The 56,122-nt window shown below is 39.0% G+C and carries 71 protein-coding genes and 2 other annotated features; of the genes, 70 read left to right on the forward strand and 1 reads right to left on the reverse strand.

Annotated elements, in window-relative coordinates; translation table 11 throughout:
- The first annotated feature begins 220 nt into the window (after nucleotides 1-220).
- The 70 genes from ctsR (at nucleotide 221) to DM800_RS20735 (ending at nucleotide 55,393) form a co-directional block, all read left to right on the forward strand.
- The gene (gene ctsR, locus DM800_RS20390; protein WP_001244556.1) at nucleotides 221-682 is read left to right on the forward strand and encodes a transcriptional regulator CtsR; all 462 of its coding nucleotides are present in this window, start codon (nucleotides 221-223) and stop codon (nucleotides 680-682) included.
- 173 nt (nucleotides 683-855) lie between these two features.
- On the forward strand, nucleotides 856-1,404 hold the full coding sequence (locus DM800_RS20395) for a protein-arginine kinase activator protein McsA (RefSeq protein WP_147787491.1): 549 nt from the start codon (nucleotides 856-858) through the stop codon (nucleotides 1,402-1,404).
- Nucleotides 1,405-1,408: 4 nt separating this feature from the next.
- Nucleotides 1,409-2,473: a protein-arginine kinase McsB gene (locus tag DM800_RS20400; RefSeq protein WP_087983928.1), complete on the forward strand. Its 1,065-nt coding sequence runs from the start codon at nucleotides 1,409-1,411 to the stop codon at nucleotides 2,471-2,473.
- A 22-nt stretch (nucleotides 2,474-2,495) separates the two neighbouring features.
- A complete protein-coding gene (gene clpC / locus DM800_RS20405) occupies nucleotides 2,496-4,931 on the forward strand; it encodes an ATP-dependent protease ATP-binding subunit ClpC (protein ID WP_000971181.1) in 2,436 nt (811 codons plus the stop codon).
- A 96-nt stretch (nucleotides 4,932-5,027) separates the two neighbouring features.
- Nucleotides 5,028-6,404 carry a DNA repair protein RadA gene (radA, locus tag DM800_RS20410; RefSeq protein WP_001085205.1) on the forward strand — a complete coding sequence of 459 codons (1,377 nt, stop codon included), beginning with the start codon at nucleotides 5,028-5,030 and terminating at the stop codon, nucleotides 6,402-6,404.
- A 3-nt stretch (nucleotides 6,405-6,407) separates the two neighbouring features.
- Nucleotides 6,408-7,481 (forward strand): DNA integrity scanning diadenylate cyclase DisA, encoded by a 1,074-nt coding sequence (gene disA / locus DM800_RS20415; protein WP_000392165.1) that lies wholly within the window; start codon nucleotides 6,408-6,410, stop codon nucleotides 7,479-7,481.
- A 161-nt stretch (nucleotides 7,482-7,642) separates the two neighbouring features.
- Nucleotides 7,643-8,746: a PIN/TRAM domain-containing protein gene (locus DM800_RS20420; protein ID WP_000919686.1), complete on the forward strand. Its 1,104-nt coding sequence runs from the start codon at nucleotides 7,643-7,645 to the stop codon at nucleotides 8,744-8,746.
- Nucleotides 8,747-8,762: 16 nt separating this feature from the next.
- On the forward strand, nucleotides 8,763-9,443 hold the full coding sequence (gene ispD, locus DM800_RS20425) for a 2-C-methyl-D-erythritol 4-phosphate cytidylyltransferase (RefSeq protein ID WP_048562648.1): 681 nt from the start codon (nucleotides 8,763-8,765) through the stop codon (nucleotides 9,441-9,443).
- Nucleotides 9,444-9,558: 115 nt separating this feature from the next.
- Entirely contained in the window at nucleotides 9,559-10,035 is a 477-nt protein-coding gene (ispF, locus tag DM800_RS20430) for a 2-C-methyl-D-erythritol 2,4-cyclodiphosphate synthase (RefSeq protein WP_000488386.1), read from the forward strand.
- Nucleotides 10,036-10,124: 89 nt separating this feature from the next.
- The gene (gene gltX / locus DM800_RS20435; RefSeq protein WP_087983926.1) at nucleotides 10,125-11,582 is read left to right on the forward strand and encodes a glutamate--tRNA ligase; all 1,458 of its coding nucleotides are present in this window, start codon (nucleotides 10,125-10,127) and stop codon (nucleotides 11,580-11,582) included.
- 47 nt (nucleotides 11,583-11,629) lie between these two features.
- Nucleotides 11,630-11,876, forward strand: a binding site (T-box leader).
- Between the two features lie 146 nt (nucleotides 11,877-12,022).
- Nucleotides 12,023-12,688, forward strand: a complete 666-nt coding sequence (gene cysE / locus DM800_RS20440; protein WP_000476500.1) for a serine O-acetyltransferase — start codon at nucleotides 12,023-12,025, stop codon at nucleotides 12,686-12,688.
- On the forward strand, nucleotides 12,669-14,066 hold the full coding sequence (gene cysS, locus DM800_RS20445) for a cysteine--tRNA ligase (protein WP_000152265.1): 1,398 nt from the start codon (nucleotides 12,669-12,671) through the stop codon (nucleotides 14,064-14,066). The genes cysE and cysS overlap by 20 nt, the downstream gene beginning before the upstream one ends.
- A gap of 2 nt (nucleotides 14,067-14,068) precedes the next feature.
- Nucleotides 14,069-14,476 (forward strand): Mini-ribonuclease 3, encoded by a 408-nt coding sequence (locus tag DM800_RS20450; protein WP_000564263.1) that lies wholly within the window; start codon nucleotides 14,069-14,071, stop codon nucleotides 14,474-14,476.
- Nucleotides 14,473-15,216, forward strand: coding sequence for a 23S rRNA (guanosine(2251)-2'-O)-methyltransferase RlmB (gene rlmB, locus DM800_RS20455; RefSeq protein WP_000093757.1), 744 nt, complete (start codon nucleotides 14,473-14,475; stop codon nucleotides 15,214-15,216). The genes DM800_RS20450 and rlmB overlap by 4 nt, the downstream gene beginning before the upstream one ends.
- A 3-nt stretch (nucleotides 15,217-15,219) precedes the next feature.
- A complete protein-coding gene (locus tag DM800_RS20460; RefSeq protein ID WP_000997888.1) occupies nucleotides 15,220-15,732 on the forward strand; it encodes an NYN domain-containing protein in 513 nt (170 codons plus the stop codon).
- 67 nt (nucleotides 15,733-15,799) lie between these two features.
- Nucleotides 15,800-16,459, forward strand: coding sequence for an RNA polymerase factor sigma-70 (locus tag DM800_RS20465; RefSeq protein ID WP_000387198.1), 660 nt, complete (start codon nucleotides 15,800-15,802; stop codon nucleotides 16,457-16,459).
- Nucleotides 16,460-16,587: 128 nt separating this feature from the next.
- A complete protein-coding gene (rpmG, locus tag DM800_RS20470; RefSeq protein WP_002070160.1) occupies nucleotides 16,588-16,734 on the forward strand; it encodes a 50S ribosomal protein L33 in 147 nt (48 codons plus the stop codon).
- A gap of 32 nt (nucleotides 16,735-16,766) precedes the next feature.
- The gene (secE, locus tag DM800_RS20475) at nucleotides 16,767-16,946 is read left to right on the forward strand and encodes a preprotein translocase subunit SecE (protein ID WP_001241321.1); all 180 of its coding nucleotides are present in this window, start codon (nucleotides 16,767-16,769) and stop codon (nucleotides 16,944-16,946) included.
- 131 nt (nucleotides 16,947-17,077) lie between these two features.
- Nucleotides 17,078-17,611 (forward strand): transcription termination/antitermination protein NusG, encoded by a 534-nt coding sequence (gene nusG, locus DM800_RS20480; protein ID WP_000415794.1) that lies wholly within the window; start codon nucleotides 17,078-17,080, stop codon nucleotides 17,609-17,611.
- A 167-nt stretch (nucleotides 17,612-17,778) separates the two neighbouring features.
- Nucleotides 17,779-18,204, forward strand: a complete 426-nt coding sequence (gene rplK / locus DM800_RS20485; RefSeq protein WP_001085872.1) for a 50S ribosomal protein L11 — start codon at nucleotides 17,779-17,781, stop codon at nucleotides 18,202-18,204.
- 177 nt (nucleotides 18,205-18,381) lie between these two features.
- Nucleotides 18,382-19,074 carry a 50S ribosomal protein L1 gene (rplA, locus tag DM800_RS20490; protein WP_002096939.1) on the forward strand — a complete coding sequence of 231 codons (693 nt, stop codon included), beginning with the start codon at nucleotides 18,382-18,384 and terminating at the stop codon, nucleotides 19,072-19,074.
- 49 nt (nucleotides 19,075-19,123) lie between these two features.
- Nucleotides 19,124-19,267: a sequence feature (ribosomal protein L10 leader region), on the forward strand.
- Nucleotides 19,268-19,306: 39 nt separating this feature from the next.
- Entirely contained in the window at nucleotides 19,307-19,807 is a 501-nt protein-coding gene (gene rplJ, locus DM800_RS20495; RefSeq protein WP_000048721.1) for a 50S ribosomal protein L10, read from the forward strand.
- Between the two features lie 67 nt (nucleotides 19,808-19,874).
- Complete coding sequence (gene rplL / locus DM800_RS20500; protein ID WP_000159737.1) at nucleotides 19,875-20,234, forward strand: 50S ribosomal protein L7/L12; 360 nt, start codon at nucleotides 19,875-19,877, stop codon at nucleotides 20,232-20,234.
- A 76-nt stretch (nucleotides 20,235-20,310) separates the two neighbouring features.
- Nucleotides 20,311-20,910, forward strand: coding sequence for a class I SAM-dependent methyltransferase (locus DM800_RS20505; protein ID WP_048543031.1), 600 nt, complete (start codon nucleotides 20,311-20,313; stop codon nucleotides 20,908-20,910).
- A 290-nt stretch (nucleotides 20,911-21,200) separates the two neighbouring features.
- Complete coding sequence (gene rpoB, locus DM800_RS20510) at nucleotides 21,201-24,734, forward strand: DNA-directed RNA polymerase subunit beta (RefSeq protein ID WP_000147550.1); 3,534 nt, start codon at nucleotides 21,201-21,203, stop codon at nucleotides 24,732-24,734.
- Between the two features lie 37 nt (nucleotides 24,735-24,771).
- Nucleotides 24,772-28,383, forward strand: a complete 3,612-nt coding sequence (gene rpoC, locus DM800_RS20515) for a DNA-directed RNA polymerase subunit beta' (RefSeq protein ID WP_000567950.1) — start codon at nucleotides 24,772-24,774, stop codon at nucleotides 28,381-28,383.
- Nucleotides 28,384-28,496: 113 nt separating this feature from the next.
- Nucleotides 28,497-28,745 carry a 50S ribosomal protein L7ae-like protein gene (locus DM800_RS20520; RefSeq protein WP_000121828.1) on the forward strand — a complete coding sequence of 83 codons (249 nt, stop codon included), beginning with the start codon at nucleotides 28,497-28,499 and terminating at the stop codon, nucleotides 28,743-28,745.
- A gap of 114 nt (nucleotides 28,746-28,859) precedes the next feature.
- Complete coding sequence (gene rpsL, locus DM800_RS20525) at nucleotides 28,860-29,282, forward strand: 30S ribosomal protein S12 (RefSeq protein ID WP_001142341.1); 423 nt, start codon at nucleotides 28,860-28,862, stop codon at nucleotides 29,280-29,282.
- Between the two features lie 29 nt (nucleotides 29,283-29,311).
- Nucleotides 29,312-29,782 carry a 30S ribosomal protein S7 gene (gene rpsG, locus DM800_RS20530; protein WP_001137489.1) on the forward strand — a complete coding sequence of 157 codons (471 nt, stop codon included), beginning with the start codon at nucleotides 29,312-29,314 and terminating at the stop codon, nucleotides 29,780-29,782.
- A gap of 208 nt (nucleotides 29,783-29,990) precedes the next feature.
- Nucleotides 29,991-32,069 carry an elongation factor G gene (fusA, locus tag DM800_RS20535; RefSeq protein ID WP_000196381.1) on the forward strand — a complete coding sequence of 693 codons (2,079 nt, stop codon included), beginning with the start codon at nucleotides 29,991-29,993 and terminating at the stop codon, nucleotides 32,067-32,069.
- A gap of 117 nt (nucleotides 32,070-32,186) precedes the next feature.
- Nucleotides 32,187-33,374, forward strand: coding sequence for an elongation factor Tu (gene tuf, locus DM800_RS20540; protein ID WP_001029617.1), 1,188 nt, complete (start codon nucleotides 32,187-32,189; stop codon nucleotides 33,372-33,374).
- 398 nt (nucleotides 33,375-33,772) lie between these two features.
- Nucleotides 33,773-34,081: a 30S ribosomal protein S10 gene (rpsJ, locus tag DM800_RS20545; RefSeq protein WP_001040595.1), complete on the forward strand. Its 309-nt coding sequence runs from the start codon at nucleotides 33,773-33,775 to the stop codon at nucleotides 34,079-34,081.
- Nucleotides 34,082-34,115: 34 nt separating this feature from the next.
- On the forward strand, nucleotides 34,116-34,748 hold the full coding sequence (gene rplC / locus DM800_RS20550) for a 50S ribosomal protein L3 (protein WP_000160209.1): 633 nt from the start codon (nucleotides 34,116-34,118) through the stop codon (nucleotides 34,746-34,748).
- 25 nt (nucleotides 34,749-34,773) lie between these two features.
- Entirely contained in the window at nucleotides 34,774-35,397 is a 624-nt protein-coding gene (gene rplD / locus DM800_RS20555) for a 50S ribosomal protein L4 (RefSeq protein ID WP_001127258.1), read from the forward strand.
- Complete coding sequence (gene rplW / locus DM800_RS20560) at nucleotides 35,397-35,687, forward strand: 50S ribosomal protein L23 (protein WP_001205558.1); 291 nt, start codon at nucleotides 35,397-35,399, stop codon at nucleotides 35,685-35,687. The genes rplD and rplW overlap by 1 nt, the downstream gene beginning before the upstream one ends.
- 28 nt (nucleotides 35,688-35,715) lie before the next feature.
- Nucleotides 35,716-36,546 carry a 50S ribosomal protein L2 gene (gene rplB / locus DM800_RS20565; protein WP_000511583.1) on the forward strand — a complete coding sequence of 277 codons (831 nt, stop codon included), beginning with the start codon at nucleotides 35,716-35,718 and terminating at the stop codon, nucleotides 36,544-36,546.
- A 60-nt stretch (nucleotides 36,547-36,606) separates the two neighbouring features.
- Nucleotides 36,607-36,885, forward strand: coding sequence for a 30S ribosomal protein S19 (gene rpsS / locus DM800_RS20570; protein WP_000124454.1), 279 nt, complete (start codon nucleotides 36,607-36,609; stop codon nucleotides 36,883-36,885).
- A 17-nt stretch (nucleotides 36,886-36,902) separates the two neighbouring features.
- Entirely contained in the window at nucleotides 36,903-37,244 is a 342-nt protein-coding gene (gene rplV, locus DM800_RS20575) for a 50S ribosomal protein L22 (protein WP_001148024.1), read from the forward strand.
- A gap of 3 nt (nucleotides 37,245-37,247) precedes the next feature.
- Nucleotides 37,248-37,907 carry a 30S ribosomal protein S3 gene (gene rpsC, locus DM800_RS20580; RefSeq protein ID WP_000529958.1) on the forward strand — a complete coding sequence of 220 codons (660 nt, stop codon included), beginning with the start codon at nucleotides 37,248-37,250 and terminating at the stop codon, nucleotides 37,905-37,907.
- A gap of 1 nt (nucleotide 37,908) precedes the next feature.
- Nucleotides 37,909-38,343, forward strand: a complete 435-nt coding sequence (gene rplP, locus DM800_RS20585) for a 50S ribosomal protein L16 (RefSeq protein ID WP_000928969.1) — start codon at nucleotides 37,909-37,911, stop codon at nucleotides 38,341-38,343.
- Nucleotides 38,333-38,533 (forward strand): 50S ribosomal protein L29, encoded by a 201-nt coding sequence (rpmC, locus tag DM800_RS20590; RefSeq protein WP_000855718.1) that lies wholly within the window; start codon nucleotides 38,333-38,335, stop codon nucleotides 38,531-38,533. Before rplP ends, rpmC begins: the two co-directional genes overlap by 11 nt.
- 20 nt (nucleotides 38,534-38,553) lie before the next feature.
- Nucleotides 38,554-38,817: a 30S ribosomal protein S17 gene (gene rpsQ, locus DM800_RS20595; protein WP_000004106.1), complete on the forward strand. Its 264-nt coding sequence runs from the start codon at nucleotides 38,554-38,556 to the stop codon at nucleotides 38,815-38,817.
- A 43-nt stretch (nucleotides 38,818-38,860) separates the two neighbouring features.
- Entirely contained in the window at nucleotides 38,861-39,229 is a 369-nt protein-coding gene (gene rplN, locus DM800_RS20600; RefSeq protein WP_000615912.1) for a 50S ribosomal protein L14, read from the forward strand.
- A 38-nt stretch (nucleotides 39,230-39,267) separates the two neighbouring features.
- Nucleotides 39,268-39,579: a 50S ribosomal protein L24 gene (gene rplX, locus DM800_RS20605; RefSeq protein WP_000558201.1), complete on the forward strand. Its 312-nt coding sequence runs from the start codon at nucleotides 39,268-39,270 to the stop codon at nucleotides 39,577-39,579.
- A 26-nt stretch (nucleotides 39,580-39,605) separates the two neighbouring features.
- Nucleotides 39,606-40,145, forward strand: a complete 540-nt coding sequence (gene rplE / locus DM800_RS20610) for a 50S ribosomal protein L5 (RefSeq protein WP_001080829.1) — start codon at nucleotides 39,606-39,608, stop codon at nucleotides 40,143-40,145.
- Nucleotides 40,146-40,178: 33 nt separating this feature from the next.
- Nucleotides 40,179-40,364, forward strand: a complete 186-nt coding sequence (gene rpsN, locus DM800_RS20615; RefSeq protein ID WP_001085700.1) for a 30S ribosomal protein S14 — start codon at nucleotides 40,179-40,181, stop codon at nucleotides 40,362-40,364.
- Between the two features lie 29 nt (nucleotides 40,365-40,393).
- Nucleotides 40,394-40,792, forward strand: coding sequence for a 30S ribosomal protein S8 (gene rpsH, locus DM800_RS20620; RefSeq protein ID WP_000245511.1), 399 nt, complete (start codon nucleotides 40,394-40,396; stop codon nucleotides 40,790-40,792).
- Nucleotides 40,793-40,824: 32 nt separating this feature from the next.
- Nucleotides 40,825-41,364 (forward strand): 50S ribosomal protein L6, encoded by a 540-nt coding sequence (gene rplF / locus DM800_RS20625; protein ID WP_000086550.1) that lies wholly within the window; start codon nucleotides 40,825-40,827, stop codon nucleotides 41,362-41,364.
- 31 nt (nucleotides 41,365-41,395) lie between these two features.
- A complete protein-coding gene (gene rplR, locus DM800_RS20630) occupies nucleotides 41,396-41,758 on the forward strand; it encodes a 50S ribosomal protein L18 (protein WP_000628818.1) in 363 nt (120 codons plus the stop codon).
- Nucleotides 41,759-41,779: 21 nt separating this feature from the next.
- Nucleotides 41,780-42,280 (forward strand): 30S ribosomal protein S5, encoded by a 501-nt coding sequence (gene rpsE, locus DM800_RS20635; RefSeq protein WP_000554646.1) that lies wholly within the window; start codon nucleotides 41,780-41,782, stop codon nucleotides 42,278-42,280.
- 13 nt (nucleotides 42,281-42,293) lie between these two features.
- On the forward strand, nucleotides 42,294-42,476 hold the full coding sequence (rpmD, locus tag DM800_RS20640; RefSeq protein WP_001085232.1) for a 50S ribosomal protein L30: 183 nt from the start codon (nucleotides 42,294-42,296) through the stop codon (nucleotides 42,474-42,476).
- A 33-nt stretch (nucleotides 42,477-42,509) separates the two neighbouring features.
- On the forward strand, nucleotides 42,510-42,950 hold the full coding sequence (gene rplO / locus DM800_RS20645) for a 50S ribosomal protein L15 (protein WP_000766083.1): 441 nt from the start codon (nucleotides 42,510-42,512) through the stop codon (nucleotides 42,948-42,950).
- Nucleotides 42,950-44,251: a preprotein translocase subunit SecY gene (gene secY, locus DM800_RS20650; protein WP_000490119.1), complete on the forward strand. Its 1,302-nt coding sequence runs from the start codon at nucleotides 42,950-42,952 to the stop codon at nucleotides 44,249-44,251. The genes rplO and secY overlap by 1 nt, the downstream gene beginning before the upstream one ends.
- 56 nt (nucleotides 44,252-44,307) lie before the next feature.
- A complete protein-coding gene (locus DM800_RS20655) occupies nucleotides 44,308-44,958 on the forward strand; it encodes an adenylate kinase (protein WP_001048998.1) in 651 nt (216 codons plus the stop codon).
- On the forward strand, nucleotides 44,958-45,704 hold the full coding sequence (gene map / locus DM800_RS20660) for a type I methionyl aminopeptidase (protein WP_000582534.1): 747 nt from the start codon (nucleotides 44,958-44,960) through the stop codon (nucleotides 45,702-45,704). The genes DM800_RS20655 and map overlap by 1 nt, the downstream gene beginning before the upstream one ends.
- Nucleotides 45,705-45,772: 68 nt before the next feature.
- Nucleotides 45,773-45,991, forward strand: coding sequence for a translation initiation factor IF-1 (gene infA / locus DM800_RS20665; RefSeq protein WP_001029884.1), 219 nt, complete (start codon nucleotides 45,773-45,775; stop codon nucleotides 45,989-45,991).
- A 35-nt stretch (nucleotides 45,992-46,026) separates the two neighbouring features.
- Nucleotides 46,027-46,140 carry a 50S ribosomal protein L36 gene (rpmJ, locus tag DM800_RS20670; protein ID WP_000868344.1) on the forward strand — a complete coding sequence of 38 codons (114 nt, stop codon included), beginning with the start codon at nucleotides 46,027-46,029 and terminating at the stop codon, nucleotides 46,138-46,140.
- A 21-nt stretch (nucleotides 46,141-46,161) separates the two neighbouring features.
- A complete protein-coding gene (gene rpsM / locus DM800_RS20675; protein ID WP_000090790.1) occupies nucleotides 46,162-46,527 on the forward strand; it encodes a 30S ribosomal protein S13 in 366 nt (121 codons plus the stop codon).
- Between the two features lie 24 nt (nucleotides 46,528-46,551).
- Nucleotides 46,552-46,941, forward strand: coding sequence for a 30S ribosomal protein S11 (rpsK, locus tag DM800_RS20680; protein ID WP_000101797.1), 390 nt, complete (start codon nucleotides 46,552-46,554; stop codon nucleotides 46,939-46,941).
- A 180-nt stretch (nucleotides 46,942-47,121) separates the two neighbouring features.
- Nucleotides 47,122-48,066 carry a DNA-directed RNA polymerase subunit alpha gene (locus DM800_RS20685; RefSeq protein WP_000569644.1) on the forward strand — a complete coding sequence of 315 codons (945 nt, stop codon included), beginning with the start codon at nucleotides 47,122-47,124 and terminating at the stop codon, nucleotides 48,064-48,066.
- Between the two features lie 35 nt (nucleotides 48,067-48,101).
- On the forward strand, nucleotides 48,102-48,464 hold the full coding sequence (gene rplQ / locus DM800_RS20690) for a 50S ribosomal protein L17 (RefSeq protein WP_000331490.1): 363 nt from the start codon (nucleotides 48,102-48,104) through the stop codon (nucleotides 48,462-48,464).
- Nucleotides 48,465-48,567: 103 nt separating this feature from the next.
- Nucleotides 48,568-49,410 (forward strand): energy-coupling factor ABC transporter ATP-binding protein, encoded by an 843-nt coding sequence (locus tag DM800_RS20695; RefSeq protein WP_137035281.1) that lies wholly within the window; start codon nucleotides 48,568-48,570, stop codon nucleotides 49,408-49,410.
- Nucleotides 49,386-50,267, forward strand: coding sequence for an energy-coupling factor ABC transporter ATP-binding protein (locus tag DM800_RS20700; protein ID WP_000406519.1), 882 nt, complete (start codon nucleotides 49,386-49,388; stop codon nucleotides 50,265-50,267). The genes DM800_RS20695 and DM800_RS20700 overlap by 25 nt, the downstream gene beginning before the upstream one ends.
- Nucleotides 50,255-51,049: an energy-coupling factor transporter transmembrane component T family protein gene (locus DM800_RS20705; RefSeq protein WP_087983922.1), complete on the forward strand. Its 795-nt coding sequence runs from the start codon at nucleotides 50,255-50,257 to the stop codon at nucleotides 51,047-51,049. The genes DM800_RS20700 and DM800_RS20705 overlap by 13 nt, the downstream gene beginning before the upstream one ends.
- Before the next feature lie 14 nt (nucleotides 51,050-51,063).
- Entirely contained in the window at nucleotides 51,064-51,807 is a 744-nt protein-coding gene (gene truA / locus DM800_RS20710) for a tRNA pseudouridine(38-40) synthase TruA (RefSeq protein ID WP_147787492.1), read from the forward strand.
- A gap of 152 nt (nucleotides 51,808-51,959) precedes the next feature.
- Nucleotides 51,960-52,397, forward strand: a complete 438-nt coding sequence (rplM, locus tag DM800_RS20715) for a 50S ribosomal protein L13 (protein WP_001260795.1) — start codon at nucleotides 51,960-51,962, stop codon at nucleotides 52,395-52,397.
- Nucleotides 52,398-52,418: 21 nt separating this feature from the next.
- A complete protein-coding gene (gene rpsI / locus DM800_RS20720; protein ID WP_000079986.1) occupies nucleotides 52,419-52,811 on the forward strand; it encodes a 30S ribosomal protein S9 in 393 nt (130 codons plus the stop codon).
- 162 nt (nucleotides 52,812-52,973) lie between these two features.
- Nucleotides 52,974-53,402, forward strand: a complete 429-nt coding sequence (locus tag DM800_RS20725) for a YbaK family protein (RefSeq protein WP_001101006.1) — start codon at nucleotides 52,974-52,976, stop codon at nucleotides 53,400-53,402.
- Nucleotides 53,403-53,468: 66 nt separating this feature from the next.
- Nucleotides 53,469-54,182 carry an N-acetylmuramoyl-L-alanine amidase CwlD gene (gene cwlD, locus DM800_RS20730; RefSeq protein ID WP_000822446.1) on the forward strand — a complete coding sequence of 238 codons (714 nt, stop codon included), beginning with the start codon at nucleotides 53,469-53,471 and terminating at the stop codon, nucleotides 54,180-54,182.
- Nucleotides 54,183-54,325: 143 nt separating this feature from the next.
- Nucleotides 54,326-55,393, forward strand: coding sequence for an Mrp/NBP35 family ATP-binding protein (locus DM800_RS20735; RefSeq protein WP_000256609.1), 1,068 nt, complete (start codon nucleotides 54,326-54,328; stop codon nucleotides 55,391-55,393).
- A gap of 56 nt (nucleotides 55,394-55,449) precedes the next feature.
- Here DM800_RS20735 and gerD read toward each other — a convergent pair whose 3' ends face one another.
- Nucleotides 55,450-56,067, reverse strand: a complete 618-nt coding sequence (gene gerD, locus DM800_RS20740; RefSeq protein WP_087983920.1) for a spore germination protein GerD — start codon at nucleotides 56,065-56,067, stop codon at nucleotides 55,450-55,452.
- Nucleotides 56,068-56,122: the final 55 nt, after the last annotated feature.

Here is a 56,122-nt window from a genome sequence, read left to right on the forward strand (position 1 = left end):
GACGTCGCCAAGCAACTAAACACGAGTCAAATGACTCGTGTTTTTTCGTGTTTTCTTTTATAATCCATAGTAATTAAAAAATGTGTTTAAATAATTATTATTTTGATTAAATACAGGGGAATGTGGCTAGGATAGTGAATAAGCAAAAGAGTTGCAAATTTTATTAATACGTATATAATTAAAGTCAAAGATAGTCAAAGTCAATAAAGGTGGCGGATAAATGAGAAATATATCTGATATCATTGAGCAATATCTAAAGCAAGTTATTGACTTAAGTAATAATAATGTGATTGAAATCAAAAGAAATGAGATTGCGGATCGATTCGAGTGCGTACCATCTCAAATCAATTATGTAATCAATACCCGTTTTACGATAGAAAGAGGATTTGTAGTAGAAAGTAAACGTGGTGGAGGAGGTTACATTCGCATTATAAAAGTCAAACTGCATGACGATATAGACATGATTGATCAAATGCTTCATATGATTGATCATAGCGTTGCGCAAGGGAATGCAGAGAGTATGATTATACGTTTAATAGAAGAGGGAATCATAACAAATCGTGAAGCTAAACTTATGTTAAGTGTACTAGATCGTTCTGTATTATCAATGGATGTTCCTTCTCGAGATGAACTTAGGGCTCGAATATTATGCGCAATGTTAAGAACACTGAAATATAAATAAATATAGCTTTTGTAAAAGAATAATAACTAAGAGATAAGGCAGTTAAATATTGTAGAGGTTTTGAAAAAAGAACACGCACTTTTATTTAAACAAGTAAAGGAAAGTGAACAATCTAGTAATGTATGAAAAGTACTATCAGATAGATCGTTCCTATTGTAAAGGTGGGGATAGTGATGACTTGTCAAAACTGTAATATAAGACCAGCAACTTTACATTATACAAAAGTAATCAACGAAAAGAAGACGGAAGTTCATCTTTGTGAGCAATGTGCAGAACAAAGTGGCTATACGTCTTTCTTTCAATCACCGCAGTCTAACTTTTCATTCCATGATTTATTTGCTGGGTTATTACACGGTGAATCAACAATGTTTGAAGAAGGACAAAACGGGCTTTCGAATACAAGTATATTAAGGTGTCCAGATTGTAAGATGACATATGAGCAATTTACAAAGGTGGGACGGTTTGGATGTGCTTCTTGTTACGATACATTTAAGGAACATTTAAAGCCATTATTAAAACGTCTGCACGGCGGACATACAGGTCATTGTGGAAAAATTCCGGAACGTATAGAAGGAAATCTTCACTTAAAGAAAGAATTAGATGAACTAAAACTCATTCTGAAACAATACGTACAGAAAGAGGAGTTTGAGAAAGCTGCTGAAGTAAGGGATAATATTCGAGGTCTTGAAAATCAGCTTAGTGAGCATAGAGAGGGGGAATAGTTCTATGTCACTGGACAAAATTATGAATGAAGCGATTAGTCCATGGATGAAGGGGGATGGCCCTGATTCTGATATTGTTTTAAGTAGTCGAATTCGTTTGGCTCGTAATTTTAAAAAATATCAATTCTCTACTATGCAAAACGAAGAAGAAGCTAGACAGATTCATGAATTATTTAAAAAGGAATTTATAAATAAAACGGTAGAACCTTTTGGAGAGTTTGAACTATTAAAAATGAATGAATTAACGCCTCTTCAAAGGAGAGTATTAGTTGAAAAGCATTTAATTAGTCCTAACCTTGCAGGAACAGAATATGGAGCATGTCTATTATCAGAAAGCGAACATATTAGTGTTATGCTTAATGAAGAAGACCACATTAGGATACAGTGCTTATTTTCAGGGTTACAGTTATCAGAGGCTATTCAAAGTGCCAATCAAATAGATAATTGGATAGAGGAAGAGGTTGAATATGCTTTTGATGAATCACTTGGATATATAACGAGCTGCCCTACTAACGTTGGTACAGGATTGAGGGCTTCCGTAATGATTCACTTACCGGGACTCGTTTTAACGAAAAGAATTAGCCGCATTATACAAGTAATTCAAAAATTAGGGTTAGTAGTAAGAGGAATATACGGTGAAGGTAGCGAAGCGTTAGGTAATATATTTCAAGTGTCAAATCAAATGACGCTAGGAAAATCTGAAGAAGATATTATTGCAGATTTAAAAAGTGTCATTCAACAAATCATACAGCAAGAAAAAATGGCTAGAGAATTAATTGTACAAAATTCAAGTATTGAGCTTGAAGATAAGGTTTATCGCTCTTATGGCATACTAGCAAACAGTCGGTTAATTCAATCTGCAGAAGCGGCCACTTGCTTATCAGATGTACGACTTGGTATTGATTTAGGATATATAAAAGGTGTATCGAGAAATATTTTGACTGAGCTAATGGTTCTTACACAACCAGGCATTTTACAACAATATGCAGGCGGACCTTTAGGACCAGAAGAAAGAGATTATCGAAGAGCAACCTTAATCCGTGAGCGATTACGTATTGAAAAAAACTAAGCGCAAGTAGGAGGCGATTTCTATGATGTTTGGAAGATTTACAGAAAGAGCACAGAAAGTATTAGCTTTATCTCAAGAGGAAGCAATTCGTATTGGGCATAATAATATTGGAACAGAACACATTTTACTTGGGCTTGTACGCGAAGGGGAAGGAATTGCAGCAAAAGCGTTAATTGCTCTTGGATTAAGTCCAGAGAAGGTTCAAAAAGAGGTAGAAGCGTTAATTGGACGCGGAACAGAAGCTTCTCAAACTGTACATTATACACCGCGTGCTAAAAAGGTTATTGAGTTGTCTATGGATGAAGCTCGTAAATTAGGTCATTCTTACGTTGGAACAGAACATATCTTACTTGGTTTAATCCGTGAAGGTGAAGGTGTAGCAGCACGTGTTTTAAATAACTTAGGTGTTAGCCTAAATAAGGCAAGACAACAAGTATTGCAACTCCTTGGAAGTAATGAAGCAAGTTCAGGACACCAAGGTGGTTCTTCAACGAATGCAAATACACCGACACTGGATAGCTTAGCACGTGATTTAACAGTTGTTGCACGTGAAAATCGTCTAGATCCTGTTATCGGTCGTGGTAAAGAAATTCAACGTGTAATTGAAGTTTTAAGCCGTAGAACAAAAAACAATCCTGTATTAATTGGAGAACCTGGTGTAGGTAAAACGGCAATTGCAGAAGGATTAGCACAACAAATTGTAAATAATGAAGTTCCTGAAACATTAAGAGATAAGCGTGTTATGACACTAGATATGGGTACAGTTGTAGCTGGAACGAAATATCGTGGTGAATTTGAAGATCGTTTAAAGAAAGTTATGGATGAAATCCGTCAAGCTGGAAACATTATTCTATTTATTGATGAACTTCATACATTAATTGGTGCAGGTGGAGCAGAAGGTGCAATTGATGCATCTAACATTTTAAAACCATCTTTAGCACGCGGAGAGTTACAATGTATTGGGGCGACAACCTTAGATGAATATCGTAAATATATTGAAAAAGACGCGGCTTTAGAAAGACGTTTCCAACCAATTCACGTTGATGAGCCAAGTTTAGACGAATCAACTCAAATATTGAAAGGTTTACGTGATCGTTACGAAGCGCATCACCGTGTATCTATTACAGATGATGCAATTGATGCAGCTGTAAAGCTTTCAGACCGCTATATTACAGATCGTTTCTTACCAGATAAAGCAATTGATTTAATTGATGAAGCTGCTTCAAAGGTTCGCTTACGCTCTTATACAACACCACCAAATCTAAAAGAGCTTGAAGTAAAACTTGAGGAAATTAGAAAAGAAAAAGATGCAGCTGTGCAAAGTCAAGAATTTGAAAAAGCTGCTTCCTTACGTGATATGGAACAACGCTTACGTGAAAAGTTAGAAGATACGAAGCGTCAATGGAAAGAGCAACAAGGAAAAGAAAACTCAGAAGTGACAGTAGAAGATATTGCAAATGTCGTTTCTACGTGGACTCGTATACCGGTTTCTAAACTTGCACAAACAGAGACTGATAAATTATTAAACTTAGAATCCATTCTTCACAACCGTGTTATTGGTCAAGATGAAGCGGTAGTAGCTGTAGCGAAAGCTGTTCGTCGTGCTAGAGCAGGATTGAAAGATCCGAAACGTCCGATTGGTTCATTTATTTTCTTAGGACCAACAGGTGTAGGTAAAACAGAACTAGCAAGAGCATTAGCAGAATCTATGTTCGGTGATGAGGATGCAATGATTCGCATCGATATGTCTGAGTACATGGAGAAGCATTCGACTTCTCGTTTAGTTGGATCTCCTCCAGGATATGTTGGATATGAAGAAGGTGGACAATTAACAGAAAAGGTTCGCCGTAAGCCATATTCAGTTGTCCTATTAGATGAAGTAGAGAAAGCTCATCCTGATGTGTTTAACATTTTACTACAAGTATTAGAAGATGGTCGCTTAACGGATTCCAAAGGGCGTACAGTTGATTTCCGTAATACAATTGTTATTATGACATCTAACGTTGGTGCAGATGCGTTAAAACGTAATAAACATCTTGGATTTAACGTACAAGATGAGAGCCGCGATTATTCAGATATGAAAGGTAAAGTAATGGATGAACTGAAAAAGGCATTTCGTCCAGAATTCTTAAACCGTATTGATGAAATTATCGTGTTCCATATGCTTGAGAAAAAACATATTCAAGAGATTGTAACACTTATGGTGAATCAGTTAGTGAAGCGCTTAAAAGAGCAAGAGATTGAATTGCATTTAACAGAAGGAGCGATTTCAGCCATTGCTGATAAAGGATTTGACCGAGAATACGGTGCTCGTCCGCTTCGTAGAGCAATTCAGAAACATGTAGAAGATAGACTATCGGAAGAACTTTTAAAAGGTGCTATTGAGAAAGGACAAAAAGTTATCTTTGATGTTGAAGGGGAATCATTTGTCATTCATAGTGCTGAAAAGGTAAAATAAGTATAGACAAACTAAGAGGGCTACGAGATAGCCCTCTTTCTTGTACGAGAAGGATAAACTGTTTATAGATGAAAGTGAAGTGAAATATAAAACGATATGGCTAAAAAGAAAACAAAATTCACATGTCAAGAGTGTGGTTATCAGTCACCAAAATATATGGGGAAATGCCCTGGTTGTGGTCAATGGAATACGCTTGTTGAAGAGATGGAACCGGTTGTATCATCAAGACGCCTTAATTATGCCAATGCAATTCAATCGGAAGTAACAAAACCAAGACGCCTAACAGAAGTAGAAACAAAATCTGAGGCACGTATTGAAACGAAATTCCAAGAGTTTAACCGTGTACTTGGTGGTGGGATTGTAGATGGATCCTTAGTACTTATTGGTGGAGACCCTGGGATTGGGAAATCAACATTGTTATTACAAATTTCATCGCAATTAGCAGATTCTTCATATGATGTACTATACATATCAGGTGAGGAGTCAGCAAAGCAGATTAAACTTCGTGCAGATCGTTTGCATGTAAAGGGTAGTAATCTATTTGTTGTAGCAGAAACTGATCTACAGCGAATTGCAGCGCACATTGAAGAAATGAATCCAGCTTTTGTTGTTATTGACTCTATTCAAACGATACATTTACCTGAAGTGACGTCAGCCCCAGGAAGTGTAGCGCAAGTACGTGAATGTACAGCGGAATTAATGAAACTTGCAAAAACGAAAGGAATCCCTATTTTTATCGTCGGACATGTAACAAAAGAGGGGGCAATTGCAGGACCTCGTATGTTAGAACATATGGTCGATGCAGTTCTTTACTTTGAAGGAGATCGTCATCATACATATCGTATTTTGCGAGCTGTGAAGAATCGTTTTGGCTCCACGAATGAAATGGGTATTTTTGAAATGAAAGAGCTCGGTCTTGCGGAAGTCTTAAACCCTTCTGAAATTTTTCTTGAGGAAAGACCCGTTGGAGTCGCGGGATCAACAGTAGTTGCCTCAATGGAAGGAACAAGACCGGTTTTAGTAGAAATACAAGCATTAATCTCCCCTACTAGTTTTGGAAACCCTCGAAGAATGGCGACGGGAATTGATCATAACCGTGTATCGCTTATTATGGCAGTGCTAGAAAAAAGAACAGGTTTATTATTGCAAAACCAAGACGCATATTTAAAAGTAGCAGGTGGTTTGAAATTAGATGAACCAGCAATTGATTTAGCTGTGGCTTTAAGTATTGCTTCAAGTTTTAGAGATAAATCTACGACACCAACTGATGCAGTAATAGGAGAAGTAGGATTAACTGGAGAAATAAGAAGAGTATCAAGAATTGAACAACGTGTACAAGAAGCAGCTAAATTAGGATTTCAACGTGCTATTATTCCTAGAAAAAATTTGGGAGGATGGACAATTCCGGATGGGATTGAGGTAGTAGGTGTATCTAATTTAGGGGAAGCGCTTCGTTTGACATTAGGAGGCTAGGCTATGGAAGAAAACAAGCAACGTGTCAAAAGTATGATTAATATTTTACAGCTCGTGGCCCCAGGAACACCACTGCGCGAAGGGATAGATAATGTGCTTCGCGCACAAACAGGGGGACTAATTGTTCTTGGATATAATGAACAAATTAAAAGTATCGTTGATGGGGGATTTCACATTAATTGTGCATTCTCTCCTGCTAGTTTATACGAATTAGCAAAAATGGATGGGGCACTTATTTTAAATGAAACTGGAAGTAAAATTTTAATTGCAAATGCACAGTTAGTTCCAGAGGCATCTATTGATTCTATTGAAACAGGTATGCGCCACCGGACGGCAGAGCGTGTAGCAAAGCAGACAGGTAGTCTCGTTGTGGCTATTTCACAAAGACGTAACGTAATTACACTATATCAAGGGAATTTACGTTATACACTAAAGGATATAGGTGTTATTTTAACAAAGGCAAACCAAGCTATTCAAACGTTAGAAAAATATAAGGCTGTATGGAATGATGGTATTACGAATTTGGGCATTCTAGAATTTGAAGAAGTCGTTACAATGTCCGAGGTGGTTCATGTGTTACATAGTGTTGAAATGGTACTGCGGATTAAAAATGAAATATTGAGCTATATTCATGAGTTAGGAACGGAAGGTAGGTTAATTCGTTTACAACTTACAGAACTACTAGCTGATTTAGAGGCAGAGGCAGCGTTATTAATTAAAGATTATTATCAAGAAAAAACACAAGACCATCATCAGATTTTGAAAAAGTTACAAGATCTTGCGAATACACAACTTCTAGAGGATAGCGATTTAGTTAAATTGCTTGGCTATCCAGGACAAATGAGTTTAGAAGAAAGTGTGACGCCGAGAGGATACCGAATCACAAGCAAAATTTCGCGCGTTCCGCCACTTATCATTGAAAATTTAATTAATCGATTTAAGACTTTGCAAGGTGTTTGTCGAGCAACTATTAATGAATTGGATGATGTGGAAGGAATTGGAGAAGTAAGGGCGAAGAAAATACGAGAAGGCTTAAAAAGAATCCAAGAGCATCTCTATATGAGTAGACACAATTAAGAATATTACATTGATTCCATAATATAACGACACTAGAACATTTTTGGTATAAGATATGGTATATTGGTAAATAAAACTATTTATAAAAAAAACACGTCCGCTTTTGCATTCGGCGTTTTGATTAGCGAAACAATGGTTAATAATGAGTAGGAGGTGGTTGGATGTTAAAACGGATTGTACAGCTCTTCTTTCTAGTAATTGGCGGAGCGTTAGGGATTTACTTAATCCCAAAAGTTATTAATGTATTAGACATCGGTGCCGTTCCTTTATTGGAAGGATCGTATGTTCGTGCAATTATTGGTGCAATTATTTTATTTTTAACAACATTTTGGCTTGTAGATTATATTGTTCAACTTATTAAGCATATTGAAGAGGCTCTTGTAAAGGCGCCTGTAGCGGATGTTTTATTTGGTACATTAGGGTTAATCTCTGGTCTTATTGTTGCATATTTAATTTTAATACCAATTCGTGAATTTACAATTCCAGTTATTAGCACAGTGTTGCAAGTGTTCTTTACTCTTTTACTTGGATATTTAGGATTCCAAGTAGGGTTTAAAAAGAGGAATGAATTGCTAGGATTATTTACATTACCACAACGTGGGAAGAAGAAAAATAATAATAGTGAGAATGAAGAAACTGAGGTAGAAGAATCTACAACTCATTGGAAAATTCTCGATACGAGTGTAATTATCGATGGGCGTATTGCTGATATTTGCCAAACAAAGTTTTTAGAAGGAACAATTGTGATTCCACAATTCGTGTTAGAAGAACTTCAGCACATTGCCGATTCTTCTGATGCTTTAAAGCGTAATCGTGGTCGCAGAGGATTAGATATTTTAAATCGTATTCAAAAAGAGATGCCGATTCCGGTAGAAATTTATGAAGGCGATTTCGATGATATTCAAGAAGTGGATAGCAAACTTGTAAAGTTGGCGAAAATCACTGGTGGAACGGTAGTAACGAATGATTTCAATTTAAACAAAGTTTCTGAATTACAAGGGGTAACGGTGTTAAATATTAACGATTTAGCTAATGCAATTAAACCTGTTGTACTCCCAGGTGAAGAACTGAGTGTTTATGTTGTCAAAGATGGAAAAGAACAAAATCAAGGTGTTGCATATTTAGATGATGGCACGATGATTGTAGTAGAAGATGGTAGAGAATATGTAGGTTCACAACTCAATGTGCTTGTTACTAGTGTGTTACAAACATCGGCTGGGCGTATGATTTTCGCCAAACGTAAATTATTAGAAAAAGCATTATAAGTAGAGGATTATTAATATGTATACATTAATTATTCCAGCAGCTGGTCAAGGTAAGCGGATGGGTGCTGGTAAAAATAAGTTGTTCTTACTTATTAATGAAGTACCGATTATTGTGCATACGTTACGTGCTTTTGAAAAAGATAAAGCGTGCAAAAGTATTATTATGGCAATTAACGAAGAAGAACGTCCGTATTTTGAAGAATTAATGCAGAAGTATCCAATTGAAAAGCCAGTACAATTTATTCAGGGCGGAGCCGAAAGACAAGATAGTGTATATAACGCCATTCAGCATACTAGTGATGTTGAGTATGTTCTTGTACATGACGGCGCGCGTCCATTTGTAACGAACAAAGTGATTCAAGATGTATTAACTGCAGCGGAAAAATATGGAGCGTCCATTTGTGCGGTACCAGTGAAAGATACAGTTAAGAAAGTAGAGCAGGGTATCGTTGTCGAAACGGTAGAAAGATCTCAGCTTAAAGCTGTACAAACACCACAAGGGTTCGCTGTTTCTCTTTTGTTAGAAGCTCATAGAAGTGCAAAACAGGGTTGTTTCCTTGGTACAGATGATGCAAGCCTCGTAGAACGTATCGGGAAGCAAGTAGGTGTAGTAGAGGGGAGTTACTATAATATTAAAGTGACGACTCCAGAGGATTTATTAATTGCTGAAAGTTTCCTTCATGTTCAAAAGAAATGAAAGTGATGATTATAGCGAAAAAAAGCTCGGCAACAGCCGGGCTTTTCTTTATAAGGATAGCGATATAATATAGAATCATAAAGCTCTGTAGTTTAGCTTGAGGAGGATGTAAAAAATGTTTCGAATTGGACAAGGTTTTGATGTGCATGAGTTTGCGGAAGGTAGACCGTTAATTATTGGTGGAATTACAATTCCTCATGAGAAAGGATTAATTGGTCATTCAGATGCAGACGTATTGTTACATACGATTGCAGATGCATGTTTAGGTGCAATTGCAGCTGGGGATATTGGAAAGCATTTCCCTGATACAGATCCTGCTTTTAAAGATGCTGATTCAGCTGTATTGCTGCAAAAGGTTTGGGAATTTGTACGTGAACAAGGTTACGAGTTAGGGAATCTAGATTGTACAATTATTGCTCAAAAGCCAAAGATGGCACCACATATTGAAAGTATGCGTAAACGTATTAGTGAACTATTAGAAACGTCTATTGACAATATCAATGTAAAAGCAACAACAACAGAAAAATTAGGATTTACAGGTAGAGAAGAAGGAATTGCTTCTCAAGCAGTTGTTTTATTACAGAAAAAATAATGGTTTTTAATTCGTAAGATGGATAATCACATTTTTTTGGTGTACAATTATAGAATGTGTTGACATTAAGAATGGAAGGTGTACCAATTATGGAAAAGCAAGTGAGAGTGCGCTATGCGCCAAGTCCAACAGGACACTTACATATCGGAAATGCGCGTACGGCATTATTTAATTATTTATTTGCTCGTCATCAAGATGGTAAGTTTATTATTCGTATTGAAGATACTGATGTGAAACGTAATGTTGCTGGTGGAGAAGAAAGCCAATTAAAATACTTGAAATGGCTCGGTATGGACTGGGATGAAGGTGTTGATGTTGGTGGTGAATTTGGACCATATCGTCAAACAGAGCGTTTAGATATTTATAAAAAATTATATGAAGATTTATTAGAACGTGGTTTAGCTTACAAATGTTATATGACAGAAGAAGAGCTAGAAGCAGAGCGTGAAGGACAAATCTCTCGTGGTGAAACACCGCGTTATGCTGGAAACCACCGTGATTTAACTGAGGAGCAAATGAAGGGATTTGAGGCTGAAGGCCGCATTCCGAGTATTCGTTTCCGTGTACCGGTTGATCGCGACTACACGTTTAAAGATATCGTAAAAGATGAAGTTGCATTCCATTCAAATGATTTCGGTGATTTCGTTATCGTGAAAAAAGATGGAATTCCAACTTATAACTTTGCGGTAGCAGTAGATGATCACTTAATGGAGATTACACATGTACTTCGTGGTGATGATCATATTTCAAATACGCCAAAACAAATGATGATTTACGAAGCTTTCGGTTGGGATATTCCGCAATTTGGTCATATGACTTTAATTGTAAACGAAAGCCGTAAAAAGTTAAGTAAGCGTGATGAATCTATTATTCAATTTATTGAGCAATATAAAGAGCTTGGATATCTTCCAGAAGCGATCTTTAACTTTATTGCACTACTAGGTTGGTCGCCAGTAGGAGAAGAAGAAATCTTCTCTCAAGAAGAATTTATCAAAATGTTCGATGCAGCTCGTTTATCAAAATCACCTGCATTATTTGATTCTCAAAAACTAAAATGGATGAACAACCAATATATGAAAAAGCAAGATTTAGATACGGTGGTAGAATTAAGCTTACCGCATCTAGTGAAAGCTGGACGTATAGGTGAAACTTTAAGCGAACAAGAACAAGCTTGGATTCGTGATGTAATTGCGTTATATCATGAACAAATGAGTTTTGGAGCTGAAATTGTAGAGCTTTCTGAAATGTTCTTCAAAGATCATGTTGATTATGAAGAAGAAGGACAAGAAGTATTAAAAGGTGAACAAGTACCAGAAGTACTTCGTGCATTTGCGAGTCAAGTAGAAGCACTAGAAGCGATGGAACCAGCAGCGATTAAGGCGGCTATTAAAGCAGTGCAAAAGGAAACAGGTCATAAAGGTAAAAACTTATTTATGCCAATCCGTGTTGCAACTACTGGTCAAACACATGGCCCAGAGCTTCCTAATGCTATTGCACTTCTTGGAAAAGAAAAAGTTTTAAATCGTCTTCAAAAAGTAATTGGTTAACATTTTCTAGATTTAGAAATATAATAAGTATACTTAAAACCTAATAAGGAAAAGCGACGAGAAGGAGAAGTAGAAAATCAGGCTTTTTACAGAGAGAACCACCTTTAGGCTGGAAGTGGTTTATAAGCGGATTTTTGAAATGCCCCTTCGAGTCTTCTGCTGAACAGCGAATTGTTTTGTGAAACGTCTTAGGGCGTAAAGTAAGCAGAAGCGGTGTACACCGTTATCATAGATGAGTTTGAGGCTTTCTTTAGCCTAAACAGAGTGGAACCGCGCTTATAAGGCGTCTCTGTCAATATGACAGAGGCGTCTTTTTTATACCGTAAAAATGGGTATGAGTATAAGTTTTATCCCCGTGTATAAAGATTTAGGGGGATAAGTAGGGAGTTAAGGGAGTTAGTTCACTCGAAAAAGCAGCCCATAAAGGGGAGGGAGCGTCGATGTTTAAGAGGCTTCGGGAAGATATTGAAGTCGTTTTTGAACAGGATCCAGCGGCAAGAAGTTATTTCGAAGTCATTTTGACTTACTCTGGATTACATGCAGTTTGGGCCCATCGAATTGCACATGCTTTTTATAAAAAGAATTTCTTCTTTATTGCACGTTGGATCTCACAAGTTAGTCGTTTTTTTACTGGTATTGAGATTCATCCAGGAGCAACAATTGGTCGTCGTTTTTTCATAGACCATGGAATGGGGGTTGTAATTGGAGAAACGTGCGAGATTGGTGATAATGTAACGATCTATCAAGGTGTTACATTAGGTGGTACGGGTAAAGAAAAGGGGAAGAGGCACCCTACAATTCAGGATAATGTATTAATTGCAACAGGTGCTAAAGTACTAGGTTCTATTACAGTTGGAGAGAATTCTAAAATTGGAGCAGGGTCTGTCGTATTAAAAGAAGTGCCTGCACATTCTACAGTTGTAGGTATACCTGGCCGAGTCGTTATTCAAAATGGAGTAAAGATCGGTCAAGAATTAAATCATTCTGACCTTCCAGACCCAATTTTTGATAAGTTAAAGGTCATGGAAGTAGAACTTGATAAATTGAAAAAACAACTTGAAGTAAAGGTAGAAAGGAAGGATAAAAATGACTATTCACATTTATAATACGTTAACGCGTCAAAAGGAAGAGTTTACTCCATTAGAAGAAAATAAGGTAAAGATGTATGTGTGTGGACCTACAGTTTATAACTATATTCACATTGGGAATGCAAGACCACCTATGGTATTTGATACGGTACGCCGTTATTTAGAATATAAAGGGTATGATGTGCAGTATGTATCTAACTTTACTGACGTAGATGATAAATTAATTAAAGCAGCAAATGAATTAGGTGAAGATGTGCCGACAATTGCTGACCGTTTCGTTGAAGCGTATTTTGAAGATGTAACGGCACTAGGTTGCAAACATGCAACAGTTCATCCGCGTGTAACGGAAAATATGGATATCATTATTGAATTTATTCAAGAACTTGTGAATAAAGGATATGCATATGAATCAGAAGGTGATGTGTACTTTAGAACGAAGGAATTTGAAGGATACGGTAAATTATCGCATCAACCAATCGCCGACTTACGTCACGGTGCACGCATTGAAGTAGGAGAAAAGAAACAAGATCCTCTTGATTTTGCTCTATGGAAAGCTGCGAAAGAAGGAGAAATCTTCTGGGAAAGCCCTTGGGGGAAAGGTCGTCCAGGCTGGCATATTGAATGCTCAGCAATGGCGCGTAAATACTTAGGAGATACAATCGATATTCATGCTGGTGGTCAAGACTTGGCATTTCCTCATCATGAGAATGAAATTGCGCAGTCTGAGGCATTAACAGGAAAAACATTTGCACGTTATTGGATGCACAATGGATATATTAATATTAATAATGAGAAGATGTCTAAGTCACTGGGGAACTTCATTTTAGTTCACGATATCATTAAGCAATATGATCCACAGCTAATTAGATTCTTTATGCTATCGGTACATTACCGTCACCCAATTAATTTCAGTGAAGATTTACTACAAAGTACAAATAACGGACTGGAAAGAATTAAAACGGCCTACGGTAATTTAAAACACCGTATGGAAAGTAGTACTGATTTAACAGATCATAATGAGAAATGGTTAGCGGAACTGGAAAAATTCCAGACTGCATTTGAAGAAGCAATGAATGATGACTTCAACACTGCTAATGCAATCACTGAGTTATATAATGTAGCAAATCATGCAAATCAATATTTACTGGAAGAACATACGTCTACAGTTGTAATTGAAGCATACGTAAAACAACTTGAAACATTATTTGATATTTTAGGGTTAGAATTAGCGCAAGAAGAGTTGCTTGATGAAGAAATTGAGGTACTTATTCAAAAGCGCATTGAAGCTCGTAAAAATCGTGATTTTGCGTTATCGGATCAAATTCGCGATGATTTAAAAGACCGTAATATTATTTTAGAAGATACCGCTCAAGGTACAAGATGGAAAAGAGGATAAGAATGATTGATGCAAAGCAATTAAACAGCTTAGCGTTAGCATATATGGGTGATGCGGTATATGAACAATATATCCGCTATCACCTACTTCAAAAAGGGAAAGTTCGTCCTAATCAATTGCATCGATTAGGGACAAGCTTTGTTTCGGCAAAAGCGCAGGCGAAAGTTGTTTATCATTTATTAGAGACAGCATTTTTAACAGAGGAAGAAGAGGCGGTACTAAGAAGAGGGCGTAATGCAAATTCAGGTACTGTCCCGAAAAATACTGATGTACAAACATATCGATATAGTACAGCCTTTGAAGCGCTAATTGGCTATCATCACTTATTAAATAATCGTGAAAGATTAGACGAAATTGTATATAAGGCAATTGCTGTTTTAGAAGAAAAGGAAGGGGGCACATCATCATGAGTAGTGAATATATTATCGGACGTAACCCTGTAATTGAAGCGTTACGCTCAGGAAGAGATATTAATAAAATTTGGATCGCGGAAGGTGCTGCCAAAGGACAAATACAAATTGTACTAGCACTAGCGAAAGAAAATAAGATTATTTTACAACATGCACCAAAGAAGAAGTTAGATCAATTAGTTGAGGGGAACCATCAAGGTGTAATTGCTCAAGTGGCTGCATATCAATATGCTGAGCTAGAAGATCTATTTAAAGTGGCAGAGAAGCGTAACGAAGATCCGTTCTTCTTAATTTTAGATGAAATCGAAGACCCGCATAACCTAGGTTCTATTATGCGTACTGCGGATGCAACAGGAGCTCATGGAATTATTATTCCGAAAAGAAGAGCTGTGGGACTTACTGCATCAGTTGCGAAAGCATCGACTGGAGCAATTGAATATATTCCTGTTGCACGTGTAACGAATTTATCTCGTACAATCGATGAATTAAAAGAACGTGGACTTTGGATTGCTGGTACAGATGCAAAAGGGAAAACGGATTACCGTAATTTAGATGGTAAAATGCCAATTGGATTAGTAATTGGAAGTGAAGGAAAAGGTATGAGTCGTATTATTGGTGAAAAATGTGATTTCTTAATTACTTTACCGATGGTCGGTAAAGTTACATCCTTAAATGCTTCAGTAGCCGCAAGTTTGTTAATGTATGAGGTATATCGTAAGCGTCACGAAATTGGTAAATAAAAAATGAACGATATTTTAATCGTTGACGGTTACAACATTATCGGAGCTTGGGGAGACTTGAAGAAACTACGGGATGTAGATTTGCAATCATCAAGAGATGCACTGATTGATAAGATGGCGGATTACCAAGGATACACAGGTACAAAGGTAATGATAGTTTTTGATGCTTATACAGTCCAAGGTATTGAAAAAAAGATGAAACAATCGCGTGTGGAAGTCATATTCACGAGGAAGAATCAAACTGCAGATGAAAAGATAGAGCAGCTTGCGATTGAGCTTAGAAATATAAATACGCAAATATATGTTGCGACTTCTGATTATACGGAACAATGGGTTATATTTGCGCAAGGTGCTCTTCGGAAATCTGCACGTGAATTGGAGTTGGAAGTACAAGCGATGGAGCAACAAGTAAGAAGGCGTACACAAGACACAAAAGAAAAGCAACCCGCCATGCGAAAGATATTTAGTAAAGATATTACAGAAAAGTTAGAAAAATTAAGAAGAGGAGAGCGTTGAAGCATTGACGCTCTTTATCTTTTTACTGTATAATATTGCTAAATAAATAGCGGTCGGAGGGATCAAGGTGGAAGCAGGCTTCGTAAGTGTAGGCGACGTTACATTTCGTGATTTAGAGGATGAGGCAATCGTTGAGTTAGTTCGAAAAGGTAATACTGACGCTCTAGAATATTTGATTCACAAATATAAGAACTTTGTTCGCGCGAAATCGAGATCTTATTTCTTAGTGGGTGCCGATCGAGAAGATATTGTTCAAGAAGGTATGATTGGATTGTTTAAAGCGATTCGTGATTATAAAGAGGACAAGCTGTCTTCATTCAAAGCATTTGCTGAACTGTGTATCACTCGGCAAATTATTACCGCTATTAAAACAGCAACAAGGCAAAAACATATTCCGTTAAATTCATATGTGTCTTTAGATAAGCCGATTTATGATGAGGAATCTGATCGGACATTATTAGATGTTATTTCGGAAGCGAAGGTAACGGATCCTGAAGAAATGATTATAAGTCAGGAAGAATATACAGACATAGAATCTAAAATATCTGAATTATTAAGCGATTTAGAAAGAAAAGTGCTTTCTTTATATCTAGATGGTCGTTCTTATCAAGAGATTTCGGAACAGTTAAATAGACATGTGAAATCTATTGATAACGCTTTACAGAGGGTGAAGCGGAAATTGGAACGATATATGGAAATGAGAGAGAGTACTACTTTAAATTCATAACAAATGCTACAGGTGTAAAAAATCACCTGTTTTCTTTTTGTAGAGAGTGCAAAAGGCATGTCATTGACATTGTCTTTTGTTGTATGATACATTTTTAGGGACATAATGTTACAAGGTTGGTGTAACTAATGAGGAAAAAAGTTGTACTCTCATGTGAAGAGTGTAAAAATCGAAACTACTCTACGATGAAAGATACGAGCTCAGTAGAGCGACTTGAAATAAAGAAATTTTGTAAAACATGCAATCAGCATACAGTTCACAAGGAAACAAAATAAATAATTGAAATAATACACTGGAGGTCCCGTAGATGCGTTTAACGAACTTTTTCGGCGATGTAGGTCGCGAAATGAAAAAAGTAAGTTGGCCTAAAAAAGATGAATTACTCCGTTCAACAGCGACTGTTATCGCTACAGTTGTCTTCTTTGCGATTTTCTTCGCAGTGGTTGATATGGGCATTTCTTCTTTAATTCGGTTAATTCTTGGTTAATTCTTGAATAAGAAGCACTTATCCATGATATAATGTTATTTATAAGAACTGTGTAAAGGCCCGGTGAACGGGTTTTTTCATTTGCGCAAAAAAATGTACGTCAGGGAGGGAAGGACGCTCGTCCTAAATGAATGGAAAAAAGTTGGTATGTTGTCCATACTTATTCTGGATATGAAAATAAAGTAAAAGCAAACCTAGAGAAACGTGTAGAATCAATGGGTATGCAAGATAAAATTTTCCGTGTTGTTGTCCCGGAAGAAGTAGAAGTAGAAATGAAAAACGGTAAAGAAAAATTAATGAAAAGAAAAGTGTTCCCAGGTTATGTATTAGTAGAATTAATCATGACTGATGACTCTTGGTATGTTGTACGTAACACGCCAGGTGTAACTGGGTTCGTTGGTTCTTCTGGTTCTGGATCTAAACCATCACCTCTATTAGAAGAGGAAGTGGTTACCATTATGAAGCATATGGGAATGGACAACGAAGTGGTTGATTTCGACTTTGAACTTCATGAGACAGTGCGTGTAAATGAGGGGCCATTCGCAGATTATACAGGTGCTATTGAAGAAATTGATGTGGAGAAGAAAAAGGTTAGCGTGCTTGTGGACATGTTTGGTCGCGAGACTCCAGTTGAGCTTGACTTCCATCAAATTGAAAAATTATAAAATGAAACTTGAAATGAATTGTAAAAAGTGATAATATCTTTTAAGTCAGTACGTCTTCGTTATCGGAGACGTTTTTTGAAAGATTTTATCCTTACAGATAAAATATGACGTGGGAGGGCAAATCACTGTCCAATTGACCACATCACGGACTTAAGGAGGTGTGTCTCGTGGCTAAAAAGGTAATTAAAATGGTAAAGCTTCAAATTCCTGCAGGTAAAGCTAACCCAGCTCCACCAGTTGGTCCAGCATTAGGACAAGCAGGTGTTAACATCATGGGCTTCTGTAAAGAGTTTAACGCTCGTACAGCTGATCAAGCTGGTCTTATCATCCCTGTTGAAATTACGGTATTTGAGGACCGTTCATTCACTTTCATTACTAAAACTCCTCCTGCTGCTGTTCTTCTTAAGAAAGTAGCTGGTATTGAGTCTGGTTCTGGTGAACCAAACCGTAATAAAGTGGCAACTGTTAAGCGTGATAAAGTACGCGAAATCGCTGAAACTAAAATGCCTGACCTTAACGCTGCTAGTGTAGAAGCTGCAATGCGTATGGTTGAAGGTACTGCACGCAGTATGGGCATCGTTATCGAAGACTAATTCGATTTGTTTTTTTAAAAAGGTTGCGGGTCTGGAATTCCAATTCGCAACCTTTATTATCGTAAATGATTATCGTTTTTAAATAAATGGATGGCGCGCATCCTCAGGTTATACCTGAAAATAAGCGTAAACGTGGGAGGTTATTCCGCTAAAACCACATTCGAGGAGGAAATAAAAATGGCTAAAAGAGGTAAAAAGTACGTAGAAGCTGCAAAGCTTGTTGATCGTGCAACTGCTTACTCTGCAACAGAAGCAGTAGAATTAGTAAAGAAAACAAACACAGCTAAATTTGATGCGACTGTAGAAGTTGCATTCCGTTTAGGTGTTGACCCTAAGAAAGCTGACCAACAAATCCGTGGTGCAGTTGTTCTTCCACACGGTACTGGTAAAGTACAACGTGTATTAGTATTCGCTAAAGGTGAAAAGGCTAAAGAAGCTGAAGCTGCTGGAGCTGACTTCGTAGGCGATGCTGATTACATCGGTAAAATCCAACAAGGTTGGTTCGATTTCGATGTAGTAGTAGCAACTCCTGACATGATGGGTGAAGTTGGTAAACTTGGTCGTGTATTAGGACCTAAAGGTTTAATGCCAAACCCTAAAACTGGAACAGTTACTTTCGATGTAACTAAAGCTGTTAACGAAATCAAAGCTGGTAAAGTTGAATACCGCGTTGATAAAGCTGGTAACATCCACGTTCCAATCGGTAAAGTATCTTTCGAAGATGCTAAATTAGTAGAAAACTTCGGAACAATTGCTGACACTTTACAAAAAGTTAAGCCAGCTGCTGCAAAAGGTACTTACATGAAGAACGTAACAGTTGCTTCTACAATGGGACCTGGCGTACGTGTAGACGTTTCTACATTAGCGTAAAATTTGGAAGTTGACTTCATAAAGAAGTTTTTATATAATCATTTATGTTGTGAATTTAATTAGTGTACCGTAGACAGTAGGTGTCAATAGACTTAATTTCCTACCTAGGTGTTAATATACGAAACGGAATTTTTTTCTGTGACTATATGCCTCCATGTCTACAAGTTGGGCATGGAGGTTTTTAGTGCACTTTCGGTACATCTTCTATATAATCTACAGGAGGTGTAATAACATGAGCAAAGTAATCGAAACTAAACAACAAGTTGTAACTGAAATCGCGGACAAACTTCGCGAAAGTAAATCTACAATCGTTGTTGACTACCGTGGTTTAACAGTTTCTGAAGTAACAGAATTACGTAAAAACTTACGTGAAGCTGGCGTTGAGTTCAAAGTTTACAAAAACTCTTTAACTCGTCGTGCTGCAGAGTCTGCTGAAATGGCTGAGTTAAACGAATTCTTAACAGGACCAAACGCAATCGCGTTCAGTAACGAGGATGTAGTTGCTCCTGCGAAAGTATTAAACGACTTCGCTACAAAACATGAAGCTTTAGAAATTAAAGCTGGTGTAATCGAAGGTAAACTTGTAACACTTGATGAGGTTAAAGCTATCGCTACTCTTCCATCACGTGAAGGCTTACTTTCTATGCTTCTTAGCGTTCTTCAAGCTCCAATCCGTAACCTTGCACTTGCTACTAAAGCAGTTGCAGAACAAAAGGAAGAGCAAGGCGCTTAATTTTTTAAAAGATAATTACTTGTTATCTATAAAACAATACAAACCTATTTAAGGGAGGATATTTACAATGACTAAAGAACAAATCATTGAAGCAGTTAAATCTATGACTGTATTAGAACTTAACGACTTAGTAAAAGCTATCGAGGAAGAATTCGGCGTAACTGCTGCTGCTCCTGTAGCTGTAGCTGGTGGCGCTGGTGAAGCTGCTGCTGAGAAAACTGAATTTGACGTAGTACTTGCAAGTGCTGGCGCTCAAAAAATCAAAGTTATCAAAGCTGTACGTGAAATCACTGGTCTTGGCTTAAAAGAAGCTAAAGAATTAGTTGACAACACTCCAAAAGCAATCAAAGAAGGCGTTTCTAAAGAGGAAGCTGAAGAAATGAAAGCTAAACTTGAAGAAGTTGGCGCTGCTGTAGAAGTTAAGTAATTAACTTTTGATGCTTTAAAAAAAGCTCGCTCTCATGCGAGCTTTTTTTTTAACTGTAAAGAAAAGAGGTGGCCATATGGCAGACCATTATTTTTCTAACGACCCTTCTAGTAAAAGTGATCGTAAACGATGGGAATTTACACTTCGTGGATCTCAATTTACTTTCTTATCTGACCGTGGGGTGTTCTCGAAAAACGAAGTGGACTTTGGTTCTCGTCTTTTAATTGAAGCGTTTCAAGTGCCAGATATTAAAGGTGATATATTAGACGTAGGTTGTGGATATGGACCAATTGGTTTATCGTTGGCGAAAGAGTTTCAAGACCGTAAAGTTCACATGGTGGATGTGAATGAAAGGGCGCTTGAGCTTGCGAAAGAAAATGCCGCTAACAATAGAATTGGAAATGTACGCATTTTTCAAAGTAGCGTCTATGAAAATGTAGATGGTATGTATGCTGCTATTCTATCTAATCCTCCAATTCGTGCAGGTAAAGATATCGTGCATGAGATTTTAGAAAAGGCTGTAGAGTATTTAGTTCCAGGTGGAGAGTTGTGGATTGTTATTCAAAAGAAGCAAGGTGCACCATCTGCACTGAAGAAACTAGAGGAAGTATTTTCTGAAGTCGAAGTTGTAGAAAAGAAAAAAGGATATTATATCATAAAATCAAAAAAACGTTGACGGTTATTTTTGGCTATGTTAACATTATACAATGCCAATATATGATTTTCTGCGTTGAGAAAGATGTATATTTTTGTTTCTCTTGGAAAAGATAGTAAAATCAGCAGATTATGAAACAGAATGATGGTTTTCTTATAGAAGCCATTTTTCTTTTTTGAGCAGGTAGAAAGACTCAACGTATTTATCTTTAAGAGAAAAAACTACGCTAATAGCAGTAGTTGTATTTATTTGTGATTTTGCACAAATTTTTTTGTGCATTTATAATACTCATGATTTGAGGGGTGAAGCAGTTGACAGGTCAACTAGTTCAATACGGACGCCACCGCCAACGAAGAAGTTATGCCCGTATTAGTGAAGTATTAGAGTTACCAAATCTTATCGAAATTCAAACCTCTTCTTATCAGTGGTTTCTTGATGAGGGTTTGCGAGAAATGTTCCAGGACATTTCTCCGATCGAAGACTTTACGGGAAATCTATCGCTTGAATTTATCGACTACAGCTTAGGTGAACCTAAATACTCTGTAGACGAATGCAAAGAGCGTGATGTGACGTATGCAGCACCACTTCGTGTAAAAGTGCGTCTAATCAACAAGGAAACTGGTGAAGTAAAAGAACAAGATGTGTTCATGGGAGATTTCCCACTCATGACAGAGACTGGAACATTCGTAATTAACGGTGCAGAACGTGTTATCGTTTCCCAGTTAGTTCGCTCTCCAAGCGTATACTATAGTGGCAAAGTGGATAAAAACGGAAAACGTGGTTTTACTGCTACTGTAATTCCAAACCGCGGAGCTTGGTTAGAGTATGAGACAGATGCTAAGGATGTTGTATATGTGCGTATTGACCGTACGCGTAAACTTCCTGTAACTGTTTTGTTACGCGCATTAGGGTTTGGCTCTGATCAAGAAATCACCGAGCTTTTAGGTGATAACGAATACTTAAGCAACACATTAGAAAAAGACAACACAGATAGCACAGAAAAAGCATTGCTTGAAATTTATGAGCGTCTACGTCCTGGTGAACCACCAACAGTAGAAAATGCTAAGAGCTTACTTGTGTCTCGTTTCTTCGATCCAAAGCGCTACGATTTAGCAAATGTAGGTCGCTATAAGATCAACAAGAAGTTACACATTAAAAACAGATTGTTTAATCAACGTTTAGCTGAAACATTAGTGGATCCAGAAACTGGTGAAATTTTAGCGGCGGAAGGAACAATCTTAGATCGTCGTACACTTGATCGCATTTTACCTTACTTAGAGAAAAACATTGGATTCAAAACAGCGAAACCAATGGGTGGAGTGGTAGAAGGCGATGTTGAGCTGCAATCTATTAAGATTTATGCTCCTGAGTCAGAAGGCGAACGCGTAATTAATGTAATTGGTAATGCAAATATTACTCGTGATGTAAAACACATCACACCAGGTGATATCCTTGCTTCTATCAGTTACTTCTTCAACCTACTATACAAAGTGGGGGATACAGATGATATCGACCATTTAGGAAACCGTCGTCTGCGTTCTGTTGGAGAACTATTACAAAATCAATTCCGTATCGGTCTTTCTCGTATGGAACGTGTTGTTCGTGAGAGAATGTCGATTCAAGATACAAATGCAATTACACCACAAGCGTTAATTAACATTCGCCCGGTTATTGCATCTATTAAAGAGTTCTTCGGAAGTTCTCAGTTATCTCAGTTCATGGATCAAACAAACCCATTAGCAGAGTTAACTCACAAACGAAGACTATCTGCATTAGGACCCGGTGGTTTAACGCGTGAGCGCGCAGGCTTTGAAGTACGTGACGTTCACTACTCTCACTATGGTCGTATGTGTCCGATTGAAACACCAGAGGGACCAAACATCGGTTTGATTAACTCATTATCATCGTTCGCGAAAGTAAATGAGTTTGGTTTCATTGAAACACCATACCGTCGTGTTGATCCAGAATCTGGTCTTGTAACAGGGCAGGTTGATTACTTAACAGCAGATGAAGAAGATAATTATGTTGTAGCCCAAGCGAATATGAAATTATCTGAAGAAGGAGAATTCCTTAGCGAAGATATCGTAGCTCGTTTCCGTGGTGAAAACATTGTCACAAATAAAGAACGCATCGACTACATGGATGTATCTCCAAAACAAGTAGTGTCGGCAGCGACAGCTTGTATTCCGTTCTTAGAAAACGATGACTCTAACCGCGCACTTATGGGAGCGAACATGCAACGTCAGGCGGTTCCGTTAATGAATCCGGAATCTCCGATTGTAGGTACAGGTATGGAGTACGTATCAGCAAAAGACTCAGGTGCTGCAGTAATCTGTAAACATCCTGGTGTTGTTGAACGCGTAGAAGCACGTGAAGTTTGGGTACGTCGCTATGTAGAAGTTGACGGTCAAACAGTAAAAGGCGACTTAGATCGTTACAAAATGCAAAAATTCATTCGTTCTAACCAAGGAACTTGCTACAACCAACGTCCAATCGTAAGTGTTGGAAATGAAGTTGTAAAAGGTGAGATTCTTGCGGATGGTCCTTCTATGGAATTAGGTGAACTAGCACTTGGACGTAACGTGCTTGTTGGCTTCATGACTTGGGACGGTTATAACTACGAGGATGCGATCATTATGAGTGAGCGCCTTGTAAAAGATGATGTGTACACTTCTATTCATATTGAAGAATATGAGTCAGAAGCTCGTGATACGAAGCTTGGACCAGAAGAAATTACACGTGACATTCCAAACGTTGGGGAAGATGCATTACGCAACCTTGACGAGCGCGGTATCATTCGCGTTGGTGCGGAAGTAAAAGATGGAGATTTACTTGTTGGTAAAGTAACACCTAAAGGTGTAACAGAATTAACAGCTGAAGAACGTCTATTACATGCTATCTTTGGAGAAAAAGCACGTGAAGTACGTGATACATCACTACGTGTACCACACGGTGGTGGCGGTATTATCTTAGACGTAAAAGTATTCAACCGTGAAGATGGCGATGAATTGCCACCAGGCGTGAATCAACTTGTACGTGCATATATCGTTCAAAAACGTAAAATCTCTGAAGGTGACAAGATGGCCGGACGTCACGGTAACAAAGGTGTTATCTCTCGTATTTTACCAGAAGAAGATATGCCTTACTTACCAGACGGTACGCCAATCGATATCATGTTAAACCCATTAGGGGTACCATCTCGTATGAATATCGGTCAGGTATTAGAGCTTCATCTTGGTATGGCAGCAAGATACCTTGGTATTCACATTGCAACACCAGTATTCGATGGTGCTCGTGAGGAAGATGTTTGGGGCACGATTGAAGAAGCTGGTATGGCAAATGACGCGAAAACAATCCTGTATGACGGACGTACTGGTGAACCATTCGATAACCGCGTATCTGTTGGTGTCATGTATATGATCAAACTTGCGCACATGGTTGACGATAAACTTCATGCTCGTTCTACTGGACCATACTCACTTGTAACGCAGCAGCCTCTTGGAGGTAAAGCTCAGTTCGGTGGACAGCGTTTCGGTGAGATGGAGGTTTGGGCACTTGAAGCTTACGGTGCTGCTTATACTCTTCAAGAAATCTTAACAGTGAAGTCTGATGATGTTGTTGGACGTGTTAAGACGTATGAAGCAATTGTTAAAGGCGAAAATGTTCCAGAACCAGGCGTTCCTGAATCATTCAAAGTATTGATTAAAGAGCTGCAAAGTTTAGGTATGGACGTTAAAATGATGTCTAGCGACGATAAAGAAATTGAAATGCGTGATACAGAAGATGACGATGATCATCAATCAGCAGATAAATTGAATGTCGAAGTTGAGACAACTAAAGAATAATTGGGATAACCTGTAGACTAAAAGGGAGGTAGGCCCCTTGATAGATGTAAATAACTTTGAATATATGAAGATTGGACTTGCTTCACCTGACAAGATTCGTTCTTGGTCATACGGTGAAGTTAAGAAACCAGAAACAATTAACTATCGTACGTTAAAGCCTGAAAAAGATGGCTTGTTCTGTGAGCGTATTTTCGGACCACAAAAGGACTGGGAATGTCATTGCGGAAAATACAAACGTGTACGTTATAAAGGTGTAGTTTGTGATCGATGTGGCGTTGAAGTAACGCGTGCAAAAGTTCGTCGTGAACGTATGGGTCATATCGAATTAGCTGCTCCTGTATCTCATATTTGGTATTTCAAAGGTATCCCGAGCCGCATGGGACTTGTCTTAGACATGTCCCCTCGCGCGCTTGAAGAAGTAATTTATTTCGCTTCTTATGTTGTAACAGAAAGTGGAGATACACCACTTGATAAGAAGCAATTACTTTCTGAAAAAGAATACCGTGCATATCGTGATCGATATGGTAGCACATTCCAAGCTGCTATGGGTGCGGAAGCGATTAAAAAGCTACTACAAGACATCGATTTAGATAAAGAAGTAGACTTCTTAAAAGAAGAATTAAAAACAGCGCAAGGACAACGCCGTACTCGTGCTATTAAACGTCTAGAAGTATTAGAAGCATTCCGTAACTCTGGAAATCACCCATCTTGGATGATCCTAGATGTTCTTCCGGTTATCCCGCCAGAACTACGCCCAATGGTACAGTTGGATGGTGGACGTTTTGCTACTTCTGACTTAAACGACTTATACCGTCGTGTAATTAACCGTAATAATCGTTTAAAACGTCTATTGGACTTAGGTGCACCAAGCATCATCGTTCAAAATGAAAAACGTATGTTACAAGAAGCTGTAGACGCATTAATCGATAATGGTCGCCGCGGCCGTCCAGTTACTGGACCAGGTAACCGTCCATTAAAATCACTATCTCACATGCTTAAAGGTAAACAAGGACGTTTCCGTCAAAACTTATTAGGTAAACGTGTTGACTACTCTGGCCGTTCTGTAATCGTTGTAGGACCGAACTTAAAGATGTACCAATGTGGATTACCGAAAGAAATGGCGCTTGAATTGTTTAAGCCTTTCGTTATGAAAGAGTTAGTTGGAAAAGGTTTAGCACACAACATTAAGAGTGCTAAACGTAAAATTGAGCGTGTACAACCTGAAGTTTGGGACGTTTTAGAATCTGTGATCAAAGAGCATCCAGTACTTCTAAACCGCGCACCAACACTTCACCGTCTTGGTATCCAGGCGTTTGAACCTACATTAGTAGAAGGTCGCGCAATTCGTCTTCACCCACTTGTATGTACTGCATACAACGCGGACTTTGACGGTGACCAAATGGCAGTTCACGTACCGTTATCATCAGAGGCACAAGCAGAAGCTCGTATTCTTATGTTAGCGGCACAAAACATCTTGAATCCAAAAGACGGAAAACCAGTTGTTACTCCATCTCAGGATATGGTATTAGGTAACTACTACTTAACACTTGAGCGTGAAGGCGCAATCGGTGAAGGTATGGTCTTCAAAGATGCAAACGAAGCAATACTTGCATACCAAAATGGATATGTACATCTGCACACACGTGTTGCAGTTGCTGCAAGTTCGGTAAATAATGTAACGTTTACTGAAGAGCAAAAGAGTAAGCTTCTATTAACAACAGTTGGTAAATTAATATTTAACGAAATCTTACCAGAGTCGTTCCCTTATATTAATGAACCAACAAACTCAAACCTTGAAAAAGAAACACCAGCGGAATATTTCGTTGAAAAAGGTGCGAACATTAAAGAAATTATTGCTAGTCGCGAAGAAGTGGCGCCATTTAGCAAGAAGATCCTTGGTAACATCATTGCGGAAGTATTCAAACGTTTCCAAATTACGGAAACATCTCGCATGCTTGACCGTATGAAAAACTTAGGATTTAAGTACTCTACAAAAGCTGGTATTACAGTTGGGGTATCTGACATTCTTGTATTAGGCGAAAAAGATGAAATTCTCCATGAAGCACAAGCAAAAGTAGATAATGTAATTAAACAATTCCGTCGCGGTTTAATCACGGAAGAAGAACGTTACGATCGCGTTATCTCTATTTGGAGTAATGCAAAAGATGTTATCCAAGGAAAACTGATGAAATCCTTGAATAAACGCAACCCAATCTTCATGATGAGTGATTCAGGTGCCCGTGGTAACGCATCGAACTTTACTCAGCTTGCTGGTATGCGTGGTCTGATGGCCAATCCATCTGGTCGTATTATCGAACTTCCAATTAAATCAAGTTTCCGTGAAGGTTTAACAGTACTTGAGTACTTCATCTCTACGCATGGTGCGCGTAAAGGTCTTGCCGATACAGCACTTAAAACTGCCGATTCTGGTTACTTAACACGTCGTCTTGTAGACGTTGCACAAGATGTAATTGTCCGTGAAGATGATTGTGGAACAGATCGTGGTCTATTAATTGGTGCGATTAAAGAGGGTAATGAAGTAATTGAGTCATTATATGATCGTCTTGTTGGACGTTTTGCAAGAAAAACTGTAAAACATCCTGAAACAGGTGAAGTATTAGTTAGTGAAAACCAACTAATTACTGAAGATATCGCGCATATCGTTGAAAATTCGGGTGTTGAAACTGTAAACATTCGTTCAGCGTTCACGTGTAACACTCGCCACGGTGTATGTAAGAAGTGTTACGGTCGAAACTTAGCAACTGGTACAGACGTAGAAGTAGGAGAAGCGGTAGGTATTATCGCAGCTCAATCTATCGGTGAGCCAGGTACACAGTTAACGATGCGTACGTTCCATACAGGTGGGGTTGCCGGAGATGATATCACTCAAGGTTTACCTCGTATCCAAGAGATCTTCGAAGCTCGTAACCCGAAAGGTCAGGCAGTTATCAGTGAAATCGATGGTGTTATCGCAGCGATTAACGATGTTAAAGATCGCCAAGAAGTAGTTGTACAGGGTGAAGTTGAAGCTCGTACGTATGCTATTCCTTACGGTGCACGTCTGAAAGTAACTCTAGGACAGCCAATTAGCCACGGTAAAGAGTTAACAGAGGGTTCTATTGATCCGAAAGAATTACTAAAAGTAACGGACATTACGGCGGTTCAAGAATACTTACTACGTGAAGTTCAAAAAGTATACCGTATGCAAGGGGTAGAAATTGGTGACAAACACGTAGAAGTAATGGTACGTCAAATGTTACGTAAAGTTCGTGTAAGTGATGCGGGTGAAACAGATGTATTACCAGGAACACTACTAGATATCCATCAGTTTACTGATGCGAATGCGAAGGTGTTACTGAAAGGTAAACAACCAGCAACGGCTAGACCTGTTCTACTTGGTATTACAAAAGCTTCACTTGAAACTGATTCATTCTTATCTGCAGCATCGTTCCAAGAAACGACACGTGTCTTAACTGATGCAGCGATTAAGGGTAAACGCGATGAGCTTCTAGGATTGAAAGAAAATGTTATTATCGGTAAACTTGTTCCTGCTGGAACAGGTATGAATCGTTATCGCAAAGTGGATCTTGTAAAAACAACACAAGGTGACATGAATGTAGAAAACGATGAAGTTTATGTGGAACAGTAAAATTTTCCGTCGTAAATTTTGTATAAAAACAGTTAATCCTAGTTGACATTGTATGAGTCAAAATGTTACTATAATCAAGGTTGCTCCTGAACGATGCTTTGGAGGATATTTATATGTCTTATCAAAAAGTGTCAAATGCTGAAAATGTAGTCGTTGGTCATAAACGCACATTGGAGGCAATCAAAAATGGTATAGTTAAAGAAGTTGTTATTGCGGAAGATGCTGATATGCGGTTAACCCATATGATCATTCGTACCGCCTTGCAACATAACATACCCATAACCAAAGTTGAATCAGTTCGTAAGCTTGGAAAAGTTTCGGGGATTCAAGTGGGAGCTTCAGCAATAGGAATAATAAGTTAAAACTGTTTTTGTGAGGAGAGAGCATTTGCTCTTCCTTGCAAAAACTTTGTTTTCAACTAATAATGAACCACCTGGATATGTGGTCATACAAACATGCGAAGGGAGGATAATCAAATGCCTACTATTAACCAATTAGTGAGAAATGGTCGTACTGATAAAGTATGGAAATCTAAATCACCTGCGTTAAACAAAGGGTTCAACTCTTTAAAGAAAAAATCAACTGATATCTCTGCACCTCAAAAACGTGGTGTATGTACTCGTGTTGGTACAATGACTCCAAAGAAACCTAACTCAGCGTTACGTAAATACGCTCGTGTACGTTTAACAAACGGTATCGAGGTTACAGCTTACATCCCAGGTATCGGTCATAACCTACAAGAGCATAGCGTAGTATTAATTCGCGGTGGTCGAGTAAAGGATTTACCAGGGGTACGTTACCACATCGTTCGTGGTGCGCTTGATACAGCTGGTGTTGACAAACGTATGCAAGGACGTTCTAAATATGGTACTAAGCGACCAAAACCTGCTAAAAAATAATAAACTTATAATGAAAGGAGGAACTCAATATGCCTCGTAAAGGACCTGTTGCGAAACGTGACGTGTTACCAGATCCAATGTACAAGTCTAAGCTAGTAACACGCCTTATCAACAAAATGATGGTTGACGGTAAAAAAGGTAAATCTCAAACAATTCTTTATAACGCTTTCGATATCGTTCGTGAACGTTCAGATAAAGACCCTATGGAAGTATTCGAGCAAGCTCTTAAGAACATTATGCCTGTTCTTGAAGTACGTGCTCGTCGTGTTGGTGGTGCTAACTACCAAGTTCCAGTTGAGGTTCGTCCAGAACGCCGTACAACTTTAGGTCTTCGCTGGTTAGTAAACTATGCTCGTCTTCGTGGTGAAAAAACTATGGAAGAGCGTCTAGCTTACGAAATCTTAGATGCAGCTAACAACGCTGGTGCATCTGTTAAGAAACGTGAAGACACTCATAAAATGGCAGAAGCTAACAAAGCATTTGCTCATTACCGTTGGTAGGATTCAACGTAAAATAAATGTAAGCATAAACCGCTTTATTTGTCGCTTATGGAAGTGTGGAGAGGGAGAATGCCTCTCCCTTTCGTTGGGCGCTCGTTTTACATAATGAGGGTACTGGACATACTGACATGTGTAACAATATAAAGTGGCTTTTTTGCTACTTAAAATAAAAAAATCCAATCCATATATGGAAGGAGCAAGACACCAAATGACAAGAGAGTTCTCTTTAGAAAACACTCGTAATATTGGTATCATGGCTCACATCGATGCTGGTAAAACAACAGCAACTGAGCGTATTCTGTATTATACAGGACGTATTCATAAAATCGGTGAAACTCATGAAGGTGCATCTCAGATGGACTGGATGGAGCAAGAGCAAGAGCGTGGTATCACAATTACTTCTGCTGCAACTACAGCTCAATGGAAAGGTCACCGTGTAAACATCATTGACACTCCAGGACACGTAGACTTCACAGTAGAAGTAGAACGTTCTTTACGCGTACTTGATGGTGCGGTAGCAGTACTTGATGCACAATCTGGTGTAGAACCACAAACAGAAACTGTTTGGCGTCAGGCTACTACTTACGGTGTACCTCGTATCGTATTCGTTAACAAAATGGATAAGATTGGTGCGGATTTCTTATACTCTGTAGGAACAATCCACGATCGTTTACAAGCAAACGCACACCCAATTCAGTTACCAATTGGTGCTGAAGATGAGTTCAATGGTATCATTGACCTTGTTGAGGAATGTGCTTACATGTACGGTAACGATTTAGGAACAGACATCGAGCGTGTTGAAATTCCTGAAGAGCATAAAGAATTAGCTGCAGAATACCGTGGAAAACTTATTGAAGCGGTAGCTGAGCTTGATGAAGAAATGATGATGAAGTACCTAGAAGGTGAAGAAATCACTGTAGAAGAGCTTAAAGCTGGTATCCGTAAGGCTACAACTTCTGTAGAATTCTTCCCAGTAATCTGTGGTTCTGCATTCAAAAATAAAGGTGTTCAAATTCTGTTAGACGCAGTTATCGACTACCTACCATCTCCATTAGACGTACCAGCTATTAAAGGTACTCTTCCGGATACAGATGAAGAAATCGAACGTAAGTCTAGCGATGAAGAACCATTCGCAGCTTTAGCATTCAAAATCATGACTGACCCTTATGTTGGTAAGTTAACGTTCTTCCGTGTGTATTCTGGTGTGTTAAACTCTGGATCATACGTGAAAAACTCAACTAAAGGTAAGCGTGAGCGTGTAGGTCGTATCCTACAAATGCACGCTAACAGCCGTGAAGAGATTTCAACAGTTTACGCTGGTGATATCGCTGCTGCTGTAGGTTTAAAAGATACTACTACTGGTGATACTCTTTGTGATGAGAAGAGTCTTGTTATCCTTGAGTCTATGGAATTCCCAGAGCCAGTTATCTCTGTAGCTATCGAACCAAAATCTAAAGCTGACCAAGATAAAATGGGTACAGCATTATCTAAGCTTTCTGAAGAAGATCCAACATTCCGTGCTCACACTGACCAAGAAACTGGCCAAACAATCATCGCTGGTATGGGTGAACTTCACCTTGATATCATCGTTGACCGTATGCGCCGTGAATTCAAAGTGGAAGCAAACGTTGGTGCTCCTCAGGTAGCATACCGTGAGACTTTCCGCGCTGCTGCGAAAGTTGAAGGTAAGTTCGCTCGTCAATCTGGTGGTCGTGGACAATTCGGTCACGTTTGGATTGAGTTTGAACCTAATGAAGAAGGTAAAGGTTTTGAATTCCAAAACAAAATCGTCGGCGGTGTAGTTCCACGTGAATACATCCCAGCTGTTGGAGCGGGTCTTGAAGACTCACTTAAAAATGGTGTACTAGCTGGTTATCCACTAGTTGACATCAAAGCTGCGTTAGTTGACGGATCTTACCATGATGTCGATTCATCTGAGATGGCGTTCAAAATCGCTGCATCTATGGCACTTAAAGCTGCGGTTTCTAAATGTAGCCCAGTAATTCTTGAGCCAATGATGAAAGTTGAAGTTGTAATTCCTGAAGAGTACATGGGTGACATTATGGGCGACGTAACATCTCGTCGTGGACGTGTAGAAGGTATGGAAGCTCGCGGTAACGCACAAGTTGTTCGCGCTATGGTTCCACTTTCTGAAATGTTCGGTTATGCAACGGCATTACGTTCTAACACTCAAGGACGCGGAACATTCTCAATGACATTTGATCATTATGAAGAAGTACCGAAGTCTGTTTCTGAAGAAATTATTAAAAAAAATAAAGGTGAATAATTGATTTTTATCGATTGTTCAAGTATAACTACTTATGTAAGCTTAGAAAGTGGGACGTAAGTTTCACTTTCTAGTCTAAATATAAAATAACCTATATAAACTAAGGAGGAATTTAGAATGGCTAAAGCTAAATTCGAACGTTCTAAACCCCATGTTAACATCGGTACAATCGGCCACGTTGACCATGGTAAAACTACATTAACTGCTGCGATCACTACAGTTCTTGCAAAAGCTGGTGGTGCTGAAGCACGCGGATACGATCAAATCGACGCTGCTCCAGAAGAAAGAGAGCGCGGAATCACAATCTCAACTGCACACGTTGAGTACGAAACTGAAACTCGTCACTATGCACACGTTGACTGCCCAGGTCACGCTGACTATGTTAAAAACATGATCACTGGTGCTGCTCAAATGGACGGCGGTATCTTAGTAGTATCTGCTGCTGATGGCCCAATGCCTCAAACACGTGAGCACATCCTTCTTTCTCGTCAAGTAGGTGTTCCTTACATCGTTGTATTCTTAAACAAATGCGACATGGTAGACGACGAAGAATTATTAGAATTAGTAGAAATGGAAGTTCGCGACCTATTATCTGAATACGGATTCCCAGGCGACGATATTCCTGTAATCAAAGGTTCTGCTCTTAAAGCTCTTCAAGGAGAAGCTGATTGGGAAGCAAAAATCATTGAATTAATGACTGAAGTTGATGCTTACATCCCAACTCCAGAACGTGAAACTGACAAACCATTCTTAATGCCTATCGAGGATGTATTCTCTATCACAGGTCGTGGTACAGTTGCAACTGGTCGTGTAGAGCGCGGAATCGTTAAAGTTGGTGACGTAGTAGAAATCATCGGTCTTGCTGAAGAAAATGCTTCTACAACTGTAACTGGTGTAGAGATGTTCCGTAAACTTCTTGACCAAGCTCAAGCTGGAGACAACATCGGTGCTTTACTTCGTGGGGTTGCTCGTGAAGACATCCAACGTGGACAAGTTCTTGCTAAAACTGGCTCTGTAAAAGCTCACGCTAAATTCAAAGCTGAAGTTTTCGTATTATCTAAAGAAGAAGGTGGACGTCACACTCCATTCTTCGCTAACTACCGTCCTCAGTTCTACTTCCGTACAACTGACGTAACTGGTATCATCCAATTACCAGAAGGTACTGAAATGGTAATGCCTGGTGACAACATCGAAATGACTATCGAACTTATCGCTCCAATCGCTATCGAAGAGGGAACTAAATTCTCTATTCGTGAAGGTGGACGTACAGTAGGTTACGGTGTAGTTGCTACTATCGTTGAGTAATCTTAACTGATATAAAAAAACCAAGGGATTTTCCCTTGGTTTTTTTGTTTGTATTTATATAAGGAATGAAATGATTTTTTTATGTTTTGACGAGTTTCTTCTATAGTAATACAAAATCAATAAACTAAAATCCAGAAACTGTAAAACGGATTCTGTGAGATGAAAACTTGAAATTCTTTAAAGTGCCATGTATAATAGCAAAAGTAGAGAAAAGCAGATGCAAACAAAAAGATGCTTGCATCTAGACGAATAACATTGTATAATAGACAATGTTGGTCTTTGACTGCGATGAAGTGGAAGGTTGCTGACACACCCGGCCGCTTTGCCATGGCATGGTGTGGGGAAATTTCCATGGAGAAGGTCTATTTTAGAAATAGGCGAACGAAGGAGGGAAAATAATGGCAAAAGAAAAAATTCGTATCCGTTTAAAAGCTTATGATCACCGTATTCTTGATCAATCAGCTGAGAAAATTGTAGAAACAGCTAAGCGTTCTGGGGCAACAGTTTCTGGTCCGATCCCATTACCAACTGAGAAGACTATTTACACAATTCTTCGTGCTGTTCATAAGTACAAAGATTCTCGTGAGCAATTCGAAATGCGCACACACAAACGTTTAATCGATATCGTGAGTCCTACTCCACAAACAGTAGATTCATTAATGCGTTTAGACTTACCGTCTGGTGTAGATATCGAAATCAAACTATAATTCATATAACTTAAAAATGTAGGAGGTGTAACTCATGACCAAAGGAATCTTAGGAAGAAAGATCGGTATGACTCAAGTATTTGCTGAGAACGGTGAGTTAATCCCAGTAACAGTTATCGCTGCTAATCCAAACGTTGTTCTTCAAAAGAAAACAACTGAAACTGATGGCTACAATGCAATCCAGTTAGGATTTGAAGATAAACGTGAAAAGTTAACTAACAAACCTGAACAAGGCCACACTGCTAAAGCATCTACAACTCCTAAGCGCTTCATTCGCGAAATCCGCGATGCAGACGTGGACGGATTAGAGGTTGGTCAAGAGGTAAAAGTTGAAGTTTTCGCTGCAGGTGAAATCGTTGACGTAACAGGAATTTCTAAAGGTAAAGGTTTCCAAGGTGTTATCAAACGCCACGGACAATCTCGCGGACCTATGTCTCATGGTTCTCGCTATCACCGTCGTCCAGGTTCAATGGGCCCAGTTGCTCCGAACCGTGTATTCAAAGGCAAAAAACTTGCTGGACGTATGGGTGGAGACCAAGTTACTATCCAAAACTTAGAAATCGTTCAAGTTGACACTGAGCGCAACTTATTACTAGTAAAAGGTAACGTTCCAGGTGCTAAGAAATCTCTTGTAGTTGTTCAAGGCGCTGTGAAGGTTAGCAAATAATTCACAATAGGAAGGAGGAATTCCAATGCCAAAAGTTACTGTATATAACCAAACTGGTTCACAGGTTGGTGAAATCGAATTAGCTGAAGCTATTTTCGGTATCGAACCAAATGAAGCTGTACTTTTCGAAGCTGTAATGATGCAACGTGCATCTTTACGTCAAGGTACACACAAAGTAAAAACTCGTTCTGAAGTTCGTGGTGGTGGTCGTAAACCATGGCGTCAAAAAGGAACTGGACGTGCTCGTCAAGGGTCTATCCGCTCTCCTCAATGGCGTGGTGGTGGTACGGTATTCGGACCTACACCAAGAAGCTATGCGTACAAACTTCCTAAGAAGGTTCGTCGTTTAGCAATCAAATCTGCATTAGCTACTAAAGTAGTTGAGAACAACATTGTAGTTCTTGAAGACCTAGTGTTAAATGCACCAAAAACAAAAGACATGCTAGCAGTACTTAAAGGATTAACTGTTGAGAAGAAAGCTCTTATCGTAACTGCTGATGCAAACGAATCTGTAGAGTTATCTGCTCGCAATATCCCTGGAGTAACAGTAATCACTGCTGATGGCGTAAACGTTTTAGACGTGCTTCATCATGATAAGCTAATCATGACAAAAGCGGCAGTGGAAAAAGTAGAGGAGGTGCTTGCATAATGAGAGATCCTCGTGATATCATTAAGCGCCCAGTTATCACTGAACGTTCTATGGAAATGATGGCTGAAAAAAAATACACGTTCGATGTGGACGTTAAATCTAATAAAACAGAAGTTAAAGATGCTCTTGAAGCGATCTTTGGTGTTAAAGTAGAAAAAGTGAACATCATGAACTACAAGCCGAAAGCAAAACGCGTTGGTCGTCACGCTGGTTTTACTAGCCGTCGTCGTAAAGCAATCGTTAAGCTAACTGCTGACAGCAAAGAAATCGAAATCTTCCAAGGTGTTTAATTCTTACTAAAGAAGGAGGGAAATTGAGATGGGAATTAAAAAGTATAATCCAACTACTAACGGTCGTCGTAATATGACTACGAATGATTTCGCTGAAATCACGACTGACAGACCAGAAAAGTCATTACTTGCTCCTTTAAGCAAGAAGGCTGGTCGTAATAACCAAGGTAAAATTACTGTACGTCATCAAGGTGGCGGACATAAGCGTCAATACCGTATCATCGACTTTAAGCGTAACAAAGATGGAATTCCAGGACGCGTTGCTACGATCGAATACGATCCAAACCGCTCTGCGAATATCGCATTAATTAACTACGTTGACGGTGAAAAACGTTACATTCTTGCTCCTAAATCTTTAGAAGTAGGTATGGAAGTTATGTCTGGCCCAGAAGCTGACATCAAAATCGGTAACGCATTACCATTAATCAACATTCCAGTAGGTACTGTTGTTCATAATATCGAGCTTAAGCCTGGTCGTGGCGGACAATTAGTTCGTTCTGCTGGTACTTCTGCTCAAGTACTTGGTAAAGAAGGTAAATACGTACTTGTACGTTTAACTTCTGGTGAAGTACGTCTTGTATTATCTGCTTGTCGCGCTTCAATCGGTCAAGTAGGTAACGAACAGCATGAACTTATCAAAATCGGTAAAGCAGGTCGCTCTCGCTGGTTAGGTAAACGCCCAACAGTTCGTGGTTCTGTAATGAACCCGGTTGATCACCCACACGGTGGTGGTGAAGGACGTTCTCCAATCGGACGTAAGTCTCCAATGTCTCCATGGGGTAAACCAACTCTTGGATTCAAGACTCGTAAGAAAAACAAAGCGTCTGACAAATTCATCGTTCGTCGTCGTAAAAAATAATGGGATTGTAGTACGGTTCATTTCTAGAACCGTACGCCAATCACGAAGGGAGGCACCAAAATGGCTCGTAGCTTAAAAAAAGGACCATTTGTCGATGATCACTTAATGAGCAAAATGGAAAAATTAGTTGCATCTGAGCAAAAACAAGTTGTTAAAACTTGGTCTCGCCGTTCAACAATCTTCCCTCAGTTCATCGGACACACAATCGCTGTATATGATGGTCGTAAACACGTACCTGTGTACATCACTGAGGATATGGTTGGCCATAAGTTAGGTGAATTCGCACCAACTCGTACGTATAAAGGTCACCTTGCTGACGATAAGAAAACTAGAAGATAATGAGAGGAGGCACTTCAATGCAAGCTAAAGCAGTAGCGAGAACAGTTCGTATTGCTCCTCGTAAAGTTCGTTTAGTAGTAGACTTAATCCGAGGTAAGCAAGTGGGTGAAGCGATTGCTATCCTTAACCACACACCAAAAACTGCTTCTCCAGTTGTAGAGAAAGTTTTAAAATCTGCAATCGCAAATGCAGAGCACAATTATGAGATGGATATTAACAACCTAGTTGTTGAAAAAGTTTTCGTTGACGAAGGTCCAACGTTGAAACGTTTCCGTCCACGTGCAATGGGTCGTGCAAGCCAAATTAACAAACGCACAAGCCACATTACAGTTGTGGTATCAGAAAAGAAGGAGGGATAATCGATGGGTCAAAAGGTTAATCCAATTGGTCTTCGTGTCGGCGTTATCCGTGACTGGGAATCTCGTTGGTTCGCAGAGAAAGATTATGCTACATTACTACATGAAGACATCAAAATCCGTGAGTACATTACTGTACGCTTAAAAGATTCTGCTGTTGCTAAAGTAGAAATCGAACGTGCAGCAAATCGTGTAAATGTTACAATTCACACTGCAAAACCTGGTATGGTAATTGGTAAAGGTGGTACTGAAGTTGAAGCACTTCGTAAAGCTCTTAACCAATTAACAGGCAAGCGTGTACACATCAACATTTTAGAAGTTAAGAGAGCTGATCTTAACGCTAAATTAGTAGGCGAAAACATCGCTCGTCAATTAGAAAACCGTGTATCATTCCGTCGTGCACAAAAGCAAGTTATTCAACGTGCTATGCGTGCAGGTGCTAAAGGTATTAAAACACAGGTTTCTGGTCGTCTTGGCGGAGCTGATATCGCTCGTGCAGAATCTTACAGTGAAGGAACTGTTCCACTTCATACACTTCGCGCTGATATTGACTATGCAGCAGTTGAAGCTGATACAACATACGGTAAATTAGGCGTAAAAGTATGGATCTACCGTGGAGAAGTCCTTCCTACAAAAAAGAAAGCTTCTGAGGAAGGAGGAAAATAATATGTTAATGCCAAAACGCGTAAAATATCGTAGAGAGCATCGTGGTAAAATGCGTGGTCGTGCAAAAGGTGGAACTGAAATTGCTTTCGGTGAATTCGGTTTACAAGCACAAGCTGCTTCATGGATTACAAACCGTCAAATCGAAGCTGCTCGTCGTGCAATGACTCGTTACATGAAACGTGGCGGTAAAGTATGGATTAAAATTTTCCCTTCTAAACCTTACACTGCAAAACCTCTAGAAGTACGTATGGGTTCCGGTAAAGGGGCACCAGAAGGCTGGGTAGCAGTAGTAAAACCTGGGAAAATTATGTTCGAAATCGCGGGTGTATCTGAAGAGGTAGCACGCGAAGCATTACGTCTTGCAGCTCACAAGTTACCTGTGAAATGTAAATTCGTAAAACGTGAAGAAAATGGTGGTGAATCTAATGAAAACTAATGATATTCGTGAATTAACCACTGCCGAAATCGAAACAAAAGTTAAAGCTTTAAAGGAAGAATTGTTCAATCTTCGCTTCCAACTTGCTACAGGACAATTAGAGAATCCAACTCGCATTCGTGAAGTGCGTAAAGCAATTGCTCGTATGAAAACTGTAGTTCGTGAAAGAGAGATCGGAATTAATCGATAAATTGAGGGGAGGTTTGCATAGTGAGCGAACGTAACCAACGCAAAGTTTATACTGGTCGTGTTGTGTCTGACAAAATGGACAAAACGATTACAGTTTTAGTTGAAACTTACAAAACTCATTCCTTGTACGGAAAACGTGTTAAGTATTCTAAGAAGTACAAAGCCCATGATGAGCAAAACCAAGCGAAACTTGGCGATATCGTTAAAATCATGGAAACTCGCCCGCTTTCTGCTACTAAGCGTTTCCGTTTAGTTGAAATCGTTGAAGAAGCGGTTATTATCTAAATAGACGAATCGGAATTTTTAGTCCGAAGGGAGGTTTCATAACATGATCCAACAAGAATCTCGTTTGAAAGTTGCTGACAACTCTGGTGCACGTGAACTTTTAACAATTAAAGTATTAGGCGGCTCTGGTCGTAAATATGCTAACATTGGTGACATTATCGTTGCTACGGTAAAACAAGCAACACCAGGTGGCGTTGTTAAAAAAGGTGACGTTGTTAAAGCAGTAGTGGTACGTACGAAGAGCGGAGCTCGTCGTCCGGACGGTTCTTATATCAAATTTGATGAAAACGCAGCGGTTATCATCAAAGACGATAAGAGCCCACGTGGTACTCGTATCTTCGGACCAGTAGCTCGTGAATTACGTGATAGCAACTTCATGAAGATCGTTTCTTTAGCTCCAGAAGTTCTATAATTTAAGGTATTGCCTTGCTAAGGAGGTGCAGAATTAAGATGCATGTAAAAAAAGGTGATAAAGTACAGGTAATCACTGGAAAAGACAAAGGAAAACAAGGCGTTATCCTTGTGGCTTTCCCAAAGCAAAACCGTGTTATCGTTGAGGGTGTTAACATCGTTAAAAAACACTCTAAGCCATCTCAATTAAATCCACAAGGTGGAATTATTACTAAAGAAGCACCTATTCACGTTTCTAACGTTATGGTTTTAGATCCGAAAACAGGTGAACCTACTCGCGTAGGCTTCAAAGTAGAAGATGGTAAAAAAGTTCGTATTGCAAAAAAATCTGGTGAATTATTAGATAAATAATTTTCTTAAGAAAGGAGGTCACTTCATTGAATCGCCTTAAAGAGAAGTTCCAAAAGGAAATTACTCCTGCTCTAGTGAGCAAGTTTAACTATAAATCTGTGATGGAAGTACCGAAAATCGAAAAGATCGTAATCAACACTGGTGTTGGTGACGCGGTATCTAACTCAAAAGCTTTAGACAATGCAGTAGAAGAATTAACACAAATCGCAGGTCAAAAACCTGTTGTAACTCGTGCTAAAAAATCAATCGCTGGTTTCCGTCTTCGTGAAGGTATGCCAATCGGTGCGAAAGTAACTTTACGCGGCGAGCAAATGTATGAGTTCTTCGACAAATTAGTATCAGTTTCTTTACCACGTGTACGTGATTTCCGTGGTGTTTCTAAGAAATCATTCGATGGTCGTGGGAACTACACATTAGGTGTTAAAGAGCAACTTATCTTCCCTGAGATCGATTATGATAAAGTAAGCAAAGTCCGCGGTATGGACATCGTAATCGTTACTACAGCGAAAACTGATGAAGAAGCTCGTGAACTTTTAACACAATTCGGTATGCCATTCCAAAAATAATGGAAACCAACGCTAAGTAGAGGAGGCGAAAACGTGGCTAAAAAATCTATGATAGCGAAACAAAAGCGTACTCCTAAGTTTAAAGTACAAGAGTATACACGTTGCGAACGCTGCGGTCGTCCGCATTCTGTATACCGCAAATTTAAGCTTTGCCGTATTTGTTTCCGTGAACTTGCATATAAAGGTCAAATTCCTGGTGTTAAAAAAGCTAGTTGGTAAAACCCACAAATGGGAAGGAGGTAAAACACATGGTGATGACAGATCCAATTGCAGACATGCTTACTCGCATCCGTAATGCGAACATGGTACGTCATGAGAAATTAGAGGTTCCTGCTTCTAAAATCAAAAAAGAGATCGCTGAACTTTTAAAACGTGAAGGTTTCATTCGTGATGTAGAATACATCGAGGATAACAAACAAGGTATCCTTCGTATTTTCCTGAAATATGGTGCAAACAATGAACGTGTAATCACTGGATTAAAACGTATCAGTAAACCTGGCTTACGCGTTTACGCTAAAGCTGATGAAGTACCACGTGTACTTAACGGATTAGGTATCGCTCTTGTTTCTACATCTAAGGGAGTAATGACAGACAAAGACGCTCGTCAATTACAAACTGGTGGAGAAGTAGTAGCATACGTTTGGTAATATATATTTAAAACGAACGGAGGTGTGACCACATGTCTCGTATTGGTAAAAAGATTCTTGAAATCCCTGCAGGTGTTACTATTACAATTGCAGAAGACAATACTGTAGCAGTAAAAGGCCCTAAAGGTGAATTAACTCGTAAATTCAATGCTGATATGTCTATCAAAATTGAAGAAAATACACTAACAGTTGAGCGTCCATCTGAACAGAAGGAACACCGTGCATTACACGGTACAACTCGTGCTTTAATCGGAAACATGGTTGAAGGTGTAACTACAGGTTTCGCACGCGGACTTGAATTAGTCGGTGTTGGTTACCGTGCTCAAAAACAAGGAGATAAACTTGTATTAAGCGTAGGTTATTCTCATCCAGTAGAAATGACTCCGGAAGCAGGTCTTGAAGTTGAAGTACCTGTACCAACTAAAATCGTAATCAAAGGTATCGACAAGCAACGTGTTGGCGAATTTGCTGCTAACATCCGTGCTGTACGTGCTCCTGAGCCTTATAAAGGTAAAGGTATTCGTTACGAAGGCGAAGTTGTTCGTCGTAAAGAAGGTAAAACTGCTAAGTAAACCCGTTAGGTGAGAGAAAGGAGTGACAAGAATGATCACTAAAGCTGATAAAAATGCGACTCGTAAGAAAAGACATGCACGTGTACGTGCTAAACTTACTGGTACTGCAGAACGTCCACGTTTAAACGTGTTCCGTTCTAACCAACATATTTACGCTCAAGTTATTGATGATGTAAATGGTGTAACGTTAGTAAGTGCATCTACTCTTGATAAAGACCTTGCTCTTAACGGTACTAGCAATACTGAAGCTGCTACGAAAGTAGGAGAATCAGTTGCTAAGCGTGCTGTAGAGAAAGGCGTTAAAGAAGTAGTATTCGATCGCGGTGGTTACTTATACCATGGCCGTGTTAAAGCTCTAGCTGAGGCTGCTCGTGAGGCTGGATTACAATTTTAATGGTCAAAGGAGGGAAAATTGATGCATCGCATTGACCCAAGTAAATTAGAACTTGAAGAACGTGTAGTTACGATAAATCGTGTCGCGAAAGTTGTTAAGGGTGGTCGTCGTTTCCGCTTTGCTGCACTAGTTGTAGTTGGCGATAAAAACGGTCATGTTGGATTCGGTACTGGTAAAGCACAAGAGGTACCAGACGCAATCCGCAAAGCTATCGAAGACGCTAAGAAAAACTTAATCGCTGTACCATTAGTTGGTACAACAATTCCACACACAATCAACGGTCATTTTGGAGCTGGTGAAGTATTCTTAAAACCTGCTGCTGAAGGTACTGGTGTTATTGCTGGTGGACCTGTTCGTGCGGTACTTGAATTAGCTGGTGTACAAGATATTCTTTCGAAATCTCTTGGTTCTAACACACCAATCAATATGATTCGCGCTACTGTGAACGGATTAAGCGAACTTAAGCGCGCTGAAGATGTTGCAAAATTACGCGGTAAATCTGTAGAAGAGCTACTAGGTTAAGGAGGGAAAACAAATGGCGAAAAAGTTAGAAATTACCCTCACTCGTAGTGTAATTGGTCGTCCACAAGATCAACGTGCGACGGTAGAAGCTTTAGGTCTTAAAAAGTTGAATTCAACTGTAGTTAAGGAAGAAACTCCTGCTATTCTTGGTATGATCAACAAAGTTTCTCACCTTATAACTGTAACAGAAGCTTAAGGATAACTCATTAATATAAGGAGGTGCCTGGGAATGAAACTTCATGAATTAAAACCTGCAGAAGGTTCTCGTAAAGTACGTAACCGTGTCGGTCGTGGTATCGGTTCTGGTAACGGTAAAACTGCTGGTAAAGGTCATAAAGGACAAAACGCACGTTCTGGTGGCGGTGTTCGTCTTGGCTTCGAAGGTGGTCAAACTCCATTATTCCGTCGTTTACCAAAACGCGGCTTCACAAACATTAACCGTAAAGAGTTTACTATTGTAAACTTATCAACGTTAAATCGTTTTGAAGATGGTACAGAAGTAACACCTGAATTATTGCTGGAAACTGGCGTTATCAGCAAGTTAAACGACGGTGTTAAAATTCTTGCAAGCGGCGCAGTAGAGAAAAAATTAACTGTTAAAGCGCACAAGTTCTCTTCAAGTGCTAAAGAAGCAATTGAAGCAGCTGGCGGATCAGTTGAGGTGATCTAATGTTTCGTACAATCTCCAACTTTATGCGCGTTGCTGAGATAAGACGTAAAATATTATTCACTTTAGCGATGTTAATCGTATTCAGAATTGGCACGTTTATCCCAGTGCCATTTACAAATGGAGACGTACTGAAAGCACAAGATCAATTAAATGCCTTAGGTATCCTAAATACATTTGGCGGTGGCGCCTTGAAAAACTTCTCCATCTTCGCGATGGGAATCATGCCGTATATTACAGCATCCATCATCGTGCAATTATTGCAGATGGATGTTGTTCCTAAATTTTCGGAATGGTCGAAGCAAGGTGAAATGGGCCGTCGTAAACTAACGCAATTCACGCGTTACTTTACAATTGTTCTTGCGTTTATTCAGGGGTTTGGTATGTCAATTGGTTTTAACGGTATGGTAGGTGGGCAATTAATTTTGAATCCTGGTTGGAGCACTTATTTATACATTGCTACGGTACTGACTGCTGGTACTGCATTTTTAATGTGGTTAGGTGAACAGATTACAGCTAAAGGTGTAGGTAATGGTATTTCCATCCTTATCTTTGGCGGTATTGCCGCAGCGATCCCAAGTGTTATATCTCAAGTGTATCAACAACAGTTTCAAAATATCGGAGATCAATTGTTCATGAGTATCGTTAAAGTTGCATTGATCTTACTAGCTGTGCTAGCGGTTATTGTTGGTGTTATTTTCATTCAACAGGCTGTTAGAAAGATCCCAATTCAATATGCGAAGCGTGTAACAGGAGGGAATGGGAATCATGCTGGAGCACAAAACACACATTTACCCCTTAAGGTAAATAGTGCGGGTGTTATTCCAGTCATTTTTGCTGTTTCATTCTTAATTACGCCTCCAACTATTGCACAGTTCTTCCCGAATCATGATGTATCGCAGTGGATCATTGCAAACTTTAACTATTCTCACCCAGTGGGAATGATCATATATGTTGCGCTCATTGTAGCCTTCACATATTTCTATGCGTTTGTTCAGGTTAATCCAGAGCAAATGTCAGAGAATCTAAACAAACAAGGTGGATATGTTCCAGGTATTCGTCCGGGTAAGAATACGGAACAATATCTAACAAAAATCTTGTATCGTTTGACCTTTGTAGGATCAATTTTCCTAGCAGCGATTGCAATCTTACCAGTTATCTTTACGAAATTGGGAAATCTTCCTCCATCTGCACAGATTGGTGGAACGAGTATGTTAATCGTTGTCGGCGTTGCTTTAGAAACAATGAAGCAGCTAGAAAGTCAACTGGTAAAACGCCATTACAAAGGGTTTATCAAGCAATGAGTAAGTGGGAAGAATTGTCTTCCCTACATGCTCATGTACTCTGAGGGGGAACAAGGATGAACTTAATTTTAATGGGGCTTCCTGGTGCTGGTAAAGGTACACAAGCCGAACAGATTGTTGCCAAGTATAACATCCCTCACATTTCAACAGGAGATATGTTCCGTGCAGCTATGAAGGCTGAAACTGAAATGGGTCTACAAGCAAAATCTTTTATTGATAAAGGTGCACTTGTTCCAGATGAAGTTACAATCGGAATCGTTCGTGAACGTTTAAGTCAAGAAGACTGCGTAAGAGGTTTCTTACTAGACGGTTTCCCACGAACTGTTGCACAAGCATCAGCTCTTGAAGAGATTATGAAAGATCTTGGTAAAAAAATCGACTATGTTTTAAACATTAATGTGGATTCAGGGTTGTTATTAACACGCCTTACAGGCCGTCGCATTTGTAAAGAGTGCGGTGCGACTTACCACTTAGAATTCAATCCACCAGCAAAAGCTGATGTGTGCGATAAATGTGGTGGCGAATTATATCAACGCTCTGATGACAATGAAGAAACTGTGGCAAATCGTTTAGATGTAAATATTAAGCAAACAAAACCTTTGCTTGATTTCTACGAGGAGCTTGGTTACTTACAAAGCATTAATGGTGAGCAAGATATCAATAAAGTATTTGCTGATATCGATGTTCTCATCGGAGGCTTAGCGTAATGATCATCTGCAAAACTCCTCGCGAGATAGAAATCATGCGAGAAGCTGGCAGGATCGTTGCTTTAACTCATCAAGAGTTGAAACAGCATATTACTCCAGGAATTACAACGAAAGAGCTCGATCAAATAGCGGAAAAGACGATTCAAAAATATGGTGCTACGCCATCTTTTAAAGGATACAACGGATTTCCGGGGAGCATATGTGCTTCTGTAAATGAAGAGCTTGTACACGGAATTCCAGGGAAGCGCAAGCTCGAAGAGGGCGATATCATCAGTATCGATATTGGTGCGAAATACAATGGGTACCATGGAGATTCTGCATGGACGTATCCAGTTGGAAACATTTCTGAATCTGTTCAAAAGCTACTTGATGTCACAGAAAAATCGTTGTATCTTGGTCTAGAACAAGTAAAACCAGGCGAAAGATTATCAAATATCTCACATGCGGTTCAAACCCATGCTGAAGAGAATGGGTTCTCGATCGTTAGGGAGTATGTTGGTCACGGAATCGGGCAAGACTTACATGAGGACCCTCAAATCCCGCACTATGGTCCACCAAATAGAGGCCCTAGATTAAAGCCGGGAATGGTCATCTGTGTTGAGCCGATGGTGAATCAAGGAAGACGATATGTAAAAACACTATCTGATGACTGGACAGTGGTAACGGTAGATGGTAAATGGTGTGCACACTTTGAGCACACGATTGCTCTTACAGAAGCAGGATACGAAATCCTTACCACTTTATAAGTAGCTGGCTCTCCGGGATTTCAGAGCAGTGTAAAATGTTACTGATTTGAAGAAGGGAGAACTATTGAATGGCTAAAGATGATGTAATTGAAGTCGAAGGTACCGTTCTTGAAACGTTGCCAAATGCTATGTTCAAAGTAGAATTAGAGAATGGGCATGTCGTATTGGCTCACGTTTCTGGTAAAATCCGTATGAACTTCATTCGTATTTTACCAGGAGACAAAGTTACGGTAGAATTATCTCCGTACGATTTAAATCGTGGTCGTATTACGTACCGTTTTAAATAATATAGCACTCCGTAATCTTTAAGGAGGTTCGAGACATGAAAGTAAGACCGTCAGTTAAACCAATCTGCGAAAAATGTAAAGTTATTCGTAGACGTGGAAAAGTAATGGTTATTTGTGAAAACCCTAAACATAAACAAAAACAAGGTTAATCAGAAGGAGGTGCATTCAGAATGGCACGTATCGCAGGTGTAGATATTCCTCGAGACAAACGCGTTGTTATTTCTTTAACTTACGTATTCGGCATTGGTCGCACAACTGCTGAAAAAATTCTAACTGAAGCTGGTATTTCTTCAGAAACACGAGTTCGTGATTTAACGGAAGACGAACTAGGACGTATCCGTGATATCATCGATCGTATTAAAGTTGAGGGAGACCTTCGTCGTGAAGTATCTCTTAACATTAAACGTCTAATGGAGATCGGTTCTTACCGTGGTCTTCGTCACCGTCGTGGTTTACCAGTTCGTGGTCAAAACTCTAAAAACAATGCTCGTACACGTAAAGGTCCACGTCGTACAGTAGCAAATAAAAAGAAATAATAAGTAAAGGAGGTTGAACTAACAATGGCACGTAAAACAAACACTCGTAAAAAACGTGTGAAAAAGAATATTGAAGCTGGTATAGCTCATATTCGTTCTACTTTCAACAACACAATCGTAACACTTACAGATACTCATGGTAACGCACTTTCTTGGTCTAGTGCTGGTGCACTTGGTTTCCGTGGATCTCGTAAGTCTACTCCATTCGCTGCGCAAATGGCTGCTGAAGCTGCTGCTAAAGTTGCAATGGAGCACGGTTTAAAAACTTTAGAGGTTACTGTTAAAGGTCCTGGTGCTGGTCGTGAAGCTGCAATTCGTGCTCTTCAAGCTGCAGGTCTAGAAGTAACAGCAATTAGAGATGTTACTCCAGTTCCTCATAATGGATGTCGTCCACCAAAACGTCGTCGTGTGTAATTTTTCTGTATAGAATTTTCCCTTTTGTCTATAATGGATATGATGCATTATCGAGAAATTTCGTACAGAAACATCGCTTGTTGTGCACAATCGGGAACTGCCTAAGGGGGACTTTCGGTTAGACAGGGGGTATCCCTTTGTTTAACCGGGGTTTCGACGTTTTGAAGGAGGGTTTAGTTAATGATTGAAATCGAAAAGCCGAAAATCGAAACGGTTGAACTTAACGAAGATGCTAAATATGGTAAATTCGTAATTGAACCGCTTGAGCGTGGATATGGTACTACTTTGGGTAACTCCTTACGTCGTATTCTTTTATCCTCACTCCCTGGTGCCGCTGTTACTGCTATCCAAATCGATGGCGTATTACATGAATTTTCAACAGTTGAGGGCGTAGTAGAAGACGTTACGACGATCATCTTAAACTTGAAAAAGTTAGCTCTTAAAATCTACTCTGAAGAAGAGAAGACGTTGGAAATTGATGTGCAGGGCGAAGGTATTGTCACAGCTGCTGATATTACTCACGATAGTGATGTAGAAATCTTAAATCCAGATTTACACATTGCAACGTTAGCAAAAAATGCGCATTTCCGCATGCGTTTAACTGCAAAGCGTGGCCGTGGGTATACGCCAGCTGATGCAAATAAAAGCGAAGATCAACCAATAGGAGTAATTCCTATTGATTCTATTTATACTCCAGTATCACGTGTGACTTACCAAGTGGAAAAGACACGTGTCGGACAAGTGGCTAATTATGATAAGCTTACGCTTGATGTATGGACGGATGGAAGCATCGGGCCAAAAGAAGCTATCTCTTTAGGTGCCAAAATCTTAACTGAGCATTTAAATATCTTTGTTGGTTTAACTGATGAAGCACAAAATGCTGAGATTATGGTCGAGAAGGAAGAAGATCAAAAAGAGAAAGTTCTTGAGATGACTATCGAAGAACTAGATCTTTCTGTTCGTTCTTATAATTGCCTAAAACGTGCAGGAATTAATACTGTACAAGAGCTTGCGAACAAAACAGAAGAAGATATGATGAAAGTTCGTAACTTAGGACGTAAATCCTTAGAAGAAGTTAAACATAAGCTTGAGGAATTAGGTTTAGGTTTACGTAAAGACGACTGAGGATTTAAACCCATCAACAAAGGAGGGAACTACGAATGGCATACAGAAAATTAGGCCGTACAAGTGCGCAACGTAAAGCTATGTTACGTGATTTAGCTACTGATTTAATTATCAACGAGCGCATCCAAACGACAGAAACTCGTGCAAAAGAACTTCGTTCTGTAGTGGAAAAAATGATCACTTTAGGTAAACGCGGAGATCTTCACGCTCGTCGTCAAGCAGCAGCTTTCATTCGCAATGAAGTAGCTAACGCTGAGACTGGTCAAGATGCACTTCAAAAATTATTCGCTGATGTAGCTCCACGCTATGCTGAGCGCCAAGGCGGATACACTCGTATTGCAAAAATTGGTCCACGTCGCGGAGACGCAGCACCAATGGTAATTATCGAGTTAGTATAATGATAATTAAAAGGGCAGGACAGTTCTTTTCAAGAAACTGGTCATGGCCCTTTTTTTTAAATATAAAAATAGGCTAACTTGGCGAAGGAAAGGGTGCCTTGTATTGAAAAAAGAGAAACTTCGGACAGAAAATATATCATTTCAATATCCTGGGGCAGCCACTTATGCATTAAAAGATGTTTCATTTGCCTTGTATGAGGGAGAATGGGTATCTGTTATTGGACAAAACGGTTCAGGGAAGTCTACACTTGCAAAATTATTGAATGGTTTGTTTTTGCCGGAAGCAGGGACTATTACAGTAAATGATACAATGGTTTTATCAGAGGAAACGGTATGGGATGTTCGAAAACAAATTGGGATGGTATTTCAAAATCCAGACAATCAATTTGTTGGAACGACAGTGCAAGACGACGTTGTTTTTGGCTTAGAGAATATCGGAATGCCAAGAGAGCAAATGGTAGAAAGATTAAATCAGGCTCTCAAACTTGTCCGTATGGAAGATTTTCTTAATGATGAACCTCATTCGTTATCTGGTGGGCAAAAGCAGCGAGTGGCAATAGCAGGCGTTTTAGCACTTCAGCCATCTATTTTGATATTAGATGAAGCAACGTCAATGTTAGATCCTCAAGGGAGACGTGAAGTAGTAGAAACGGTTAGACAACTTGTTAATCAAAAAGGTATTACCGTGTTATCAATTACGCACGATTTAGAAGAAGCGGCACAATCAGATCGTGTCATTATTTTAAACAAGGGAGAAATATTAGAGGAAGGGACTCCAAAGCAAATCTTCAAGTCCTCTCATATGCTCCAAGAAATTGGATTAGATGTACCATTTTCAGTGAAAATAGCAGAATTATTAAAAAGAAATGAAATTCTCTTGCAAAATACGCATCTTACAATGGAAAGCTTGGTGAACGAACTTTGGAGATTACATTCCAAAAAGTAGAACATCGTTATCAATATAAAACTCCATTTGAAAGACGCGCACTTTATGATGTAGACGTGTCGTTTCCAAGTGGGGGCTATTATGCCATTATCGGTCATACTGGTTCAGGTAAGTCGACGATGATTCAACATTTAAATGGTTTATTGCAGCCGACGAATGGCACAGTTCAAATTGGTGAACATTTCATTTCGGCAGGAAAGAAAGAAAAAAAGCTAAAGCCACTACGTAAAAAGGTAGGGGTTGTCTTTCAATTCCCAGAACATCAGTTGTTTGAAGAGACTGTGGAGAAGGATATTTGTTTCGGCCCTACTAATTTTGGGGTATCTGTAGAAGAAGCGAAGCAAAAGGCAAGAGAGGCAATTGAACTTGTAGGGTTAGAGCCAGAACTATTAACACGTTCACCGTTTGAGTTAAGTGGTGGGCAAATGAGGCGTGTTGCGATAGCGGGTGTATTGGCGATGGAACCCGAAGTGCTTGTATTAGATGAACCTACAGCAGGACTAGATCCAAAAGGGCAGAATGAACTTATGGAGATGTTTTATAAGCTGCATAAGGAAAAAGGTCTTACAGTTATCCTAGTAACACATAATATGGAGGATGCTGCTAAGTATGCGGAGCAGATTGTAGTCATGCATAAAGGAACGGTCTTTTTGCAAGGAAGTGCAGAGGAAGTATTTTCACATGCTGATGAACTAGAGAAAATTGGCGTGGATCTTCCTATGTCTTTAAAGTATAAACGTGCAATTGAAGAGAAGTTTGGCATTTCAATCCCAAAGGCTACCTTATCTTTAGAGGATCTTACTCATGAAGTTGTGCAGGTGTTACGAAAAGGTGGTCATGAATCATGCAGCAGTTGATTATTGGAAGATATATTCCAGGGAAGTCTCTTATTCATCAACTTGATCCACGTACGAAGCTGCTGATTGTCTTTTTATATGTATTTGTTGTTTTCTTAGCAAATAATGCGATTTCATATGGATTTTTATTTTTATATGCACTCATTGCTTTATTTTTTGCAAAAGTGCCGATTCGTTATGTACTTTCGGGCTTAAAACCAATTCTATGGATTTTTCTTTTTACATTTTTCCTGCATATTTTTACAAATAAAGAAGGGGAAGTACTATTCCAGCTTGGTTGGTTTTCGATACATGAAAAAGGATTAGAGCAAGGGATATACATTTCTATACGATTCTTCGTTATTATTTTAATGACGACATTATTAACGTTAACGACGACACCTATTGAGATTACAGATGGTTTGGAGACGTTATTAAAGCCGTTGAAACGTATAAAAGTTCCTGTTCATGAAATCGCATTAATGATGTCAATTTCTCTTCGTTTTATTCCGACATTAATGGATGAAACGAGTAAAATAATGAAGGCACAATCTTCACGCGGTATTGATTTCGCAGGAGGACCGATAAAAGATAGGATGAAAGCTATTATCTCACTACTCGTTCCTCTATTTATCAGTGCTTTTAAGCGTGCTGAGGACTTAGCAATTGCTATGGAAGCACGTGGGTATCAAAATGGTGAAGGACGTACTAAATTTAGGCAACTACGCTGGAAAACAAGTGATACAGTAACGATAATAAGCTTACTTTGTTTAGCTTGTATTTTGGCATGGGTGCGATCGTAATGGAGAATAGAGAAATGGATAGAATAAAATGTACGGTTGCATATGATGGCATGCATTTTTGTGGTTATCAAATTCAGCCGCAGCATCGTACTGTTCAACAAGAGATTGAGAAAGCTTTGCAGAAATTGCATAAAGGAGCACTTGTTCGTGTTCAGGCATCGGGCAGAACGGATTCTACCGTTCACGCTAAAGGACAAGTCATACACTTTGATACACCGTTGTCGCTTGAAGAGTGGCAATGGAGTAATGCATTAAACACAATGTTGCCAGATGATATTGTTATCAGACAGGTAGAGAAAAAAACAGAAGAATTTCATGCGCGTTACGGTGTCGAGAGAAAAGAATATCGTTATCGTGTATTATTATCAAAGACTACGGATGTATTCCGTAGAAATTACGTATATCAATATCCATATCCGCTCGAAATAAGCTCTATCAGAAAGGCGATTCCTTATTTTATTGGAACGCATGATTTCACTTCTTTTTGTTCGGCAAAAACTGACAAAAAAGATAAGGTGCGAACGATTTATGAAATTGAGTTAATTGAGCAAGGCGATGAATTAATTTTTCGTTTTGTAGGTAATGGATTTTTATATAATATGGTCAGAATTATTGTTGGTACGTTACTTAGCGTAGGGCAAGGAAAGCTTGATTCTGATAGCATTCCAGAGATTTTAGCGAAACAAAATCGTCAGTTTGCTGGAAAGATGGCTCCAGGTCATGGACTTTACTTATGGCAGGTAAACTATAACAACTAATCCTGGTGTAACATTTGCTTGACATTAGAAACTCAAAAGTATATCATAACATATGGTATTGTTTCTAAAACCACGATTAGCCCCGGAAGGAAATCGTGTTTAAGATAAACAATAGATTTTTTCTATGGAAAAGATAACGAGGAGGGAAACACATGCGTACGACTTTTATGGCAAAAGCTAACGAAGTTGAGCGTAAATGGTATGTGGTTGATGCTGAAGGTCAAACTTTAGGTCGCCTATCTACTGAAGTAGCATCTATTTTACGCGGTAAAAACAAACCTACATTTACACCACACGTTGACACGGGTGATCATGTAATTATTATTAACGCTGAAAAAATTCATTTAACAGGTAATAAATTAAACGATAAAATTTACTACCGTCACACTAACCACCCAGGTGGACTTAAACAAAGAACAGCTCTAGAAATGCGTACAAACTACCCTGTACAAATGTTAGAGCTTGCAATTAAAGGGATGCTTCCAAAAGGACGTTTAGGACGTCAAGTATCTAAGAAATTAAACGTGTATGCTGGAGCAGAGCATCCACACCAAGCACAAAAACCAGAAGTTTACGAACTTCGCGGATAATCAATTAAAGGAGGGCTTACTTTGGCACAGGTTCAATACTATGGCACTGGACGTCGTAAGAGTTCAGTAGCGCGCGTACGCCTAGTTCCAGGCGAAGGACGCGTTATCATTAACGGTCGTGATTTTGAAAACTATATCCCATTTGCTGCATTACGTGAAGTAGTGAAACAACCTCTAGTTGCAACAGAAACTTTAGGTAACTACGATGTACTTGTAAACGTAAATGGTGGTGGATACACTGGTCAAGCTGGTGCTATTCGTCACGGTATTTCTCGCGCTTTATTAAAAGCTGATCCAGAATACCGTCTAACACTAAAACGTGCAGGTCTATTAACTCGTGACGCACGTATGAAAGAGCGTAAAAAATACGGTCTTAAAGGCGCACGTCGTGCACCTCAGTTCTCAAAACGTTAATTTTTGCGAACTACAAACCCCAACCATTTTGGTTGGGGTTTTTTTATGTTTCATTCCTCTTTTGTAATTTTTGTAGTTTGGAATATTTTAGTGCTATTCTCTCGCGTATGCTTCTTCTTTAGAAGTTTAGACTAATACGTATTAGGGAGGTTTATAAGTACTATGAATGTCATTGTCAGCTTACAAGAAAAACAAAAAGAAAAGCAGTTGAAATATGAACGGAAGATGCTGCGAGAATTATCATTAAAAACATTACGTTCAAATATTAGGGATGCCTTTCAGATGCAGGAACTTCATCGTCAGTATGAAGATTACTGTATTGAATTAGGGATAGAATCGTATTTATTAGGAGCGAGATACAGTAAGTTTGGTTATTATGGTGAATCATTCTTTGATGTGAAATATAGAGCCTTAGAAGAAGAGCAACAATTAACGGAAACACTATTCCAATTTTTAACGAGCATGACTATGCGGGAAATTAAGTTACAAGATGAGGAATTACTTTTTGAATCTTGCCAGCAGTTTATCGGCTTATGGTGGCAGGAAGGATATGAAAAAGGTGAAAGAAGATATCGATTAAAGCTTCATTAAGACAAGCATAAACTTTCCTCTTGTCCCATATAAGTAATTAGAGGGACTAGCTGGAGGAGGAAAGGTATGAAGAGAATTCGAATTATCTCTTTTGCACTCGCTGCGGTTGTTTTGTTTTTTTTAGTCAAACAAGAATTTCAAATTACAAAATCGTGGCGAGCTTGGAATTTACCCTTATCAGGGAAAGTGATTGTATTAGATGCTGGGCATGGTGGGCCAGACGGAGGGGCTGTTGGTGGAAAAGATATTATAGAAAAAGATATTACGCTTGAAATTACAAAGAAGGTACAAGATTATTTACAAGAACAAGGTGCACTAGTTATTTTAACACGTGAGGGAGATTATGATTTAGCTCAGAAAGATACAAAATCATATAGTAGACGTAAAGCAGAGGATTTAAAAAAGCGTGTAGAGATTATTAATAAGCCTGATGTAGACTTTTTTGCGAGTATTCATTTAAATGCTTTAACTAGTAGTGGATCGAAAGGAGCACAAACGTTCTACTATCGTTCTTCGGTTGAAAATGAACGTGCTGCGAAATTTATACAAGCTGAATTGAGAACGAGTTTAGAGAATACGAATCGTTCTGCTAAAACAATTTCTCATGTGTATTTATTGAAGTATGCGAAAACACCAGGTGCTCTAATTGAAGCTGGCTTTTTATCGAATGTAAACGAAAGGTATATGTTAAATTCGGAGAAATATCAGCAAAAGGTAGCGGCTGCAGTATATCGTGGTATATTACGTTATTTCACGGAAAAAGGGAATCCTCCAGAATAAGGAGGATTTTTTGAGTTTCTCCCGTTAACGAAGTTTTCCGAAAATATGTTATACTGGAAATGTAAACGCATTTATTTCAAAAATAAAGAGAGATAAATTTAATTAACATTACGTTATTTTTCATACAGGGGGCTGGGCTAACTATGGTAACGAAAGAGCAAGTAGTGGAAGCGTTAGAAGGGATTGTAGATCCGTTTTTACATAAAACGTTAAAAGAAACAGGTGCAATTAAAGAGGTAACAGTTAAGCCTGAGAAGGAACATGTAAGTGTTAAAATTGCAATTGTAAAAACCGGTACAGCGGAACAAATGCAATTGCAATCTGGAATTGTAAAATTAGTAAAAGAACTAGGAGCAGCAACAGTAGGGCTTCGCTTTGCAGAATTTACAGAAGAGGAATTAGCTCAGTTTGCACCGGAACAGGAAGAAGAGCAAACTGAATCTTTATTGTCACCAAATTCAAAAACAACATTTTTAGCAGTGGCGAGTGGAAAAGGTGGAGTCGGAAAATCAACAGTTTCTGTTAACCTTGCTATTGCTTTAGCTCGTCTAGGTAAAAAGGTTGGTATCATTGATGCTGATATTTATGGTTTTAGCGTACCGGATATGATGGGGATAGAAAAACGTCCTGTTGTAAGAGGAGATAGAATCATTCCAGTGGAGCGTCTAGGTGTAAAGGTAATTTCAATGGGATTCTTTGTAGAAGATAATGCACCGGTTATTTGGAGAGGCCCTATGCTTGGGAAAATGTTAAATCACTTCTTTACAGAAGTAGAGTGGGGCGATTTAGACTATTTAGTTTTAGATTTACCACCGGGTACAGGTGATGTTGCGCTAGACTTACACTCAATGTTGCCAGCTTGTAAAGAGATTATTGTAACAACGCCACATCCAACAGCGGCATTTGTGGCAGCGCGTGCTGGAGCCATGGCTTTACGTACAGAACATAGTATTCTTGGTGTTGTTGAAAATATGGCGTATTTTGAAAGTAAAACAACTGGTGAAAAAGAATATGTGTTTGGAAGAGGTGGAGGAGATAAATTAGCTACAGAACTTCAAACAGAAGTACTTGGCCGAATCCCGCTTCAACAACCTGATTGGAATAAAGATGACTTTGCGCCTTCAGTATATGAAGATACACATACGACGGGTCTTATTTATCGTACGATAGCTGAGACAGTAATTGATAAAATAGCTGTCGCGCAAAAATAAAATAATAATGAGTGGACGATACATATATTGTCCACTCATTATTATAATTATTATTTTTACTGTTGCTCCTTTTTACCGTCTTGGGAACCACCTTCACCGCCTGCTTCTTTTTTATCAGATCCACTTTTTTCGGCCTTTTGTACACCTTTACTAATAATATCAATCATCTTAGCTTGGAAGAGTGGGCTTTCAGCAGTTTCTGTTAGTACTTGTTGTAAATATTGGCGGTATTCTTTGCTCTTCATTGTTTGTAACATTATTTTTTCTACTTCAGGGTTTTTCATAATTTCTATAACGCCTGCTTGGTATTCAGGGTCTTTTAGTAATGTTTTCATTAAGGTTGTTTGTTCTTTCCCCATACTTTTAGCGAATTTCGATGAGAACTCAGGGTCTTTAAAGAGCTTTTCCCAGAATTGTTGCCCTTTGTCGGATACCATTGCATCTTCAATCGTTTTCTTTACTACTGTTTCATCTAGTATGAGTGCTTGTTTCATTTTTTCATCAGTTAACACATCTTGAATGGCTTTCTTACCTTGATCGGTTTTTAAAATATCAACAATCATTTTCTTCGTTTGATCATAATCAAGTTCGGACTTTGCTTCTTTTCCTTGTGCACATGCTACAAGTACAAGAAATAGAAAAGAAGAAGTCAAAACGAGCAGCATCCGTTTCATAAGTTGGAACTCCTTTCAACACAGTTCTCTCTTTTTAATATAAATATCTTTAAGG

Origin of the sequence: Bacillus sp. AY18-3 (genome assembly GCF_008042305.1) — a bacterium.
In the GTDB taxonomy this organism is placed as follows: domain Bacteria; phylum Bacillota; class Bacilli; order Bacillales; family Bacillaceae_G; genus Bacillus_A; species Bacillus_A wiedmannii.

Coding starts and splice junctions, on each gene's coding strand:
- ctsR (WP_001244556.1), top strand. CDS start 221: ATGAGAAATATATCTGATATCATTGAGCAATATCTAAAGCAAGTTATT.
- DM800_RS20395 (WP_147787491.1), top strand. CDS start 856: ATGACTTGTCAAAACTGTAATATAAGACCAGCAACTTTACATTATACA.
- DM800_RS20400 (WP_087983928.1), top strand. CDS start 1,409: ATGTCACTGGACAAAATTATGAATGAAGCGATTAGTCCATGGATGAAG.
- clpC (WP_000971181.1), top strand. CDS start 2,496: ATGATGTTTGGAAGATTTACAGAAAGAGCACAGAAAGTATTAGCTTTA.
- radA (WP_001085205.1), top strand. CDS start 5,028: ATGGCTAAAAAGAAAACAAAATTCACATGTCAAGAGTGTGGTTATCAG.
- disA (WP_000392165.1), top strand. CDS start 6,408: ATGGAAGAAAACAAGCAACGTGTCAAAAGTATGATTAATATTTTACAG.
- DM800_RS20420 (WP_000919686.1), top strand. CDS start 7,643: ATGTTAAAACGGATTGTACAGCTCTTCTTTCTAGTAATTGGCGGAGCG.
- ispD (WP_048562648.1), top strand. CDS start 8,763: ATGTATACATTAATTATTCCAGCAGCTGGTCAAGGTAAGCGGATGGGT.
- ispF (WP_000488386.1), top strand. CDS start 9,559: ATGTTTCGAATTGGACAAGGTTTTGATGTGCATGAGTTTGCGGAAGGT.
- gltX (WP_087983926.1), top strand. CDS start 10,125: ATGGAAAAGCAAGTGAGAGTGCGCTATGCGCCAAGTCCAACAGGACAC.
- cysE (WP_000476500.1), top strand. CDS start 12,023: ATGTTTAAGAGGCTTCGGGAAGATATTGAAGTCGTTTTTGAACAGGAT.
- cysS (WP_000152265.1), top strand. CDS start 12,669: ATGACTATTCACATTTATAATACGTTAACGCGTCAAAAGGAAGAGTTT.
- DM800_RS20450 (WP_000564263.1), top strand. CDS start 14,069: ATGATTGATGCAAAGCAATTAAACAGCTTAGCGTTAGCATATATGGGT.
- rlmB (WP_000093757.1), top strand. CDS start 14,473: ATGAGTAGTGAATATATTATCGGACGTAACCCTGTAATTGAAGCGTTA.
- DM800_RS20460 (WP_000997888.1), top strand. CDS start 15,220: ATGAACGATATTTTAATCGTTGACGGTTACAACATTATCGGAGCTTGG.
- rpmG (WP_002070160.1), top strand. CDS start 16,588: ATGAGGAAAAAAGTTGTACTCTCATGTGAAGAGTGTAAAAATCGAAAC.
- secE (WP_001241321.1), top strand. CDS start 16,767: ATGCGTTTAACGAACTTTTTCGGCGATGTAGGTCGCGAAATGAAAAAA.
- nusG (WP_000415794.1), top strand. CDS start 17,078: ATGGAAAAAAGTTGGTATGTTGTCCATACTTATTCTGGATATGAAAAT.
- rplA (WP_002096939.1), top strand. CDS start 18,382: ATGGCTAAAAGAGGTAAAAAGTACGTAGAAGCTGCAAAGCTTGTTGAT.
- rplJ (WP_000048721.1), top strand. CDS start 19,307: ATGAGCAAAGTAATCGAAACTAAACAACAAGTTGTAACTGAAATCGCG.
- rplL (WP_000159737.1), top strand. CDS start 19,875: ATGACTAAAGAACAAATCATTGAAGCAGTTAAATCTATGACTGTATTA.
- DM800_RS20505 (WP_048543031.1), top strand. CDS start 20,311: ATGGCAGACCATTATTTTTCTAACGACCCTTCTAGTAAAAGTGATCGT.
- DM800_RS20520 (WP_000121828.1), top strand. CDS start 28,497: ATGTCTTATCAAAAAGTGTCAAATGCTGAAAATGTAGTCGTTGGTCAT.
- rpsL (WP_001142341.1), top strand. CDS start 28,860: ATGCCTACTATTAACCAATTAGTGAGAAATGGTCGTACTGATAAAGTA.
- rpsG (WP_001137489.1), top strand. CDS start 29,312: ATGCCTCGTAAAGGACCTGTTGCGAAACGTGACGTGTTACCAGATCCA.
- fusA (WP_000196381.1), top strand. CDS start 29,991: ATGACAAGAGAGTTCTCTTTAGAAAACACTCGTAATATTGGTATCATG.
- tuf (WP_001029617.1), top strand. CDS start 32,187: ATGGCTAAAGCTAAATTCGAACGTTCTAAACCCCATGTTAACATCGGT.
- rpsJ (WP_001040595.1), top strand. CDS start 33,773: ATGGCAAAAGAAAAAATTCGTATCCGTTTAAAAGCTTATGATCACCGT.
- rplC (WP_000160209.1), top strand. CDS start 34,116: ATGACCAAAGGAATCTTAGGAAGAAAGATCGGTATGACTCAAGTATTT.
- rplD (WP_001127258.1), top strand. CDS start 34,774: ATGCCAAAAGTTACTGTATATAACCAAACTGGTTCACAGGTTGGTGAA.
- rplW (WP_001205558.1), top strand. CDS start 35,397: ATGAGAGATCCTCGTGATATCATTAAGCGCCCAGTTATCACTGAACGT.
- rplB (WP_000511583.1), top strand. CDS start 35,716: ATGGGAATTAAAAAGTATAATCCAACTACTAACGGTCGTCGTAATATG.
- rpsS (WP_000124454.1), top strand. CDS start 36,607: ATGGCTCGTAGCTTAAAAAAAGGACCATTTGTCGATGATCACTTAATG.
- rplV (WP_001148024.1), top strand. CDS start 36,903: ATGCAAGCTAAAGCAGTAGCGAGAACAGTTCGTATTGCTCCTCGTAAA.
- rpsC (WP_000529958.1), top strand. CDS start 37,248: ATGGGTCAAAAGGTTAATCCAATTGGTCTTCGTGTCGGCGTTATCCGT.
- rplP (WP_000928969.1), top strand. CDS start 37,909: ATGTTAATGCCAAAACGCGTAAAATATCGTAGAGAGCATCGTGGTAAA.
- rpmC (WP_000855718.1), top strand. CDS start 38,333: ATGAAAACTAATGATATTCGTGAATTAACCACTGCCGAAATCGAAACA.
- rplN (WP_000615912.1), top strand. CDS start 38,861: ATGATCCAACAAGAATCTCGTTTGAAAGTTGCTGACAACTCTGGTGCA.
- rplX (WP_000558201.1), top strand. CDS start 39,268: ATGCATGTAAAAAAAGGTGATAAAGTACAGGTAATCACTGGAAAAGAC.
- rpsH (WP_000245511.1), top strand. CDS start 40,394: ATGGTGATGACAGATCCAATTGCAGACATGCTTACTCGCATCCGTAAT.
- rplF (WP_000086550.1), top strand. CDS start 40,825: ATGTCTCGTATTGGTAAAAAGATTCTTGAAATCCCTGCAGGTGTTACT.
- rplR (WP_000628818.1), top strand. CDS start 41,396: ATGATCACTAAAGCTGATAAAAATGCGACTCGTAAGAAAAGACATGCA.
- rpsE (WP_000554646.1), top strand. CDS start 41,780: ATGCATCGCATTGACCCAAGTAAATTAGAACTTGAAGAACGTGTAGTT.
- rpmD (WP_001085232.1), top strand. CDS start 42,294: ATGGCGAAAAAGTTAGAAATTACCCTCACTCGTAGTGTAATTGGTCGT.
- rplO (WP_000766083.1), top strand. CDS start 42,510: ATGAAACTTCATGAATTAAAACCTGCAGAAGGTTCTCGTAAAGTACGT.
- secY (WP_000490119.1), top strand. CDS start 42,950: ATGTTTCGTACAATCTCCAACTTTATGCGCGTTGCTGAGATAAGACGT.
- DM800_RS20655 (WP_001048998.1), top strand. CDS start 44,308: ATGAACTTAATTTTAATGGGGCTTCCTGGTGCTGGTAAAGGTACACAA.
- map (WP_000582534.1), top strand. CDS start 44,958: ATGATCATCTGCAAAACTCCTCGCGAGATAGAAATCATGCGAGAAGCT.
- infA (WP_001029884.1), top strand. CDS start 45,773: ATGGCTAAAGATGATGTAATTGAAGTCGAAGGTACCGTTCTTGAAACG.
- rpmJ (WP_000868344.1), top strand. CDS start 46,027: ATGAAAGTAAGACCGTCAGTTAAACCAATCTGCGAAAAATGTAAAGTT.
- rpsM (WP_000090790.1), top strand. CDS start 46,162: ATGGCACGTATCGCAGGTGTAGATATTCCTCGAGACAAACGCGTTGTT.
- rpsK (WP_000101797.1), top strand. CDS start 46,552: ATGGCACGTAAAACAAACACTCGTAAAAAACGTGTGAAAAAGAATATT.
- DM800_RS20685 (WP_000569644.1), top strand. CDS start 47,122: ATGATTGAAATCGAAAAGCCGAAAATCGAAACGGTTGAACTTAACGAA.
- rplQ (WP_000331490.1), top strand. CDS start 48,102: ATGGCATACAGAAAATTAGGCCGTACAAGTGCGCAACGTAAAGCTATG.
- DM800_RS20705 (WP_087983922.1), top strand. CDS start 50,255: ATGCAGCAGTTGATTATTGGAAGATATATTCCAGGGAAGTCTCTTATT.
- truA (WP_147787492.1), top strand. CDS start 51,064: ATGGATAGAATAAAATGTACGGTTGCATATGATGGCATGCATTTTTGT.
- rplM (WP_001260795.1), top strand. CDS start 51,960: ATGCGTACGACTTTTATGGCAAAAGCTAACGAAGTTGAGCGTAAATGG.
- DM800_RS20725 (WP_001101006.1), top strand. CDS start 52,974: ATGAATGTCATTGTCAGCTTACAAGAAAAACAAAAAGAAAAGCAGTTG.
- cwlD (WP_000822446.1), top strand. CDS start 53,469: ATGAAGAGAATTCGAATTATCTCTTTTGCACTCGCTGCGGTTGTTTTG.
- DM800_RS20735 (WP_000256609.1), top strand. CDS start 54,326: ATGGTAACGAAAGAGCAAGTAGTGGAAGCGTTAGAAGGGATTGTAGAT.
- gerD (WP_087983920.1), bottom strand. CDS start 56,067: ATGAAACGGATGCTGCTCGTTTTGACTTCTTCTTTTCTATTTCTTGTA.